Below are 56074 nucleotides of genomic sequence, written 5' to 3'. Positions count from 1 at the left end.
GGCTCCAGGCCACGGCGGCGCCCGCGCCCGACGGAAGCGACGTCGCGTCGTCGAGCCACAGGTCGGCCAGGCGGACGGCCTCCTCGACCGCGGTGCGCTCGCCAGGGCTCACGCTCGCGTCCTTCGTGCCGTCCGGGGTGCCCTGCGAGACCGTCTGGCGGGCGATCTGCTTGGCCATGTCCCAGTTCACCGGGCCGCCCTCGTACGAGAGCATCTGGCCCAGCTGCTGGAAGGCAGCGCCCAGATCGGTGGGGTTCATGGAACCGAACATCGCGGCGAACGGGTTGTCGGCGCCGGCACCGCCGGCTCCGGGCAGCCCGAAACCGAACGGATTGGCCGGTCCCTGACCACCACCGCTCTGCTGGTCCTTCTTCTTGCCCTCGTCGCCGTGCTCCGGCTCCTCCGGCGGAAGGCCGAATCCGAATGGGGTGTCACTCACGGGATTCCTCGGCTGGTAAGGCCACCGGTTCCTTCCGGCGGCTGGCTGCCCGACAACACCACCAGCGTAGACACCCGGGCCCGATCGAGCCTGGGTGCTTCGCCGACACCTGGCCTGCGGCAGGATGGATGCCACCTGGTGCGCACGCGTGCGTCGCGTTCGTACTGAAGACAACCGCTGGAGACGCCCGGTGAGTTCCCCAGATCCGCAGGTTCGCGCAGCGCGAAACCATTCAACCAGTCCGGCCCTTCGAGGGCCCGTCGTCGCGGTCACCGGTGCCGCGTCCGGCGTCGGCGCGCTGCTCACCGAGCGGCTCGCCGCGTCCGACGAGATCAAGCAGGTCGTGGCCATCGACGAGCGCCGAGGGGAGTGCGCGGCGGCGCAGTGGCACATCCTCGACGTGCGGGATCCGGCGATCGCGGACAAGCTGCGGGGCGCCGACGTCGTGGTGCACCTGGCCCTCGATCTCTACCTGGAGTCGGATGCGGCGGCGCGGACCGCGTACAACGTCCGGGGGACGCAGACCGTGCTGACCGCCGCCGCGGCGGCCGGGGTGCACCGGGTGGTGCTGTGCACATCCGCAATGGTGTACGGGGCGCTGCCGGACAACGAGCTGCCGCTCTCCGAGGACGCCGAGCTGCGGGCCACGGCGGAGGCGACCGGGGTCGGGGACCTGCTGGAGATCGAGCGGCTCGCGCGGCGGGCGCCGCGGGCCCATCCGGGGCTCAATGTCACCGTCGTACGGCCCGCCGTGCTGGTCGGGGGTACGGACACGGCGCTGACCAGGTATTTCGAGTCGCCTCGGCTGCTGGTGGTGGCGGGGTCGCGGCCGGCCTGGCAGTTCTGTCATGTCGAGGACCTGTGCAGTGCCCTGGAGTACGCCGTTCTGGAGAAGGTGGACGGGGAACTGGCCGTCGGGTGTGACGGGTGGCTAGAGCAGGAGGAGGTCGAGGAGCTGAGCGGGATCCGGCGGATGGAGCTGCCGTCGGCGGTCGCCCTGGGGGCGGCGGCCCGGTTGCACCGGATCGGGCTCACGCCCTCGCCCGCCGGGGATCTCGCGTACACGATGTACCCCTGGGTGGTGAGCGGGAGCCGGTTGCACGACGCCGGGTGGCGGCCGCAGTGGACGAACGAGGAGGTCCTCGCGGAGCTGCTGGAGGAGGTGGCCGGGCGGCACACCGTGGTGGGGCGGCGGCTCGGGCGCAAGGACGCGACGGCGGCGGGGGCCGCGGGGGCGACGGTGGCTCTGCTGGGTGCGGCTGCGGTGGTGCGGCGGGCGCGGAAGGCTCGGCGGCGGATCTGATGGGGTGGGCGCGGGTGCGCCGGGGCGGGGCCTCCGGTCTTCCGCCCCCGGGGGCGCTGCCCCCGGGGACCCCGCCGGGGACTGCGTCCCCCGCGCCTCTGCCCTGGGGGCTGCCGCCCCCAGACCTCCGCTTTCGGCCTGAACGGCCTCGTCCTCAAGCTCCGGACGGGCTGGAAGTGGCTGAGCTGCACTGAGTGGCGATGATGCCCTGGATGCTCTGCCCGCCCCCTGTAGGACGCTCCGAACCAGCTCGCGCGCGTGCCAGGTAAATCTTCTGTTCCTCGTTGTCACCGGCGTACGGCACGATGGGGGCATGGCACCCCACAGCGACCACCCCGGTGAGCAGGCGGCGGACGATCCCATCAAGCTGCTTGCGATCCGTGACACCCCGCTCTCCGTCGACGAGGTCTTCCGGGCCGTCGGTGACGATGCCGCCGGCGGGACCGCGTTGTTCGTCGGGACCGTGCGGAACCACGACGGCGGGGCCGATGTCGACGCGCTCGGGTACTCGTGCCATCCCGGTGCCGAGGCCGAGATGCGGCGGATCGCCGAGAAGGTCGTCGCCGAATATCCCGTGCGGGCGCTCGCCGCGGTGCATCGCGTGGGGGATCTTCGGGTCGGTGATCTCGCCGTCGTCGTCGCCGTGGCATGTCCCCACCGAGGCGAGGCCTTCGACGCCTGCCGCAAGCTGATCGACGACCTCAAGCACGAGGTGCCCATCTGGAAGCACCAGAAGTTCTCCGACGGGACGGAGGAGTGGGTGGGGGCCTGCTGACCCCCTCCACGCGGGTTAACCGACCTCTCACCGGGACTCCGGTTGCGTAACCGTACCCCTGGCGTGAGCGTTGACACTGCGGATGGCTAATCTGCTGATCAGTCAGTTGCGGTCGCTCATGGGGTTGGGAGGTCGGCATGGCGGCGCTCGCCTGGTTGCTGATTCCGCTTTTGGCTGCGATCGGTGCCGGACTGTGGGGGAGCTGGGCCAGCCGGAACCGCAAGGCGGCGGGTGACGGCTCCGAGCTCGCCGGATACGCGCGTTTCCGCGAGGCCATGGAGAAGTCCCACTCGGGCAGCTGAGGGCACCCGGGGCAGGGGCCGCCCGCTCGTACGGACGGCCCCGGCGGTGCGCTGACAGCACCTTCCCGTACTGTCGTTCCATGCCACGCCGCACCGCGACGATGCTCGCCTCCACCCTGATGCTGATCGCGCTCCTGTGCGCGGGAGTGTTCATCAAAGTGCCGTACTCGGAGTTGTCCCCGGGTCCGACGGTGAACACGCTCGCGGAGCACGACGGCGAGCCGGTGCTGCAGATCTCCGGGCGCAAGACCTATCCGACCACCGGCCATCTGAACATGACCACGGTCCGGGTCACCAGCGCCGACTACAACATGAACCTGGTCGAGGCCGTCTACGGATGGCTTGCGCATGACACCAAGGTCGTGCCGCACGACACGCTCTACCCGGACGGCAAGACCGAGCAGCAGTCCACGCAGGAGAACGCCGAGGAGTTCAGCCAGTCCCAGGAGAGCGCCAAGGTCGCCGCCCTGAAGGAACTGGGCATCCCCGTGAAGTCCTGGGTGATCGTCTCCACCGTCCTCAAGGGGTCGCCCGCCGAGGGCAGGCTGCACGCCGGGGACGTCATCAAGGCCGTCGACGGAACGGCCGTGAAGGCGCCCGACGACGTCGCCAAGCTGGTCACCAAGCACAAGCCCGGCCAGGACGTCGTGTTCGCGGTCGTGCCCGCCAAGGAACAGGCCGCCGCCGAGAAGACGCACAAGACGGCCACCAAGACCCAGAATGTGACGATCACCACGGCGAAGTCCCACGACAGTGGTCAGGAGCGCGCCATCGTCGGGATCTCCGCCGGGACCGATCACACGTTCCCGTTCACCATCGACATCAAGCTCGCCGACGTCGGCGGACCCAGCGCCGGACTGATGTTCGCGCTCGGGATCTACGACAAGCTCACTCCGGGCAGCCTCACCGGCGGCAATTTCGTCGCGGGCACCGGGACGATCGACGACAACGGCCAGGTCGGTCCGATCGGCGGCGTCGAGATGAAGACCGTCGGCGCCCGCAGCAAGGGCGCCCAGTACTTCCTGACGCCCAAGGACAACTGTGCGGCCGCCGCCAAGGACACCCCCGCGGGGCTCACGCTCGTCAAGGTCAACACCATCGAGGACGCGCTGAACGCCCTCAAGGACATCCGCACGGGCAAGACCGCCGACCTGCCCAAGTGCACCACCAAGGGCTGACGCACATCGTCGTGACTGGGGGCGCCCGGAAACACCGGGCGCCCCCAGCCGCGTACACGAAGTGATCAGTCCTCGAACGTCGCCGACAGCGCCTCCGCGAGCCCCGGCACCAGGTCCGGACCCGTCAGCACCTCCGTCGCCGAGTCCTTCTCGCGCAGCCGCACCGCCGACTCGCGCGCGCCGTCCCGCAGGACCGCCACCGTCATCCGCACCTCCTGGCGTTCCGGGTGCTCGGCGACCCACTTCGCCAGCTTCTTCCCGCTCAGCCCTTCGGGGACCTGGGACTCCGCGGACGGCGGCAGCATCAGCCGCTCCACCGTCAGCGCGCAGCCGGCCACCGCGTCGGGCCAGGCGATGGTGCCGAGGAACTCGTCCAGCGGCCTGTCGGCAGGGATCTCGTCCTGTTCGACCGGGGTGAGACCGGCGGTCTCGGACTCGTCCTCCAGGCCGAGCTGGGCCGCGAGCGAGGGTTCCTCGGTCCGCAGTCGCGCGGTGTCTACGAGGGCGAAGAGGCGAGCGGGCTGGTCCCAGCCGAGGCCGGAGACGTACTCGTCGATCTCGAGCACGGCCCGGGTGAGCGGGTTCGCTGCCATGGGAGTGTTGGACATGGTCACAATCCTGCCTCGTTCCCACCCGGATCCGGGAACCGAGTAAAGCGCCAGTAAGTTGCATAGATGAGGCTCCGCGATCGTGGAGCCTCATCCATGGTCCGCGTTCACGGGGGCCTGAAGAATCGACAGCGAACTTCGAGGTGCGCACCTTGGCTTTCCAGATGCCGGACCGCGGCGGAGGCCCGACGGGGCCACGGATCAGAGTGGGCCGCCCGTCCCGGGGCGCCCGGACCCTGCTGATGACGCTGGGGGTCCTCGCCGTCCTCGGCATGGCGTTCGTCATGTTCGCCGGCTTCTGGACGGACTGGCTCTGGTACCGGTCGGTGAAGTACTCGTCCGTCTTCACGACCACGCTGTGGACCAAGATCGGGCTCTTCTTCGTCTTCGGCCTGCTGATGGCGGCCGCGGTCGGCTTCAACATCTGGCTCGCACACCGGCTGCGCCCGCCGCTGAGCGCCATGTCCATGGAGCAGCAGAGCCTCGACCGCTACCGGATGGGGATCGCGCCCTACAAGAAGTGGCTGATGCTCGGGATCACCGCCCTGGTGGGCCTGATCGCGGGCGCGTCCGCCTCCAGCCAGTGGCGGACCTGGCTGATGTGGGTCAACGGCGTGCCCTTCCACCAGAAGGACCCCCAGTTCCACCTGGACGTGTCCTTCTACGCCTTCGACCTGCCCTGGTACCGGTTCCTGCTCGGCTTCGGCTTCGCCGCCACGGTGCTGTCGCTGATCGCCGCCGCGCTCACGCACTATCTGTACGGCGGCCTCAGGATCACCTCTCCCGGGGCGCGCGCCACGGCCGCCGCGACCGGGCACCTGTCGGTGCTGCTCGGCGTCTTCGTTGCCCTGAAGGCGGTCGCCTACTGGCTCGACAGGTACGGACTCGCCGTGAAGTCCAGCGACTTCAAGGCGACCGGCAACTGGACGGGCCTCAGGTACGTCGACGCGAACGCCTACCTGCCGGCCAAGACGATCCTGTTCTGCATCGCGGTCATCTGCGCGCTGCTGTTCTTCGCGACCCTGTGGCGGCGCACCTGGCAGCTGCCCGTCATCGGCTTCGGCCTGATGGTCCTCTCCGCGATCCTCATCGGCGGGCTGTACCCGGCGATCGTCCAGAAGTTCCAGGTCCAGCCGAACGAGCAGGCCAAGGAAGCGCCTTACGTCGAGAAGAACCTCAAGGCGACCCGCGAGGCGTACGGCATCGACGACGCCCAGGTCACCGAGTACGCCGGAGCGAGCGGCACCAAGGACAAGAACAAGCTGCGCGACGAGGCGAACGCCACGGCGAGCATCCGTCTGCTGGACCCCAACATCGTCTCCCCGACGTTCCAGCAGCTCCAGCAGATGAAGAACTACTACGCGTTCCCGACCAACCTGGACGTCGACCGGTACAACAAGGACGGCAAGGACCAGGACACGGTCATCGGTCTGCGCGAGCTGAACCTCTCGGGCATCCCGAAGCAGAACTGGATCAACGACCACTTCCGCTACACCCACGGCTTCGGCGTGGTCGCCGCCAAGGGCACCACCGCCGACGCCAACGGCCAGCCCGTCTTCACCGAGTCCGACCTGCCGTCGAAGGGTGACCTGCCGACGTACCAGCAGCGGATCTACTACGGCGAGAAGACCACCACGTACTCGATCGTCGGCGGTCCCCAGAAGGAGATCGACTACTCCGACGACAACGGCGAGAAGACCACCAGCTACCAGGACAGGAGCGGGGTCAGCCTCTCCAGCCCGATCAACCGGGCCGCGTACGCGGTGGCCTTCGGTGAGCCGCAGATCCTCTACTCCGGTGCCATCGGTGAGGGCTCGCGGATCCTGTACAATCGCACGCCCAAGGACCGCGTCGAGGCCGTCGCGCCCTGGCTGACCATCGACGGCGACGCCTACCCGGCGGTCGTCGACGGCCGCATCCAGTGGATCGTCGACGCGTACACGACGACGAACGGCTATCCGTACGCCTCCCGTACGACGCTCGGCGACACGACGGCCGACTCGCTGACCGCGGGCAACACCCAGCGCGCGGTGCTGGCGCAGCAGAACCAGGTCAACTACATCCGCAACTCGGTGAAGGCGACCGTCGACGCGTACACCGGCAAGGTCACGCTCTACCAGTGGGACACCCAGGACCCGGTCCTGAAGACCTGGATGAAGGCGTTCCCCGGCACGGTCAAGCCCAGGAGCGACATCTCGTCCTCGCTGATGGCCCACCTGCGCTACCCGCAGGACCTGTTCAAGGTCCAGCGCGAGCTGCTGACCCGCTACCACGTGAAGGACGCGCAGACGTTCCTCAGCGGCAGCGAGGTGTGGCAGGTGCCGGACGACCCGACCAACAAGTCGGGCGACGCGGTGCCGCCGTACTACCTGAGCATGAAGATGCCCGACCAGCAGTCGCAGGCGTTCTCGCTGACGACGACGTTGACGCCGAACGGCCGTGACAACCTCAGCGCGTTCATGTCGGTCGACTCCGAGGCGGGCACCAGCGACTACGGCAAGATCAGAATCCTGAAACTGCCGACGAGCACGACCGTCGACGGACCCAAACAGGTCCAGAGCCAGTTCAACTCCGAGCAGGACATCGCCGAGTCCATCAGACTGCTGAAGGGCGGCGACTCCGACATCGAGTACGGCAATCTGCTCACCGTCCCGCTCGACGGCGGACTGCTGTACGTGGAACCCGTCTACGTACGCGGCGGCGGGCTCAAGTACCCGCTGCTGCGCAAGGTGTTGGTGACCTACGGCGGAAACACCGCGTTCGAGGACACGCTCGACCAGGCGCTCAACAAGGTCTTCGGGGTGCAGGGTTCGACCTCGCCGCCGGACACCGGTACCGCCAACCCTCCGACGTCCGGAAACCCGACGGTCCAACAGGCGCTCAACGACGCCCAGAAGGCCTTCGACGCGGGCCAGGAGGCCCTCAAGAGGGGCGACTGGGAAGCGTACGGAAAGGCACAGAAGGACCTCCAGGCCGCGCTCAAGAAGGCCGAGGATGCGCAGTCCAAGGCCGGCAGGACCAGCGGCAGCGGCGGCAGCAAGAGCAGCAGCAGCCCGTCCGCCGGTCCGAGCAGCTCACCGAGCGGTTCGCCGAGCAGTTCGCCCAGCAGCAGTCCGAGCAGCAGCCCGGGCGGATGACGGATGCCCTCCAGCGCCGTGATACGGTTGCCCGACAACGGCGCGGGGTGGAGCAGCTCGGTAGCTCGCTGGGCTCATAACCCAGAGGTCGCAGGTTCAAATCCTGTCCCCGCTACTGAAGTCGAGGGCCCGGATCCTGATCATGGATCCGGGCCCTCGACGTGTGCGGCGACACGAGGAGGCGTACGGCGTGACCTGGTGACTCGCGTGAAGTGCGGCTCCTTGCGGGGGTAGTTGGCCATTGTGTGTTTGACTTGTCTCTCTGTGGGCATGTCGACAAAACGCTGAAGTGACCTCACTGGCTGCGGTATACCAGGTGTACCCAGGTTGCAGGTGGTGCGACGATGGACGTTATGGGGGACAAGGCAACTCTGTTCGAGTCAGGGCGAATTGTGCAGCCCGCAGAGCGGGCCGAAAGCGGTGAGGTCGTCTCCGCTCGGGACGAGACCGGCGAGGCCGCCGAAGAGGCGCGCCAGCGGCTCGCCGCCGAAGCCGGCGACGTCGAGGCGATGAGCGTCCTCGGGGCCATGCTGCTGCGCCGTGGTGATCTCGACGGAGCCGAGCCCCAACTGCGTGCTGCCACCGCCGCGGGCGACCGCGCCGCCGCCAACAACCTGGGCGTCCTCCTCCATCAGCGCGGATACCCCGACGAGGCGGCAGGCTGGTGGCGGGTCGCCGCCGTCGCCGGGTCCGCGGCGGCCGCGCACGCGCTCGGACGGCACCATCGCGAGCGCGGCGACGAACCCGCCGCCGAGTACTGGCTGCGCCAGTCCGCCGAACAGGGCCATGCCCTCGGCGCATACGCGCTCGCCGACCTGCTGGAGCACCGCGGTGACGACGGTGCCGGACGGTGGATGCGGGCCGCCGCCGAGCGCGGGCACCGCGAGGCCGCCTACCGTATGGCGCGCGCGCTGGACCGCAAGGCCCTGCACGAGCAGGAGGCCGCCGGTGACAACGGTGTCGAGCCGTCCGCGCTCGACGAGGCCGAGCAGTGGTACCGGCAGGCCGCCGCGCGCGGGCACCGGCGGGCCGCGCTGCATCTCGGGGCGATCCTGGAGAAGCGGGGCGACCTCAAGGAGGCCGGGCGCTGGTACCTGACGAGCGCCAAGGACGGGGAGGCGCGGGCCGCCTGTGCCCTCGGCTTCCTGCTGCGGGACGCGGGGGACACCGAGAGCGCCGCCGTCTGGTGGCTGCGGGCCGCACAGGAGGGCGACGGCAACGCGGCGAACGCGCTGGGCGCACTGCACGCCGAGCGCGGCGAGACGCAGACCGCCGAGCGGTGGTACCGGGCGGCGATGGACGCCGGCGATGTCAACGGCGCATACAACCTCGGGCTGCTCTGCGCCGAGCAGGCACGGACCGCGCAGGCCGAGCAGTGGTACCGGCGGGCGGCGTACGCCGGGCACCGCGAGGCGGCGAACGCGCTCGCCATCCTGCTGCTGCAGGGCGGGGACACGACGGGTGCCGAACCGTGGTTCTCCAAGGCGGCCGAGGCGGGGAGCGTGGACGCCGCGTTCAACCTCGGGATCCTGTACGCGGGCCGGAGCGACGACGAGGCGGCGCTGGGCTGGTACGAGCGGGCTGCGGCCGCCGGGCACACCGAGGCCGCGCTCCAGGTCGGTATCGCGCGGCTGCGGGAGGGCGACGAACCGACGGCCGAGCGGCATCTGCGGTGCGCCGCCGGGGGCGGCAGCGCGGAGGCCGCCTACCGGCTGGCCACCCTGCTGGACGCCCGCCGTCCGCCGGCGCCCGCGCATGAACTGGGCGAGCCGTCGAACGAGAAGAGCGAGTGCGAGGAGTGGTACGAGCGGGCGGCCTCGCAGGGACACCGGCGGGCGCAGGTACGGGTCGGGATGCTGGCCGCCGCGCGGGGCGATGTCGTGGAGGCGGCCCGCTGGTACCGGGAGGCGGCCGAGGGCGGGTCGCGGAACGGGGCGTTCAATCTGGGGCTGCTGCTGGCGCGGGAGGGGAGCGAACCGGAGGCGGCGCTGTGGTGGACGCGGGCGGCTGACGCGGGACACGGACGGGCCGCCCTGCGGCTGGCCCTCGTCTATGCGCGCGGGGGAGAGCTGGCGGAGGGACAACGGTGGGCCGACCGCGCGGTGTCGCTCGGCCCCGCCGAGGTGTCCGAGCGGGCGGCACGGCTGCGGGATGCGCTGAGGCAGGAGTTGTCGGCGTGACGGGATGCGGGGATCCGCACCGTGCCGTAAGCGATTTGCCTCTGTACGCGTCCTTGACGTAATGTTGCGTTCACCGACGCGGGGTGGAGCAGCTCGGTAGCTCGCTGGGCTCATAACCCAGAGGTCGCAGGTTCAAATCCTGTCCCCGCTACTGAAGAACCGGGGCCGGAATCCGAAAAGGGTTCCGGCCCTGGTGCGTTCACGGCCGGTGTCCCTCCGCCTCCTCCGCTTCCTTGTGACGAAGCTCGCACCCTTGTGCGCAACTGCCCTGCACTCCGCACCAGTTCGGCGGCACTGCTCGAACCTCGGGCTCCTGCGCAGCGAAAAGCCCCGGCACCTGTGTGGTGCCGGGGCCCGAGGGGGAGCCGTGGTTACGCTGCCGCGCAGTTCGGGCACAGCCCGCGGTACGTCACCTCGACGTCCGAGACCGTGAAGCCGAAGCGCTCCGTGTCGGGGAGGTCGGCCAGCGGGTTGCCCGTCGGGTGGACGTCCCGGATCGCGCCGCAGCGGGCGCAGACCAGGTGATGGTGCGGCCGGTGCGCATTCGGGTCGTACCGCTTGGCGCGCTTGTCGGTGGTGACCTCGAGCACCTCGCCGAGGGAGACCAGCTCGCCCAGCGTGTTGTAGACGGTCGCCCGGGAGATCTCGGGCAGCTTGGCGACAGCCCGCGCATGCACCTCGTCGGCCGTCAGGTGAACGTGGTCGCCGTCGAGGACCTCGGCCACCACGCGCCGCTGCGCGGTCATCCGCCATCCGCGTCCGCGCAGCCGTTCCAGAAGGTCACTCATAAAAGTCAGCCTAACAGCAGGGAGACTGATTTCCGAACAGGTGTTACTTTGGATCTCTCCTTGACTTGGATTTTATCCAACATAGGATTGAGTTCGGCTTTGGCCGGACAACAGGAACGGTCGGAGCCCGTCGGGCCGACGGAGACTTCGGCAGGCGTCCGGAGGCCGCAGTCCAGGCCCTGTGTGGCTGACCGGGTTGGACCGCTTGTCGTAGGGGACGGGCCGGAATCCCTGTGGGGGCTCCGGCCCGTCCGTGTGCCGGAGGGGACAGGTCCTAGCCGGTCGCGGCCGGGACGCGCTGACGGACCGGGGCCCAGCAGCGGATGATGTCGCGGACCGAGACGATGCCGACAGGCTCGTTGCGGTCGAGGACGATCAGATGCCGGAAGCCGCCGTGAGTCATGGCGCGTGCAGCCTCTTCGAGGGTCCAGGACGGCGCGGCGAACACGACGTCCGTGGTGGTGTGGGCGTGGGCCCGCTCGGTGTCCGGGTTCTGTCCCAGACCGACGGAGTTGAGGATGTCGCGCTCGGTGAGGATGCCGATACCGCCGGCGTCCGGGTCGAGGACCACGGCCGAGCCGACGCGACGGGCGGACATCAGGGTTGCTGCCTGGCGGAGGGTGTGTGCGGGGCCGATGGTGAGGACCACCGTGCTCATGGCGTCGCGGACGAGCATGGGGCGGAGCCACCTCCTATGAGATGCACGGGAAGGCACGGGCTCAGGGCTCCGGATCCGTTGGTTGCCGCCCGCCGGACGCGCCTGTTCCATGCTTCACAAATTCACAAGTGGGGGACTCTCAGAGTTGCAGGCAAAGGACGGGTCAACAAGAGGGCGCGCGACGTGAGTTCAGGGGCGCTCAAGGTGCACAAATACACCCCTGATGTCTAATACCGGTCGTTCAGGTGGTCGAGCAGGGTGTCGTGGAGCAGGCCGTTGGAGGCGGCGGCGTTGCCGCTGTGCGGGCCCGGGCGGCCGTCGAGGCCAGTGAAGGAGCCGCCGGCCTCGGTCACGATGATCGCGTTCGCGGCCATGTCCCACAGGGACAGCTCGGGCTCGGCGCAGATGTCGACCGAGCCCTCGGCGACCATCATGTACGGCCAGAAGTCGCCGTAGCCGCGGGTGCGCCACACCGCCCGCGTCAGGTCCAGGAAGCCGTTCAGCCGCCCCTGCTCCTCCCAGCCCGACAGTGAGGAGTACGCGAAGGACGCGTCGGACAGCTTCGAGACGCGCGAGACGTGCAGCCGGGACGCCGAGGACAGACTGCGGCCGGTGAACGCGCCGTGCCCCTTCGCCGCCCACCAGCGGCGGCCCAGCGCGGGGGCGGAGACGACGCCGACGACGGGCTGGTAGCCGCCCTCGCCCGCCTCCATGAGGGAGATCAGCGTGGCCCACACCGGCACGCCGCGTACGTAGTTCTTGGTGCCGTCGATCGGATCGACGACCCAGCGGCGCGGGCCCGTGCCCTCGATGCCGTACTCCTCGCCGAGGATCGCGTCGCGCGGCCGGGCGCGCTGCAGCTGGCCGCGGATCAGCTCCTCGGCGGACTTGTCGGCCTCGCTGACCGGCGTCATGTCCGGTTTGGTCTCGACCTTGAGGTCGAGGGCCTTGAACCGGTCCATGGTCGCGGCGTCGGCCGCGTCCGCGAGCACATGGGCGAGACGCAGGTCATCGAGATAGTCGGGCATGACCGAACCGTATCTGCCCTCTCCGGGGGACGGCCACACGGCCCGGCGGATCTTCGCGGGGCACCTCAGTGCCAACCGGTCGCTGTGGCGTGATCACGGCGCGCGATGAAGGGTGTACGCCCCCTGGCGCCGCCGCGAACCCTTGACAGTGCCGGTATGCGCGTCAAATCTGTGCGTCAGAGCCGCCGGCCCCGAGGGAGGCGATGATGCCTGCAGCGCGGGAATCCCTACTGGACGCCGCCTATACGGCGCTCGCGCGCCGCCCATGGTCCGCCGTACGCATGGTGGACGTGGCCGCCGTGGCCGGTGTCTCCCGCCAGACGCTGTACAACGAGTTCGGCAGCAAGGAGGGGCTCGCCCGGGCCCTGGTGCGCCGGGAGGCCGACAGCTACCTCTCCGGTGTCGAGCGCGCGCTCGCCGCCCACGCGGACCCCCGCGATCGGCTGGCCGCGGCCGCCGAGTGGACCGCGTCGGCCGCCCGTGACAACGCCCTCGTCCGCGCCATGCTCACCGGCTGCTGGAGCGAGCGCCTGCCCACGCCGACGCTCTCGGCGGTGCCGTCCAGCTCCGCGGTGCCGGCGCAACGGCGGGCCGATGGGCCGCTGCCCTCGCCCTCGGACTTCGTGGGCCTGGTCCGAGACCGCGCCGTTGCCGCGGTGGCCGTGCCCGGCATGGCCAAGGCGGATGTCATGGAGCTGGCGCGCGCCTGTGAGCTGGTCGCCCGGCTCTCCCTTTCGTGTGTGGCGGCTCCGCCGGGGGAGGGGGTTGCGGAGCTGGTGCGGCATGCGTTGCCGCGGCCGCTTCGGTGAGTTGTGCGGCTCATGGGGTGCCGGTAGCGCTGTCGGGCGACTGCGGGCCGTCTGTGGTTGATCGCGCGCTTCCCGCGCCCCTCGGGGGCGCGGCCCTTAGTGAGCCGAGCCCGAGAGCTGCAGGCCGATCACTCCTCCGACCACCAGCGTGATCGAGACGATCTTCAGGGTCGAGACCAGGTCGCCCAGGAACACCATTCCGTAGATCGCCGTTCCCGCCGCGCCGATGCCCGTCCAGACCGCGTACGCCGGACCCACGTCCAGCTTTCTCAGGGAGAGCGTGAGCAGGCCGAAGCTGCCGAGCGCGAAGCAGGCGAACGCGACCGTCGGCCAGAACCGGGTGAAACCGTGCGAGAGCTTGAGGCAGACGGCGAAACCGGTCTCGAGAAGCCCCGCCACGATGACCAGCAGCCACGCCATGTCTCGTCCTCCCGCGTCCCCACGTCGACTGCGTCGTCTGGTCGGATCCGGCCCTGTGCGCGAGTAAGCCTTTACCGGGACACCACGGACGCAAACAACGTGGAGGTCAGTCCCCTTCCTTCCGCTCCCGTGTGGCCAGAAGCCTGCGCAGGGAGTACAGCCGCGCCGGGTCCGCGTGCCCCTCGGCCACCCAGTCGTCCAGCGCGCAGTCGGGTTCGTCGTGACTGCACGCCCGCGGGCAGCCCTCGGTGCCGGGCTCCAGGTCGGGGAAGGCGTGGATCACCCGGGACGGGTCGATGTGCGCGAGTCCGAACGACCGTACGCCCGGGGTGTCGATGACCCAGCCCCGCGCCTTTTGCAGCGGCAGCGCGAGCGCCGAGGTCGTGGTGTGCCGGCCGCGGCCGGTCACCGCGTTCACCTGGCCCGTCGTACGCCGCCGGTCCTCCGGCACCAGCGCGTTGACCAGCGTCGTTTTGCCCACACCGGAGTGCCCGACGAACGCCGTGATCTTGCCGTCCAGATGCTCGCGCACCCGGTCTGCCGCGTTCCCGCTCTCCAGCTCCTCACGGCTGGTGACGACGTACGGGAAGTCCAGCGCCCCGTACAGCTCCAGCAGCTTGTCGGGCGGCGCGAGGTCGGACTTCGTCATCACCAGGAGCGGCTCCAGGCCGCCGTCGTACGCCGCGACCAGACAGCGGTCGATCAGGCGCGGGCGCGGCTCGGGGTCGGCCAGAGCCGTGACGATGGCCAGCTGGTCGGCGTTGGCGACGACCACGCGCTCGTAGGGATCGTCGTCGTCCGCCGTGCGCCGCAGGACCGACGAGCGCTCCTCGATACGGACGATGCGGGCGAGGGTGTCCTTCGTGCCGGACAGGTCGCCGACGAGGGCGACGCGGTCTCCGACCACCGCGGCCTTGCGGCCCAGTTCGCGGGCCTTCATCGCCATGACCGCACGGCCGTCGACCAGACAGGTCAGCCGGCCGCGGTCGACGGTGAGGACCATGCCCTCGGCCGCGTCCTCGTGCTTGGGCCGGATGTTCGTACGCGGCCGGTTGCCCTTGCGGTTCGGGCGAGTGCGGATGTCGTCCTCGTCGGTGTGCTTGCCGTAGCGGCGCATGATCTTGAGTCCGCCCGTCAGTTCCCGAGCATCCCGGTCCACAGCTCGGGGAATTCCGGCAGCGTCTTGGCCGTCGTCTCCACGTGCTCGATCTGCACACCGTCGACCGCGAGGCCGATGATCGCGCCCGCGGTGGCCATGCGGTGGTCGTCGTACGTGTGGAAGACCCCGCCGTGCAGGGGGCGCGGGTGGATCCGCAGGCCGTCGGCGGTCTCGGTGACATCGCCGCCCAGCTCGTTGATCTCCTTGGTGAGCGCGGCCAGGCGGTCCGTCTCGTGCAGTCGCAGATGGGCCACGCCGCGCAGGGTCGACGGGGAGTCGGCGAGGGCCGCGACCGCCGCGATGCCGGGCGTGAGCTCGCCGACCTCGCTCAGGTCGGCGTCGATGCCGTGGATGGCACCCGAACCGGTGAATTCGAGGCCGCGCTCGGTCAGCGCGCAGGAGCCGCCCATCTCGGTGAAGATCTCGCGCAGCCGGTCACCGGGCTGGGTCGTGCGCACCGGCCAGTCGGGGATGACGACCGTGCCGCCGGTCACGAGGGCGGCCGCGAGGAACGGCTGGGCGTTGGAGAGGTCCGGCTCGACGGTCAGGTCGCGGCCGAGCAGGGCGCCGGGCGTGACCCGCCAGACGTTGGGCTCGCCGCCCGACTCCGGGGTGTCCACCTGGGCGCCGACGGCGCGCAGCATGTCGACGGTCATACGGATGTGCGGCAGCGAGGGCAGGGTCGAGCCGGTGTGGCGGACCTCGACGCCCTGGTTGAAGCGCGGCGCGGAGAGCAGCAGGGCGCTGACGAACTGCGAGGACGACGAGGCGTCGACCGACACCGGGCCGCCGTCCAGCGCGCCGCTGCCGTGCACGGTCAGCGGCAGTGTGCCGCGGCCGTCGTCGTCGATACGGGCGCCGAGGACGCGCAGGGCGTCGATCACGCCGTTGAGGGGGCGCTCGTACGAACGCGGGTCGCCGTCGAAGCGGACGGGGCCGTCGGCGAGCGCGGCCACCGGGGGCAGGAAGCGCATCACGGTGCCGGCGTTGCCCACGTCGACCCTGGTCGGGCCGTGGAGCGCGGCGGGAATCACCCGCCAGGTCTCGCCGGAGCCGTCGGGGCCGACCCCTTCTTCGATGCCGACGCCCATCGCGCGCAGGGCGGCGGCCATCAGCAGGGTGTCGCGGGAGCGCAGGGGGCGGCGCAGCCAGCCGGGCTCGGAGGCGAGGGCGGCGAGGACCAGGGCACGGTTGGTGACCGACTTGGACCCGGGCACGTGGACCGTCGCGTCGACGGCTCCGCTCGCGTGCGGGGCGGGCCAGAGGGCGGTGTGTGCGGGGTGAACGGTCATGCGCCCCACTTTAGTGGTTGGCCCAGTCCGGAGATCTTGATCAAAATCGGCGAAATCCGAGCGAAACAGCAGGCTGATATACGGGGCCGAAATTGCCGTGCATATATGCGCGCCCATGCCCGTTCGTGCCCATTCATGCCCGTTCATGCCCTCTCGTGCCCGTTCATGTCCCGCCGTGCGGGGGGAGGCGGGTGGAGGCGGGCTCCCGGGCCGTCAGACCCGCAGCAGCCACTGTGCGCCCCCCATCAGCGAGCACAGCGACACCACGTGGAACAGGAAGAGCCACAGCCCCGCCGGCACATGGGTGAGCCGCGACAGCTGGTCCGCATCCGACTCCCGGGCGCCGCCGCGCGCCCGCTTCGCCTGCAGCTCGAAGGCCGGCCGTACCCCGCCGACCAGCAGGAACCACACCACTGCGTACGCGAACGCCGCCTGCACCTGCGATCCGGCCAGCCATGACACCAGCAGGAACGTGCCCCCGGTGAGGACCACGGTCAGCGCCCCGTAGGCGTTGCGGATCATCACCAGCATCGCCACCAGCAGCGCGGTGGCCGCCCACAGCAGCAGGGTGATGTGCCCGGCGGCCAGCAGCGCCGCCCCGCCGAGGCCGAGGAGCGGGGGAGCGGTGTAGCCCGCGGAGGCGGTGAGGATCATCCCGAGGCCGTACGGCTTGCCGCGGCTGACGGTGAGGCCGCTGGTGTCGGAGTGGAGCCGGATACCGGTGAGGGTGCGACCGGTGAGCAGCGCGACGAGGCCGTGGCCGCCCTCGTGCGCGATGGTGATGGCGTTGCGCGATATCCGCCACACCCCCTGCGGCAGGACCACCGCGAACGCGGCGACCAGGGTGGCGATCACCACCCACAGATCGGGATCGGGCTGGGTCCCGAAGACCCGGTCCCAGAGGTCGGGCAGCGAGCTCAGCGAGGTCGAGGCGAGGCTGTCCATTGCTGGTAGTGGCTCCCTGGGTTGGTCGAATCTGGCAGTGTTGCACGTATGTGCGGACGGTATTCAGCGAGTCGTAGGCCCGAGGATCTCGCAGGAATCTTTGAGGTCGAGAAGTGGGAGCCGGAGGAGACCTTGGCGCCCGACTACAACGTGGCCCCGACCAAGGAGGTCTACGCGGTTCTGGACCGTCCCCTGAAGGACGCCGACGACAAACGGCCGGTTCGCCAGCTGCGCACGCTCAAGTGGGGTCTCGTCCCGTCCTGGGCCAAGACACCCGAGGGCGGCGCGCGGATGATCAACGCGCGCGCCGAGACGGTGCACGAGAAGCCGTCGTACCGCCGTGCCTTCGCCGCCCGCCGCTGCATCGTGCCCGCCGACGGCTACTACGAGTGGGTCACCGGCAAGCAGGAGCGCGACCTGGAGGTCGAGGGAAAGAAGAAGCGCCCGCGCAAGCAGCCGTACTTCGTGCTCCCCGCCGACGGGTCCGTTTTCGCGATGGCCGGGCTGTACGAGTTCTGGCGGGACAAGACCCTCCCGGACGACCATCCGGGGGCCTGGTGGGTGACCTGCTCGGTGATCACGACGGAGGCGGAGACGACCCCGCTCGCGGTGGCCCCGGCCCAGGGCCCGTACTCCCTGTCGGACATCCACCCCCGTATGCCGCTGATGCTCACCCCGGACCGCTGGGACGCCTGGCTCGACCCGTCCCGCACGGACCCCGACGATCTGCGCTCCCTGCTGGAGCCGCCGCCCGCAGGCCTGATGCGCGCCTACCCGGTCTCCACGGCGGTCAGTAACGTCCGCAACAACGGCCCTGAGCTCCTGAAGGAGCTGGAGGCACCCGAAGAGGGCACACTCTTCTGACGTGACGGATGTGACAGAGAGCGTCGAGACCGACGCCGGAACGGCCCGTGTCACCTGGCACCGCGCGAAGCGGGCGAAGCTCGTCCTGGCCCTGAGCCACGGCGCCGGCGGCGGCATCGAGGCGCGCGACCTGCAGGCGCTGGCCCGGGTGCTGCCCGCGCACGGCGTGAGCGTCGCTCTTGTGGAGCAACCCTGGCGTGTCGCCGGCAAGAAGGTGGCGCCCGCGCCCAAGACGCTGGACGTGGGCTGGCGGGGGGTGTGGCCGGCCCTGAAGAAGAGCGGGCTGCCCGTGATCTCCGGCGGGCGCAGCGCCGGGGCCCGCGTCGCCTGCCGTACGGCCACCGAGCTCGGTGCCGCCGCCGTGCTCGCGCTGAGCTTCCCCCTGCACCCGCCGGGCAGGCCCGAGAAGTCCCGTGCCGACGAGCTGCTCGGCGCGGGCGTGCCCACGCTCGTCGTCCAGGGCGGAAACGACCCGTTCGGCCGACCGGAGGAGTTCCCGCAAGTGAAAAGGGGGCGCGCGCAGCACGTCGGTGCAACGGCGGTGGTGGGCGACGGGTGGGCGTACGAGATCGTCGACGTGCCGAACGGCGATCACGGCTTCGCCGTGCCGAAGCGTGCGGACATCACCCAGGACGAGGCCCTGGAGATCGTCACCGACGCCGTGGTGAAGTGGGCCGCGTCACTCGGGTGACGCCCGGGAATGTTGCGGGCCGGACCAATGTTGTGGGGATCAGACAGCACGTGCCGTGCTGCACCGCACGTAGAGAGGAAGTCCGCCGCATGGGTTCGACCATCTGCCCGAGCCGTCGCAGCAGCGCTGACCTGGACTGGACGGTGCTGCACGCGACCAAGACCGCCCCTATTCGGGCGGCGGCGGGTAAGGATGTTCGTCTATCCTCCGATTCCAGTGGGACCGCTTTCGGTCCTGCCACGTCGCTGGAGGAGGTGGGTCCGGTCACCGGTACCGACGCAGGGACCGAAAACGGCCAGGCGGAGCAGCCCGAGGGCCGGGGCACGGGCGCGGAGTCGTCCGCGGAGCGCAGTGCACGCTTCGAGCGGGACGCGCTCGAGTTCCTCGACCAGATGTATTCGGCCGCGCTGCGCATGACGCGCAACCCGGCCGATGCGGAGGACCTGGTGCAGGAGACGTACGCGAAGGCGTACGCGTCCTTCCACCAGTTCCGCGAGGGCACCAACCTCAAGGCATGGCTGTACCGGATCCTCACCAACACCTTCATCAACTCGTACCGCAAGAAGCAGCGCGAGCCCCAGCGCAGTGCGGCCGAGGAGATCGAGGACTGGCAGCTCGCGCGCGCCGAGTCGCACATGTCGACCGGTCTGCGCTCCGCCGAGTCGCAGGCGCTCGACCACCTTCCCGACTCGGACGTCAAGGAAGCGCTCCAGGCGATCCCCGAGGAATTCCGCATCGCCGTCTACCTCGCGGACGTAGAGGGCTTTGCGTACAAGGAGATCGCGGACATCATGGGGACACCCATCGGTACGGTGATGTCCCGGCTGCACCGGGGCCGCCGTCAACTGCGCGGCATGCTCGAGGACTACGCCCGTGAGCGCGGGCTGGTCCCGGCGGGCGCCGGAGAGTCGAACGAAGCGAAAGGCTCGGGCTCATGAGCTGCGGAGAGCCGCACGAGACGGACTGCAGTGAGGTCCTCGACCATCTGTACGAGTTCCTCGACAGTGAGATGCCGGACGTCGATCGCGACAAGTTCAAGCAGCACTTCCAGGAGTGCTCGCCGTGCCTGGAGAAGTACGGCCTGGAGCAGGCCGTGAAGAAGCTGGTCAAGCGGTGCTGCGGCCATGACGATGTGCCGAGCGACCTCCGGGCGAAGGTCATGGGCCGCATCGACCTGATCCGTTCGGGCCAGGCGGTGCCCGAGCACGACGTGACCGTGACGCCCCAGGAGTCCTGAACTCCCGTTCGCAGGACTCGGGGTCGACTTCGCCGGACTCGGGGTCGACTTCCGACGGCCGTCACTCGAACGTGCTAATCCGCGGGTCATAGGCCCGCGGATTCCTCCAATGCCACCCTTGTGCGCCGCCCTTCCCTCTAGGCTCCGGAGCCTGAAAGGGGCATGACCGGACCCGTCCGGTTCGGGACCGGGCGCGGGTTCGGGGGAGGTGCGTCGTGGGGCCGGTTCCGCCATGGGCACGTGTGTACGTCGGCTGTGCGGTCCTCGGCGTCCTGCTGTGCGTGGCTCCCGTGCCGGACATCCGGGTCCCCTGGTGGGCGGTCGCCCTGCTCGCCGCGCTCTGCGCCGGCTGTGAGCAGGTCCCCCGCCACCGTCTCCCCGGCCGGGCCCCCGAGGGCCTCGGCACGTTCTTCCCCGTACTGCTCGCCGGGGCCTTTCTGCTGCCGCCCCCCGCCGCCGCGCTCGTGCCGCTGCCGGGGGCGCTGCTCGCCCACCTCGCACAGCGTGGGCCGTGGCTGCGCCGGAGCTGGCGGGCCGCCCAGCTTTCCCTCGCCGTATGGGCCGCGTCCCGCGTGCACTGGTCGCTGGGCGGCCGTGACGCGGTCGTCGGCCCCCACTTCCCGTACGCCCTGCTGACCGCCGGGGCCGCCGTGGTGGCGTTCTGCCTGGTGCTGACCGCGCTCGACACCGGAATCCGGGCGCTGGCCGAGGGGGTGCCGGTGCGGTGGGGGCGCCCCCTGCTGGAGCGAGGCCGGGAGCTCGGGCGAGCCTGGCGCGGGCTGTTCCTGCGCTCCCTCGCACCCGTCGCCGTGCACGGGCTCGCCGGGCTGATGATGGCCGTGCTGTGGCGCAGCCCGTACGGACCGCCCGCCGCGCTGCTCGTGCTGCTGCCCATGTACGTGTCCTGCTGGGTGTTCGCCCAGTACCACCGGGAACGGGCCGCCCACCAGGCGACGATCCGAGCGCTCGTCCAGGCCGTCGACATCAAGGACGGGTACACCCGCGGGCACAGCGAGCGGGTCGGCCAGGCCTCGGTGATGATCGCCCGTGAACTCGGCATGGACGACGAGCGCCTCGAGGTGCTCCGGTTCGCCGGGATCCTGCACGACGTCGGGAAACTCGGCGTGCCCACACGGCTGTTGCGCAAGGACGGACCGCTCACGCCCGAGGAGCGTCGGATCATCGAGCTGCACCCCGAGTACGGCCACGAGATGGTCCGCGGGATCGGGTTCCTCGGCGAGGCGCGGTCCGCGATCCTCCACCACCACGAGCGGCTCGACGGCAGCGGATACCCGTACGGGCTGATGGGCTCTCAGATCCCCGAGTTCGCCCGGGTGGTGGCGGTCGCCGACGCCTTCGACGCGATGACCTCGACCCGCTCCTACCGGCGCGCCCGTCCCGTCGAGGCCGCGGTTCAGGAACTGGAGCGGTGCGCTGGCGCACAGTTCGACCCGGCGATGGTACGGGCGCTGATCCGCGCACTGCACCGGCACGGCTGGCATCCGTCGGTGACCGCGGACGACGTGCGCGCAAACGTGCCGCCCCCGGCCCTGCCCGTGGCCGGTCAGCCGGCCGGTCGGGGACACGGCCGGGGCGGCGCATGACGGCGGGCCGCCTCCCCCTCGTCCTCGCCCACGCGGCGGCCGGGCTCCTCGCCGTCGGCTCCCTCGCCCTCACGCTCTGGCGCGGCCTCGACGAACCTGCCGTCGCCCTCGCCTTCGGGGTGCTCGTCGGCGTCGGGGAGCTGTCCCGCTGGAGCGGCAGCGACGAGCGGGAGCCCGCGCCCCTGGGGGCCGCCGGGGCGCTCTCCTACGCCCTGCTCGGACAGAACGCCGGACAGCCCACCCACCACGGCGTGCCACAGGTCGTCACCGTGGTCCTCGCGGCCTCCCTCGCCGGCTGCGTCCCGCACGTGGCCCGCGGCCGTGGGTCGACCGCCGACCACCTCACCCGCCGTCTCCTGACCGCAGGCTTCGCCGCCGTCTGCTTCCAACCGCTCTACGACCAGGGCAGGTTGCACGGCCGGGGCGGACCCGCCTACGCGCTCGTCGTCGTCGCCCTGCTGGTGCTCACCACGCTCTGCGACGCCGTGCTCGCCGCCGTCCTGGCGCACGCCCGGACCCGCTGGCCGTTCGGACCACTGCTGCGCGACGAACTGCGGGCCCGGCTCGGCATCGGCTCCGCCGTGTGCGCGACCGGCGCCGTGATGGCGCTGGCCGTCGCCGTGGTGGGCCTGTGGGCGCTGCCCGTCTTCTCGTTGCCCTTGCTGCTCACCCAGCTCTCCTACCGGCGCTACGCGGCCGTGCGCACCACCTACCGGCAGACCATCGCCTCCCTGGCACGCGCCACCGAGATCGCCGGGTACACGCCCGCCGGGCACGCCCGCCGTGTGGCCGCGCTCAGCCGGGCCGTCGGCCGCGAGCTGGGCCTCACCGAGCCCGAGCTGACCGTGCTGGAGTACGCGGCCCTCATGCACGACATCGGGCAGCTCAGCCTCGTCGACCCGGTTCCCGACGGTGCCACCGCCTCGCTGCCCGCCGAGGAGCAACGGCGCATAGCGCTCCTCGGCGGGGCCGTCGTACGCCAGACCGGGGTGGACGCCGAGGTCGCGGTCGTCGTGGAGCGGCAGGCGGACCCCTACCCGGAGCAGCCGGTCAACGCCAGAATCGTCCGGACCGTGAACGCGTACGAGGAGATGGCGCGGGAAGAAACGGGACCAGGGGGACCGCTGAGCGCCCTGGAGCGGCTGCGGCTCGCCGGCGCACGTGACTACCAGCCGGAGGTCGTGGAGTCACTCGCCAGGGTGTTGCAGAGAGACGGTCTGACCTTGCCTGCGACGGGGTAACCCATGGGTAATGAGCGCCCGTCCGGCCCTACGTGGTTGGATGCGAGGAGAGGGTGTTCGGGGGCACAGCTCGGCCCGTGGCCCCGCGGACGTCAAGGAACCGGCAGGCGGGAATCGCAAGGGACTGGCAGGCGGGAATCGTGAGGATCTTCGGGAAGGGACGGCACCGGCCCTCCGCCTCCTGGCGGCAGGCCACCGACCGCGCGTTCACGCTGATCGGCGACGGCCGGTACGAGGACGCGGGAGCGCTGCTGACCCGTGCCGCGGACCTGGAGCCCTGGCTGTCGGAGTCCTGGTTCAACCTCGCCCTGCTGCACAAGTTCCGCCATGACTGGGAGCAGGCCCGCGCCGCCGGTCTGCGTGCGGTGGCCCTGCTCGACCGGGAGACCGGGGCGCCCGACTGGTGGAACGTGGGCATCGCCGCCACCGCCCTGCAGGACTGGCCGCTGGCCCGCCGCGCCTGGCAGGCGTACGGCCTGAGGGTGCCTGGAGGCGCCACCGTCTCGGACGAGCCCACCGGGATGGATCTGGGCAGCGCGGCCGTTCGGCTGTCGCCGGAGGGCGAGGCCGAGGTGGTGTGGGGGCGCAGGCTGGACCCCGCCCGTATCGAGGTGCTCTCCATCCCGCTGCCGTCCTCCGGGCGCCGCTGGGGCGAGGTCGTGCTGCACGACGGCGTACCGCACGGCGAGCGCACGACGGCCGCCGGGCACGCCTACCCCGTCTTCGACGAGATCGAGTTGTGGGCACCCTCGCCGGTGCCGACCTGGGTCGTGCTGCTGGAGGCGGCGACCGAGGAGGACCGGGACGCACTGGAGCAGCTGGCCGCCGACGCGGGCTTCGCCGCCGAGGACTGGTCCTCGTCCGTGCGGCTGCTGTGCCGTATGTGCTCCGAGTCCCGGATGCCGTCCGACGAGGGCGACGGCGAGCACCTCGACCCGCACGACCACAGCGAGCCCGGTCATCCGGGACCCCTGGGCCACCGCACCGACGGGCAGCTGTGGGTGCCGGAGCGCGAGTGTGGCGTCGCGGCGCCCGCTTCTTTGGTGCGCGGGCTGCTCGACGGCTGGGTCGCGGACAGCCCGGACTCCCGCGACTGGCGGGACCTGGAAGAGGTCTGCTGACCGGGGTGTGCCCGCGGATCCCGGGGAGTCCACCGCAGTGCGCCCCGTAGGCTGTACTTGCAGGTTTTGTCACAGGTTGCAGGAAGGCGTACGTCGGTCATGGCGCAGCAGGACACCGATCAGCAGCACGCGGGCGTGCTCCCCGTGGACGACGAGGGCTTCGTCATCGACACCGAGGACGTGGAGGAGCGCGAGTCCGCCTGGCGTGAGCGCGGGACCTCGCGGCCGATCACCGTCGTCGGGAACCCGGTGCTGCACAAGGAGTGCAAGGACGTCACCGAGTTCGGCGAGGAACTGGACCAGTTGGTCGCGGACATGTTCGCCAGCCAGCGCACCGCCGAGGGCGTGGGCCTGGCCGCCAACCAGATCGGCGTCGACCTGAAGGTGTTCGTCTACGACTGCCCGGACGACGAGGGCGTGCGGCACGTCGGTGTGGTCTGCAACCCGAAGCTCGTGGACCTGCCCGCCGACAAGCGCCGCCTGGACGACAGCAACGAGGGCTGCCTGTCCGTGCCGACCGCGTACGCGCCGCTCGCCCGCCCCGACTACGCCGAGGTGACCGGCCAGGACGAGAAGGGCAACCCGATCAAGGTGCGCGGCACCGGCTACTTCGCTCGGTGTTTGCAGCACGAGACGGACCACCTGTACGGCTACCTCTACATCGACCGGCTCTCCAAGCGCGAGCGCAAGGACGCCCTGCGGCAGATGGCCGAGAACGAGCCCCGCTACCCCGTGGTGGCCAACGACTGAGAGATCTTGCTGACGGCGCCCGGTCGGATACCTCTCCCGACCGGGCGCCGTCCATGTGTGCGTCGCACATTCGATCCCTTGTACGCATGAACTGATCCGTATTCAGTCAGGCAAGGGGGATTCTCAGCACCCTGAGGGTGTGGTTGAGGCAAATCCGTTCCCAGACCGGTCAGTTGTGGTGCTGAATGGAAAGCGCGGGGATACGCAACGGCGCGCGCCCGGCACGACGGGAGGGGGCGTGCGTCAACCGGCGGCTGAGAGGGGTTGTTCGTGCCAGCTTTCCCACACAGCACTTCATCGACGGCGACTGTGGTCGCGGTACCACCGGCGCTCTCCCTACCGGTGATCGAAGCCGTGTTTCACCGTCAACTGCACCCGTATTGGCCCCGCCTGCAGGAGAAGACGCGTTCCTGGCTGCTGGAAAAGCGGCTCATGCCGGCGGACAAGGTCGAAGAATATGCCGACGGACTGTGCTACACCGACCTCATGGCGGGCTACTACATCGGCGCGCCCGACGAGGTCTTGCAGGCGATAGCCGACTACAGTGCGTGGTTCTTCGTCTGGGACGACCGCCACGACCGTGACATCGTCCACCGACGGCCCATGGCCTGGCGGAGGCTGAGGTTCCAGCTGCATGCGGCCCTGGACTCCCCACGGAACCACCTGCACCACCCCGATCCCCTGGTCGCGGGGTTCGCGGACAGCATGGTGCGCCTGTACTCGTTCCTCGGCAAGAAGTGGAACGCGCGCTTCGCGCGGCATTTCCACGCGGTGATCGAGGCGTACGACCAGGAATTCCGCAACCGCACCTCGGGAACCGTCCCGACGGTCGAGGGGTATCTCGAACTCCGGCGGCTCACCTTCGCACACTGGATCTGGACCGATCTGCTCGAGCCGAGCGCGCAATGCGAACTGCCCGACGCTGTGCGGAAACACCCCGCATACCGGCGGGCGGCGCTGCTGAGCCAGGAATTCGCCGCCTGGTACAACGATCTGTGCTCGCTTCCCAAGGAAATCGCGGGAGATGAGGTCCACAATCTCGGAATCAGTCTCATTCACCATGAGGGACTGACCCTTGAAGAAGCGGTCAGGGAAGTACGGCGACGGGTCGAGGGATGTGTATCCGATTTCCTTGCCGCCGAAATGGAGGCGTTGCGCTTCGCCGACACCCTCGCGAACGGAACCGTGCAGGGAAAGGAACTGAGCGTTGCCGTAAGGGCGATCGTCGCGAATATGCGGAACTGGTTCAGCACCGTGTACTGGTTCCACCACGAGTCCGGCCGGTACATGGTCGACAGCTGGGACGACCGCTCCACACCCCCGTACGTCAACAACGAAGCGGCAGGTGAAAAATGACCCTGGAATCGGTCATACCCGAGGCGCCCGCGGAACTGCGTGTTCCGCCCCTCGCCACAGGCAGCGTCCCGGTCCTCGGCCACGGCTGGAAACTGGCCCGCGATCCGCTGGGCTTCCTGGCCCGGCTGCGTGCCGACGGCGACGTCGTGCGGCTGAAGCTGGGCCCGAAGACGGTGTACGCGGTCACCACCCCGGAACTCACCGGAGCCCTTGCGCTGAGCACCGACTTCAGCATCGGCGGCCCGCTGTGGGAGTCCCTCGAAGACCTGCTCGGCAAGCAGGGGGTGGCCACCACCGTCGGGCCGCTGCACCGGCGCCAACGGCGGGCGATGCAGCCCGCCTTCCGGCTCGACGCCATCCCCGCCTACGGGCCCGTCATGGCGGAGGAGGCGCATGCGCTGGTGGCGCGGTGGAGTTCCGGCGAGACCATCGACGTCACCTCGGAGGCGTTCCGCGTGGCCGTCCGCGTCACCGCCCGCTGCCTGATGCGCGGCAGCTACATGGACGAGCGGGCCGAGCGGATCTGCGCCGCGCTCGCCACACTGTTCAGCGGTATGTACCAGCGCATGGTCGTGCCGCTCGGACCGCTGTATCGCCTGCCGTTTCCGGCCAACCGGGAATTCAACAGGGCATTGGCCGATTTGCACCTCCTGGTCGACGAGATCGTCGCGGCCCGCCGGGCATCCGGTCAAAAGCCGGACGATTTGCTGACGGCTTTGCTGGCGGCGAAGGACGAGAATGGCGAGCCCATCGGGGAACAGGAGATCCACGACCAGGTCGTCGCGATAGTCACGGCCGGCAGCGAAACAGTGGGTTCCATGGTCATGTCGCTCCTCCAGGTCCTCACGGATCACCCGGATCAGACGGACAAGATCCGCGACGAGGTGAAAACCGTTGTGGGCGACCGGCCGGTGGCATTCGAGGACGTCCGGAAGCTGACGCACACGGCGAATGTCATCCTCGAGACAATGCGTTTGCGCCCCGCCGTATGGATATTGACGCGGCGGGCGGCGACCGACACCGAGCTCGGTGGGTATCGCATTCCAGCCGGGGCCGACCTCGTGTACAGCCCGTACGCGATCCAGCGCGATCCGCAGTCGTACCAGCGGAATACGGAGTTCGACCCCGACCGCTGGCTTCCGGAGCGCGCGAAGGACGCCCCCAAGTACGCGATGACCCCGTTCGGTGTGGGCAATCGGAAGTGCCCGGGCGACCACTTCTCGATGGCCGAACTCACGCTCATCACAGGGGCGGTGGCGTCCGCCTACCGCTTCGAGCAGGTGCCCGGGTCCGATGACCGGCCCCGTATCGGCATCACGCTCCGTCCGCGCCGACTGCTGCTGAGGGCGCTGCCCAGGTGAGCGCCGGGACGCACGTTCAGGCGGCCTGCGGGCCCCTGAACGTGCGCCGGTAGGCGTTCGGTGTCGTGCCCAGGGCGCGGACGAACTGATGGCGCAGCGCCGCCGCCGTGCCGAAGCCGGTGCGGACGGCGATCGCGTCCATCGTCTCGTCGGTGCTCTCCAGCAACTCCTGGGCCAGCAGCACCCGTTGGCGCAGGATCCAGCGGTACGGGGTGGTGCCGGTCTCCTGCTGGAAACGGCGGGCGAAGGTGCGCGGGGACATATGGGCGCGGGCGGCGAGCTGCTCCACGGTGACCTCCTCGTCGAGGTGGCGCTCCATCCACACCAGCACCTCGGCGACCGTGTCGCACGGGGATCGCGGCAGCGGCCTCTCGATGTACTGGGCCTGGCCGCCGTCGCGGTGCGGCGGCACCACCATGCGCCGGGCGATCTTGTTGGCGACCTCCGGCCCCTGTTCCTTGCGCACGATGTGCAGGCAGGCGTCGATGCCGGCGGCGGTGCCGGCCGAAGTGATGACCGGGTCCTCGTCGACGTACAGGACGTCCGGCTCGACGATCGCGCGCGGGTGGCGCCGGGCGAGGGCGTCCGCGTGCCGCCAGTGCACCGCGCAGCGCCGCCCGTCGAGCAGCCCGGCCGCGCCCAGCACGAAGACACCGGAGCAGACGCTGAGCACGCGGGCGCCCCGGTCCGTGGCCCGGCGCAGGGCGGCCAGCAGCTCCGGCGGGTAGGTGCGGGTGATGTTCGCGTCCGAGGCCGGTACGGCGATCAGATCGGCCTCCTCCAGGCGGTCGAGGCCGTAGGGGGTCGAGACCGTGAACCCGGTGACATGGGTGCTCAGTGCCGGGCCCTCCGCGGAGACGACCGCGAAGTCGTACACCGGCAGCCCCTCGTCGCTCCGGTCGAGGCCGAAGACCTCGCACACGACTCCGAGTTCGAAGGGATGCACACCGTCGAGCAGGACGGCCGCCACGTTCTTCAGCATGCTGCCAGTGTGCCCGGGAAATGGCAGTAATTCGAGGGTGTACGGCAGTCCTGCCACTCACGGTAAGGAGCATTCGGCGCGACAGTGGTGTCCATGAACACGGCACAGGCACAAGCGCTGATCGGAATGCTCACCGTCCTCGGGATCCTCGTCCTCCTGGTCCTCCCGTCAGTGATCGGCATCGTGCGCGACCGGCGCATCGACCGACAGATCAGAAAGGCCCAGGAGGAGCGGGACACCGAGAGGGATCAGAAGTCCTCGTCCAGGTCGACGGTGCCCTCCACCGCGACCTGGTACGCCGACGGACGCCGCTCGAAGAAGTTGGTCAGCTCCTGAACACCCTGGAGCTCCATGAAGGAGAAGGGGTTCTCGGAGCCGTACACCGGGGCGAAGCCGAGGCGCGTCAGGCGCTGGTCGGCGACGCACTCCAGGTACTGCCGCATCGAGTCGGTGTTCATGCCGGGGAGGCCGTCACCGCACAGGTCGCGCGCGAACTGCAGCTCGGCCTCGACGGCCTCCTTGAGCATGTCGGTGACCTGTTGCTGCAGTTCGTTGTCGAAGAGCTCCGGCTCCTCCTTGCGGACGGTGTCCACGACCTCGAAGGCGAACGACATGTGCATCGTCTCGTCGCGGAACACCCAGTTGGTGCCGGTGGCCAGCCCGTGCAGCAGGCCCCGGCTGCGGAACCAGTAGACGTACGCGAAGGCGCCGTAGAAGAACAGGCCCTCGATGCACGCGGCGAAGCAGATCAGGTTGAGCAGGAAGCGGCGGCGGTCGGCCTTGGTCTCCAGGCGGTCGATCTGCTCCACCGAGTCCATCCACTTGAAGCAGAACTCCGCCTTCTCGCGGATGGAGGGGATGTTCTCCACCGCAGCGAAGGCAGCGGCCCTGTCCTCCGGATCGGGGAGGTACGTGTCCAGAAGCGTCAGGTAGAACTGGACATGGACAGCCTCCTCGAAGAGCTGGCGCGACAAGTACAGACGCGCCTCCGGGGAGTTGATGTGCTTGTAGAGGGTCAGCACCAGGTTGTTCGCGACGATCGAGTCGCCCGTCGCGAAGAAGGCGACCAGACGGCCGATCAGGTGCTGCTCGCCGGGCGTCAGCTTGGCGAGGTCCGCGACGTCCGAGTGGAGGTCGACCTCCTCCACGGTCCAGGTGTTCTTGATGGCGTCCCGGTAGCGCTCGTAGAAGTCGGGGTAGCGCATCGGGCGGAGAGTCAGCTCGAAGCCCGGGTCGAGCAGGTTCTGGGGTCGGGTGGTCATTACTGGCAGGCCTCGCAGGACTCGGGGTTTTCCAGGGAGCAGGCGACGGCGTCGGGGTCGGCGACCTGCTGGACGGGGATGGGGGTCTGCGCCTGGGCGGCGCGGGCGATGCGGGTCGCCGGGCGCGAGCGCAGGTAGTACGTCGTCTTCAGGCCCTGCTTCCAGGCGTACGCGTACATCGAGGAGAGCTTGCCGATGGTCGGCGTCTCCATGAACAGGTTGAGGGACTGCGACTGGTCGAGGAACGGGGTCCGGGCCGCCGCCATGTCGATCAGACCGCGCTGCGGAATCTCCCACGCCGTGCGGTACAGGGCCCGTACGTCGGCCGGGATCCACGCGAAGTCCTGCACCGAGCCGCCCGAGTCGCGCAGCGCCTCACGGGTACGGGCGTCCCAGACGCCGAGCTCCTTCAGGTCCTTCACCAGGTACGAGTTGACCTGGAGGAACTCACCGGACAGCGTCTCGCGCTTGAAGAGGTTGGAGACCTGCGGCTCGATGCACTCGTACACGCCCGCGATCGAGGCGATCGTGGCGGTGGGCGCGATCGCCAGGAGAAGCGAGTTGCGCATACCGACGGCGGCGATCCGCTCGCGCAGAGCGGCCCAGCGCTCCGGCCAGTTCAGCTCGACACCGTAGTGGTCGGGGTGCAGGACACCCCGGGCGGTACGGGTCTTCTCCCAGGCCGGGAGCGGGCCGCTGCGCTCGGCGAGGTCGGCGGAGGCCTCGTATGCGGCGAGCATGATGCGCTCGGCGATACGGGTGGACAGGGCGCGCGCCTCCGGCGAGTCGAAGGGCAGGCGCAGCTTGAAGAAGACGTCCTGGAGGCCCATCGCGCCGAGACCGACCGGGCGCCACTTGGCGTTGGAGCGGCCCGCCTGCTCGGTCGGGTAGAAGTTGATGTCGACGACGCGGTCGAGGAAGGTGACGGCCGTGCGGACCGTCTCGTCCAGCCGTTCCCAGTCGAGGTCCTGACCGACCACGAAGGCTCCCAGGTTCACCGAACCCAGGTTGCAGACCGCCGTCTCCCCGTCGTCCGTGACCTCCAGGATCTCCGTGCAGAGGTTGGAGGAGTGGACGACATGGCCCGGCTCGGCCGTCTGGTTGGCCGTGCGGTTCGCGGCGTCCTTGAAGGTCATCCAGCCGTTGCCGGTCTGCGCCAGGGTGCGCATCATACGGCCGTACAGATCGCGGGCGGGGATCGTCTTCTTCGCCAGTCCGGCGGCCTCCGCCTTGCGGTACGCGGCCTCGAACTCCGTGCCCCACAGGTCGACCAGCTCCGGCACGTCCGACGGGGAGAACAGCGACCACTGCTCGTCGGCGTTGACCCGGCGCATGAACTCGTCCGGGATCCAGTGCGCGAGGTTGAGGTTGTGCGTACGGCGGGCGTCCTCACCGGTGTTGTCGCGCAGCTCCAGGAACTCCTCGATGTCGGAGTGCCAGGTCTCCAGGTAGACCGCGGCCGCGCCCTTGCGCCGGCCGCCCTGGTTCACGGCGGCGACGGAGGCGTCGAGGGTCTTCAGGAACGGGACGATGCCGTTGGAGTGCCCGTTCGTGCCGCGGATCAGCGAACCGCGGGAACGGATGCGGGAGTACGACAGGCCGATGCCGCCGGCGTGCTTCGAGAGCCGGGCGACCTGGTGGTAGCGGTCGTAGATGGAGTCCAGCTCGTCCTTCGGGGAGTCGAGGAGGTAGCAGGACGACATCTGGGGGTGCCGTGTACCGGAGTTGAAGAGCGTGGGGGAGGAGGGGAGGTAGTCGAGGCGGCTCATGAGCCCGTAGAGCGCGCCGACTTCGTCGACCGACCGGCTGCCCGCTTCTGAATCAAGCACAGTGTCCGCGGCGAGACCGGCGGCGACACGCAGCATGAAGTGCTGGGGCGTCTCGACGACCTTGCGGGTGATGGGGTGGCGCAGGAGGTAGCGGCTGTGCAGGGTGCGCAGGCCGAAGTAGCCGAAGCGGTCGTCGGCGGCCGGGTCGATCAGCGAGTCGAGCCGCTCGGCGTGCAGCCGTACGAACTCGGCGGTGCGGTCGGCGATCAGTCCTTCGCGGTGCCCCACGGCGATGGACTCGGTGAAGGACGTGACGCCCTGCGAGGCGGCCTCGGCGCGGATGCCGATGGTCAGCAGGCGGGCGGCCAGCTTCGAGTAGGCGGGGTCGTCGGAGATGAGGCCGGCGGCCGCCTCCGTGGCCAGCTCGCGCAACTCCGAAGTGATCCCGGCGAAGTCCCCCCGCGCCGACCGGCCGCGCAGCGCGGCGGCGGCGACCCGGCCGGGGTCGGCGTCGGGGAGGTCGGCGGTCAGCTCGGTCAGGGTCCGCAGCAGCGCGGCACCGGGACCGTCGGTCTCCAGGCCGGTGGCTGAAGCCGGGTCGGCTGGCGCGATGGTCACGTGGGGCTCTCCCTCGCTCGGCACGGGCCTGGCGGAGGGCAGGGGGCAGCACACGAGCGCACGCGGCGTCGCGTCCACCGGCCCACTCCACGAGGCCCGGACGTCAGGGCACCCGGACCGGACGGCCGGGCGCACTGTCGGCGGGTCCTCGGACTGAACAAGCGTGCGGATGCGCGCAAGTACACCGTTGCGGGACAGTTCCGGATTCGCACCGGATTCCCCTGCGGCGACAGCGAGCATGAGCATACATCTAGTGCCGGGCTGCCGTGTCACCCCCAGATGTTGTGTCGTGGCGGTATCAGAGCGTCAACTCGTAGGTGAGGAGAGTGATGTCGTCCAGGTGGGGGAGTGGATTCCAGTCCCGCTCAGGTGTGCGGACGAATCCGAGACGTTCGTAGATGCGATGGGCGGCGTGCATGGAGCGCTGGGTGGACAGAACGATCCGTGCGCAGCCCGGCGTGGCCCGCGCGCGATCGGTGCAGGCGCGCACGAGGGCTTCCCCGACGCCCCGGCCGCGCGCCGCGTGGGCGACGGCGAGCATCCGTATCTCGGCTTCTGAGGGCCGGGCGATGTCGGCCATGGGCCCGCCGTCCGGGACGAAGGTCACACCGCCGAGGACGCCCCGGCCCTCGACGGCGACCAGCACCTCGGCGGCGGCCGCCCGCTTGGCCACGTCCTTCAGCTCGCCGAGGTACGCGTCACTCTCCCCGAAGTCCAGCAACCCGTCCTGGAGATAGGCCTGGGCGGTGATCTCACCGAGGGTGGTGTACTCGCCGGGTGCGACCGGCCGGATCACGATGTCCATGCCGGTGAGTGTGCCCGACGGGTACGACAACGGGCCGCCGGATTTCTCCGGCGGCCCGTCGCCTTGTTCCCCGTTGCTCAGTGGGACGCCCCGGCCGTGGCCGGCGGCAGTTCCGCCTGGACCCCCGGGTCGCCCGCGTCCGCCGTGTAGTCCTCCGGCTTCGTCTCGTCGACGCCCTCCGGAGCCTTCACCGCCTTCAGGATCAGGGTCAGCACCACCGTGACCGCCGCGTTCAGCACGAACGCCGTCAGGCCGATGTAGCCGATCTCCCCGATGCCGGGTATCTCCTTCGCCGAGCCGCCGAAGTGCTTCTGGGTCGGGGACGCCACCCCGTACGCCGCGAGCGTGCCGTAGGCCATGCCGACCGCCCAGCCCGCCAGCAGCGCCCAGCGGTGGAACCAGCGGGTGAACAGGCCGCCGACCAGGGCCGGGAAGGTCTGCAGGATCCAGATACCGCCCAGCAGTTGGAAGTTGATGGCCACCGTCTTGTCCATCGTCAGGACGAAGACCAGGGCGCCCACCTTCACCAGCAGCGACACGATCTTGGAGACCCTGGTCTCCTGCTCTGCCGTGGCGTCCGGCTTGATGAAGTCCTTGTAGATGTTGCGCGTGAACAGGTTCGCCGCCGCGATCGACATGATCGCCGCCGGCACCAGCGCGCCGATGCAGATCGCCGCGAACGCCACGCCGGCGAACCAGTCCGGGAACATGTTCTCGAAGAGCTGGGGGATGGCCAGCTGCCCGTTGGTGACCTTCACGCCCGCCGCGATCGCCATGAAGCCCAGCAGCGCCAGCAGGCCCAGCATCAGCGAGTACAGCGGCAGGATCGTGGTGTTGCGGCGGATCACCTCACGGCTGCGCGAGGACAGGGTCGCCGTGATCGAGTGCGGGTACATGAACAGCGCGAGCGCCGAGCCCAGCGCGAGCGTCGCGTACGTCCACTGGCCCGCCTCCGCCGGCGCGAGAGCCCCGCGCGGCTTGCCCGTCACCGGGTTCGTCTGCGCGAACGCATGGCCCGCCTTGGCGAAGATGTCGTCGAAGCCGCCCAGCTTGATCGGGATGTAGATGATCGCCACCGCGATGACGATGTAGATCAGCGTGTCCTTCACGAACGCGATCAGCGCGGGGGCCCGCAGGCCCGACGAGTACGTGTACGCGGCCAGCACACCGAAGGCGATCAGCAGCGGCAGGTCCTTCACGAACCAGTTGGTGTTCTCGCCGCCGCCCACGCCCATCACGTCCAGCACGGCCTGGATGCCGACCAGCTGGAGCGCGATGTACGGCATGGTTGCCAGGATGCCGGTGACCGCCACCGCCAGCGACAGGCCCTTGGAGCCGAAGCGGCCGCGCACGAAGTCCGACGTCGTCACGTATCCGTGCCGGTGGGAGACCGACCACAGACGCGGGAGGAACGTGAAGATCAGCGGGTAGACCAGGATGGTGTACGGCACCGCGAAGAAGCCCGCCGCGCCCGCCGAGTAGATCGCCGCCGGTACGGCCACGAAGGTGTACGCCGTGTAGAGGTCGCCGCCGAGCAGGAACCAGGTGATCCAGGTGCCGAACGACCGTCCGCCCAGGCCCCATTCGTCCAGGCTCTGCTCGCTGTCGGCCCTGCGCCAGCGCGCCGCCAGGAAGCCCATGACGGTGACGGCCAGGAAGAAGAAGATGAAGACGCCGAGCGCGACGCCGTTCACGCCGTCCTTCATTCCGACGCACCTCCCTTGCGGGCGGTGCGGGCGGTGCGGGCGGTGCGGGCGCGCTGGTCACGCTGCCACAGCTTGTACGCGATCATCGTCAGCGCCGTGGAGATCAGCACCCACAGCATCTGGTACCAGTAGAAGAACGGGATGCCGATGAACGCCGGGTCCGTCTTGGCGTAGGAGCCGACCCACAGCATCGCGACAAAGGGTGCTACGAGGCAGAGGGCGATGACGACGCGCACGGGCGTCACCACCGCCGCTCCGGTCACATCTGACTGATCTGACATCTGGCGGCTCCGTCCCCTCACTGCTCACCTGTGTAACGCGCACGCAATGTAGGCGACGGTGTCATGAAAGCGGAAGCCCTCGTCCGCATATCGTTCCTGAACAGCAACGGGTCCTCCTCCCGTCCATACGACGACGGGAGGACCGTAGAGCAGCTTCGGGGGCGGCGCCACACCGCACGCACCCCCAAATGGCCTATTCGGCAGGCCGCTTCGGCCTCGCCACGCTGCATTGTCCCGAGGGGTGACCCCCGGACCCCCAGCCGGTCCTGCGCTTCCCTCGGCTTGTTCGGCAGCCTCGGCTTATTCGGCGGGCCGCTTCAGCCTCGCCACGAACTTGTAGCGGTCTCCGCGGTAGACGGACCTCACCCACTCCACCGGCTTGCCCTCACGGTCCAGGGAGTGGCGGGAGAGCATCAGCATCGGCAGGCCCACGTCCGTGCCGAGCAGGCCCGCCTCGCGCGGGGTGGCCAGCGAGGTCTCGATGGTCTCCTCGGCCTCCGCCAGGTGGACGTCGTAGACCTCCGCGAGCGCCGTGTAGAGGGAGGTGTACTTGACCAGGCTCCGGCGCAGCGCCGGGAAGCGCTTGGCGGACAGATGCGTCGTCTCGATCGCCATCGGCTCGCCGCTCGCCAGCCGCAGCCGCTCGATCCGCAGCACCCGGCCGCCGGCCGTGATGCCGAGGAGGTCGGCGAGCGTGTCGTCGGCGGTGATGTAGCCGATGTCCAGCAGCTGTGAGGTCGGTTCCAGGCCCTGGGCGCGCATGTCCTCGGTGTACGAGGTGAGTTGCAGCGCCTGGGAGACCTTCGGCTTGGCGACGAACGTGCCCTTGCCCTGGATGCGTTCCAGACGCCCCTCCACGACCAGCTCCTGCAGGGCCTGGCGCACGGTCGTGCGCGAGGTGTCGAACTCCGCGGCCAGCGTGCGCTCGGGCGGTACCGGTGTGCCGGGTGGCAGTGTCTCCGTCATGTCGAGCAGATGCTTCTTCAGGCGGTAGTACTTGGGCACGCGCGCGGTGCGGACGGTCGCCCCGCCCTCGTTCTCCGCACTGCTGACGTCGGTGCTCATGCTCTGCCTTCCCGGCTCCGGATGCCGAAGCGACCGACACACCGTCGGTCACGGCTCACATCGTGGCACGGCTGCATGTGGAGGGATCCCCGCACGCTCCGTGGTCCCCGTTACGCGGCCGGGGATCCCCTCTGTATACCTTCGCCGCCCCCGCTGGTCTAGTCCACCAAGCCGAAGTGGTCCAGTCGGACGCGCCGGAATTGGTCTACCCGTTTTCGCTGGGTTCCTACTTAAAGGTTCTTGCATATGTAGGTCCCATAACGGAGGCCCTGAGCGCGGTAAACATCCTTGACACCCCTATTGGTCTGAGCCAAGCTTCCCGCACTGGTCTACACCATTGGTCCAGGTCCCGGCCCCATGGGCGGTACTTCGTCGTCGTCGCCGCGGGGACCAGGGGGGTTTGTGGCATCCCTGAGGAGGGTGGCGTGAAGCGCAAGCTGATAACGGCGATCGGTATCGCGGGAATGATGGTCTCCATCGCGGCGTGCGGGGGCAGTGGCAGCAAGTCCGGGGGCTCGGACAACGGAGCGGACGCCAAGGAGCTCACCGTCTGGCTGACGGTCGACGCCCAGAACAACTGGCCCGCGCTGGTGAAGGCCGCCGACGACGCGTTGCTGAAGAAGCACCCCGGCGTCAAGATCAAGCACGAGTACTACGGCTGGCCGGACAAGAACACCAAGCTCGACGCGGTCCTCGCCACCGACAAGGCGCCCGACGTGGTCGAGATGGGCAACACCGAGATGCTCGGCTACATGGTCAAGGGTGCCTTCGCCTCGGTCGACGCGTCGAAGTTCGACAACTCCGCCCAGTGGCTGGACGGCCTCAAGGCCTCGGTGACGTACGACGGCAAGACGTACGGCGTCCCTTACTACGCCGGCGGCCGCGTCGCCAACTGGCGCAAGGACATTGCTGCTTCGGTCGGCATCAAGACGCCCCCGACGACGTACGCGGAGCTGACCGCCGACCTGGACAAGATCCAGAAGAAGGAGGGCGACAAGTTCAACGCCTGGTACCAGCCGACGCGCGACTGGTACGCGGCCATGTCCTTCGTGTACGACGCGGGCGGCTCGATCGCCAAGGAGGACGGCGGTCAGTGGAAGGCCAGCCTCTCCTCGCCGGAGTCCCTCAAGGGCCTGAACGAGTTCAAGACGATCGTCGACAAGTACATGCACGGCGACAAGACCAAGGACGAGTCCGACCGTTACATCGTCTACGGCCAGGGCAAGTCCGCCATGATCTTCGGCGCGGCCTGGGAGGGCGCCAGCGCGGCCGACCCGAAGGCCGACAAGACCGGCAAGCTGAAGAACAACCTCGTGAACTTCGTGATGCCCGGCCCGTCCGGCAAGAACATCCCGGTGTTCCTTGGCGGTTCGGACCTCGCGATCCCGGTGAAGTCCAAGGCGCAGGCACTCGCCGCCGAGTGGATCAACGCGTTCACCGGTTCAGAGGGCCAGAAGGGCCTGATGGCCAAGGGCAACCTGCCCAACGACAAGACCGACCTTGCCACGCTCAAGAGCGACCCGGCGACGCAGGTGCCGGCCACCGCGGCCGAGTCCAACTGGTTCGTCCCCATGGCCCCGGGCTGGGGTCAGGTCGAGAAGGCACAGATCCTGCAGACCATGCTCCAGGACATCGGCACCGGCAAGAAGTCGGTCGAGGCCGCCGCGAAGGACGCGGACGCCGCGATCGACAAGGTCATCAACACCAAGTGACCTGAGCACAGGGCCCCGTGACCCGGTGGGTATGCGGGGCGGGGCCCTGGTTCTCGTACGACCGTGCGGTGGCCCTGCCCGCGTGCGGCCGTGCGGGGTTTCGCCTTCTCGTACGACCGTGCGGGGTTTCGCCCTCGTACGACCTGAGGGAACCCTGAGGAGCGCGCCATGAGTGCCGCAGACACGACCACCCCTGCCAAGGTGCCGCCGCCGCGGCCCGCGCCGCCGCCGGCCGCTCTGGACCGGCCACGCAGAAAGCGGACGTCGAGCGGAGCCGCGGTCCCATGGCTGCTGCTCGCGCCCTGTCTGCTGATCCTCGCCCTGGTCATGGGCTATCCGCTGGTCCGCCTGGTCACCCTGTCCTTCCAGAAGTTCGGGCAGTCCCAGCTGTGGGGCTTCCAGCCGGCCGAGTCGGTCGGGTTCGCCAACTTCAGCTCGGTGCTGGGGGACGGCGAGTTCTGGACCGTCGTGCTGCGCACGATCGTCTTCGCCGCCGGCTGCGTGATCTTCACCATGGTCGTCGGCATGCTGATCGCGCTGCTGCTGCAGCGGGTCTCCAGCTGGGTGAAGACGCTGATCAACGTCGTGCTCGTGGCCAGCTGGGGCATGCCGGTCATCGTGGCCACCACCGTCTTCAAGTGGCTCTTCGACTCGGACTACGGGATCCTCAACGCGCTGCTCAGCAAGCTGCCCGGCGTGCAGCTGATCGGTCACAACTGGTTCGCGAGCGGGCCGCAGGGCCTCGCCGTGATCATGCTCCTTGTGGTGTGGGGCGCGGTGCCGTTCGTCGTCATCACGCTCGCCGCGGGTCTGACCCAGGTGCCGAAGGAACTGGAGGAGGCGGCCCGGCTGGACGGCGCGAGCGGGTGGGGCGTCTTCCGCCATGTCACCCTGCCGATCCTCAGGCCGATCATCGTGATGCTCACGACCCTCTCGGTGATCTGGGACATGGGCGTCTTCCCGCAGGTCTTCGTGATGCGAGGCGGCCATCCCGAACCCGAGTTCCAGCTGCTCCAAACGTATTCCTACGACCGTGCGTTCGTCGTCAACGACTATGCGCAGGGCTCGGCGATCGCCCTGCTGACCGTGCTGCTGCTGCTCGGTGTCGTCGCCGTGTACATGCGTCAGATGCTGAAGATCGGAGAGGTCGAATGAGCGCCATCGCCACCGCGGGGCGGCGCCGCGGAAAGTCCCGGCTGGGCTGGAACCTCCTCGGCCTGCTGGTCTTCCTCACCACGGGCTTCCCCGTCTACTGGATGGTCGACACGGCCTTCAAACCGGCGAAGGACGCCATCGACCCGGACCCGAGCCTGCTGCCGACGGGCATCACCCTGGCCAACTTCCGCCGGGCGCTGGAGATCGCGGACTTCTGGGGGCCCGTCAGCCGCAGCCTGATCGTGTCGCTGTCGGTGGTCGCGATCGGTGTCGTCGTCGGCATGCTGGCCGCGCTCGCCATCTCCCGCTTCGCCTTTCGCGGCCGGAAGATCGTGATCGTGGGCATTCTGGCGGTCCAGATGGTCCCGCTGGTCTCCATGATCATCCCGGTCTTCCTGCTCCTCAACGATCTGGGTCAGTACGACAAGTTGACGGGCCTGATCATCACGTATCTGACCTTCATCCTGCCGTTCACGGTGTGGACGCTGCGCGGCTTCATCGTCAACATCCCGCGCGAGCTGGAGGAGGCGGCGATGGTGGACGGCTGCTCCCGCACCGGCGCCTTCCTGCGCGTGGTCTTCCCGCTGCTCGCCCCCGGCCTGGTCGCCACTTCGGTCTACGGCTTCATCCAGGCGTGGAACGAGTACCTGTACGCGCTGATGCTGATGAGCCAGGAGAACCAGACCGCGACCGTCTGGCTCGGCAACTTCACCACCAAGCACGGCACCGAGTACGCCCCGATGATGGCCGGCTCCACGATGATGGCCGTGCCGATCGTCGTTCTCTTCCTCCTCGTCCAGCGCAAGATGGCCGCGGGCCTCACCGCGGGCGCCGTGAAGGGATGACACCCCCCTGATGACGACATTCGCCAGCGGTACGGACACCCTCACGCGCGACGCGCTGACGGTCCTTCAACCCGGCTTCACCGGCACCACCGCCCCCGACTGGCTGCTGCGCCGCCTCGGCGAAGGCCTGGCGTCCGTGGGCCTGTTCGGCCGGAACATCGCCTCACCGGAACAACTCGCCGCCCTGACCGCACAGTTGCGCGCCGAACGCGACGACGTGCTCGTGGCGATCGACGAGGAGGGGGGTGATGTCACGCGCCTGGAGGTGAGGACGGGGTCCTCCTTCCCGGGCAATCACGCGCTCGGCGCGGTGGACGACGTCGAGCTGACGCGTCAGGTGGCCCACGAACTCGGCCGCCGGCTCGCGGAGTGCGGGGTGAACCTCAACTGGGCGCCCTCGGCCGACGTCAACTCCAACCCGGCGAACCCGGTGATCGGCGTTCGGTCCTTCGGCGCCGGCACGGAACTCGTGGCCCGCCACACCGCCGCCTATGTCACCGGCCTCCAGTCCGCCGGCGTCGCCGCCTGCACCAAGCACTTCCCGGGGCACGGCGACACGGCGGTCGACTCCCACCACGCTCTGCCGCGCATCGACGCGGACTCCGCAGTGCTCCAGCAACGCGAACTAGCCCCGTTCCGCGCGGCGATCGCCGCCGGCACACGTGCGGTGATGAGCGCCCACATCCTGGTCCCCGCCCTGGACCCGGACCGCCCGGCAACGTTGTCCCGACCGGTCCTGACCGACCTGCTGCGCGGCGGACTCGGCTACGACGGGCTGATCGTCACCGACGGCATGGAGATGCAGGCGATCGCCGGGACCTACGGCATCGAGCGGGGCAGCGTCCTCGCCGTCGCGGCGGGCGCGGACGCGATCTGTGTGGGCGGCGGCCTCGCGGACGACGAGACGGTACGGCGCCTGCGGGACGCCCTGGTCACGGCGGTGCGCTCCGGCGAACTGGCCGAGGAGCGGCTCGCCGACGCGGCGGAACGGGTGCGGGCGCTGGCCCGGTGGACGGCGTCGGCGGCAGCGGGCGCCGATCGGCAGCGGGCCACCGGCTCCGACATCGGCCTGCTCGCCGCCCGGCGCGCGCTGACGGTCACCGGCGCGGAGGGCTTCACCCCGCTCACCGAACCGCCGTACGTCGCCGCCCTCACTCCCGTCGCGAACATCGCGGTGGGCCATGAGACCCCCTGGGGCGTGGCGGCGGAACTCCTCCGTCTGCTTCCCGGCACCGAGACGGGCAGCTTCGCGGGGGAGGAAGCGGGGCGGGCGGCGCTGGAGGCCGCCGGAACGCGGCGGATCGTGGCGGTGGTCCGCGACGAACACCGCCACCCGTGGATGGCGAGGGCCCTCGACACACTTCTTGCGGCGCGCCCCGACACCATCGTGGTGGAAATGGGCGTCCCGCAGGCTGCTCCCCGCGGCGCTCTGCACATCGCCACGCACGGGGCGGCGCGGGTGTGCGGGCGAGCGGCGGCGGAGGTCATCGCGGGCGCGTAGCCGGACGACGAGGACGTGTGGCCGCTTGACGAAGACGCGTGGCGGGCGTCGGAGGCACGTGGCCGTACGGCGAGTGTGTGGCCGGGCGTCGGAGGCGTGTCGCCGGACGGCGGGTGTGTGGCCGGGCGACGGAAAGCGCCCGGCCGGGCGCCGTACGACGAAGTCGCGTGGCCGTATGACGAAGGCGGGCCGCATCACGAAGGCGCCGGTCGCCCCTCAGGGTGGCCGGCCGCCCTCGTATGAGCCCCGCGGAGCCTAGATGCCCTGCCAGTCGGGCTTGTTGGCGTAGGTGTGGCGGAAGTAGTCGGCGAGCTTCAGCTTGGACGCGGCGGCCTCGTCGACGACGACCGTCGCGTGCCGGTGGAGCTGGAGAGCGGAGGCCGGGCACACCGCGGCGACCGGGCCCTCCACGGTCGCGGCGACCGCGTCCGCCTTGCCCTCGCCGGTCGCGAGGAGCACCAGGTGCCTGGCCTCCAGGATGGTCCCTATGCCCTGGGTGATCACGTGGTGCGGCACCTGGTCGATGTCGCCGTCGAAGAAGCGGGCGTTGTCGATCCGGGTCTGCTCGGTCAGCGTCTTGATCCGCGTCCTGGAGGCGAGCGAGGAGCACGGCTCGTTGAACCCGATGTGCCCGTCGGTCCCGATGCCCAGCAACTGAAGATCCACGCCACCGGCCTCGGAGAGCGCCCGGTCGTAGGCCTCGCACGCCGCCGACACGTCCTCGGCGGTGCCGTCGGGCCCCATGAAGGCGTCCATGCCGACCCCGAGCGGCTCCAGCACCTCGCGCCGCAGCACCGAACGGTACGACTCCGGATGCTCGGCCGGCAGCCCCACGTATTCGTCGAGCTGTGCGATCCGCGCCCGTGAGGCGTCCACGGCGCCCGAGCGCACCTTGGCCGCCAGCGCCTCGTAAACGGGCAGCGGGGTCGAGCCGGTGGCCACGCCGAGCAGGGCGGCGGGCTTGCCTCGGAGCAGCTGGGCCATGGCCTCGGCGATGAGCTCGCCACCCGCCTTGGCGTCCGGAACGATGACAACTTCCACGCTGGGCCTGCCGATCTGAAGAGGGGCTCGCCGGGGAACCGAAGGGGAACGCATGTGGTATAGACCAATCTAGCAGAAGCGGTCATCCCGATGGTGGCCCCGACGCCCCGGATTCCCCCGCCCGTCGTGTGCAGGTGGTCCCCCGGATGCGCGATCCGAGGGGCGGGGGAGTGGAATGGAGTCAGCAGCGCAGAGCCACCCCGGTGAATCACCCCAAGGAGGCCCCATGACCGCCCCCACCACGGACCCTCGCAGCGACGACCTGCCCGGGCGGATCATGGCCCGGGAGATGGCCGAGCAGCCCGCAGTGCTGCGCCGGATCCTGGAATCCGGTGCCCCGCGGATCCAGGCGGTGGCCCGTGAGGTCGCCGCCCGTAAGCCCCGGTTCGTGCTGCTCACCGCCCGCGGCACCTCCGACAACGCCGCGCTCTACGCCAAGTACCTCCTGGAGATCCGCCTCGGCCTGCCCTGCGGTCTCACCTCGATGTCGACCACCACGGCGTACGGTGCCCGTCCCGACCTCACCGACGTCCTCGTCATCACCGTCAGCCAGTCCGGCGGCTCCCCGGACCTGGTCGCCTCGACGCGGGCCGCCCGCGAGGCCGGCGCCCTCACGGTGGCCGTGACCAACAACCCGGACTCACCGCTGGCCACCGTCTCCGAGTACCACATCGACATCATGGCCGGACCGGAGAAGGCTCTCCCCGCAACCAAGACCTACACCGCCTCCCTCCTGGCCCTCTATCTCTTCGTGGAAGGACTGCGCGACGGTGACGGCGCCGCCGCCAAGGCCCTGCCCGACCTCGCCGAACAGCTCCTCGCCCGGCAGGACGAGGTCCGCACCCTCGCCTCCCGCTACCGCTTCGCCGAGCGCATGGTCATCACCTCGCGCGGCTACGGCTACCCCACCGCCAAGGAAGCCGCCCTGAAGCTGATGGAGACCAGCTACATCCCTGCCCTGTCGTACTCGGGCGCCGATCTACTGCACGGCCCGCTCGCCATGGTCGACAACGTCTCTCCGGTCATCGCCGTGGTGACGGACGGAAAGGGCGGTGCCGCTCTCCAGCCCGTGCTCGACCGGCTGCGCGGCCGCGGGGCCGACCTCGTCGTCGTCGGACCCAGGAGCCAGGTCGAACAGGCCTCGGCCGGTTTCGTCCTGCCCGCCGAGGGTGTGGCCGAGGAGGTCCAGCCGATCCTGGAGATCATCCCGCTCCAGCTCCTGGCGTACGAGGTCACGATCGCCCGCGGCCAGGACCCGGACGCCCCGCGCGCCCTGGCGAAGGTGACCGAGACCCGCTGAGGGGAGAGGCGGCACGGGAGTTTCTCCAGTGGTCGCTGCGGAAAGACAGTACGGCGGGGCACCTACATTTCTCTAGTACCCGCTATAAAATCCCCTCCATGGTGAATGGCCGGGAGAAGGAAGCCAGGTCCGACGGTCCTGTTGTGCGCGGGTCCGTGGGGCGGCCGCGCGGCCGCCCCCGCTCCTTCGACCGTGACACCGCGCTCGAAAAGGCCGTTCTCGCCTTCTGGGAGCACGGCTACGAGGCCACGTCCGTCTCCGACCTCACGCGTGTCATGGGTATCGGCGCCCCCAGCCTGTACGCGGCGTTCGGGGACAAGCGGTCGTTGTTCGAGGAGGTCGTCGGCGTATACGGCGACCGCTACGGGTCCTTCGCCGACCGCGCCCTGGCCGAGGAGCCCACGGTCCGTGCCGCCTTCGAACGGATGCTCCGCGAGGCCGCGGACATCTACACGGCTCCCGGTCATCCGCATGGCTGTCTTGTCATCCATGCCGCCACCAACTGCACCACGCCCGAGGTCGAGGAGTCCCTGCGGGCACGTCGCACCGCCGGCATCGCTGCCTTCGAGAGCCGGGTCAAGGCCGCCATCGCCGCAGGTGAACTGCCCGCCGGCAGCGATGCCGGCGCGCTCGCCCGGTACGCCGGTGCGATCATCCAGGGCATGTCCCAACAGGCACGCGACGGAGCGAGCCGCGAGGAACTCGATGCACTCGCGGGGGTCGCCATGGCAATCTGGCCCCGTGCAGGAGCTGCTGGGGGCTACGCTGCGGGTGAGCCGTCGCGGGATGTCCCCCAGTGATGTCCGATAAAGTGACAACAACAAACATCCCCCAACGCATGGACACAAGCGCCCGGACGCAGGAACATGGTCATGGGCGTGGTCTAGTCCACAAAACGAACCTCCGTCTTCCCCGCACAGGAAGGCGGATCGAGGAACCGGCGCTCTCTGCCCTGACTGCTCCGGCTCCTCGACCTTCGGCCGACCGGGACCGCACACCCCACGGCCGTTGCTGCTCCGGGCTGCGGTGCCGGGAGGGTTGAGGGTCCCTCTCAGGCGCCGCGGCCCGCGGGTGTTTCCGGGGCGGGTGCCCCCTGAGCGGCCGTCCCCACCTGGCCGATTTCGATCGATGTCCGAATACCCAGGTACCCTCGCTCACGTGCCCTCCATGAACGAACTGGTCCGCCAGCACACCGCCCTCAGCGACTCCGACCTGGAGTGGCTGCATCTGCTGGTGTCGGAGTGGCAGCTGCTCTCTGATCTCTCCTTCGCCGACCTCGTCCTGTGGGTGCCCACGCGCGACGGCACACGGTATGTGTCGGTCGCCCAGATGCGCCCCAACACCGGTCCCACCTCGTACCAGGACGACATGGTCGGCCACCTCGTGCCGCGCGGCCGCCGCCCCCTGCTGGATGCGGCCCTGGACGAGGGCCGGATCGTGCGCGAGGGCGACCCCGAGTGGCGCGAGGAGGTCCCGGTCCGGGTCGAGTCCATTCCCGTACGACGCGAGGGGCGCGTCCTCGGCGTCATCGCGCGCAACACCAATCTGCTGACCGTGCGGACCCCGAGCCGCCTGGAACTGACGTACCTCCAGAGCGCCTCCGACCTCGCCCAGATGATCGCGGCCGGCTCCTTCCCGTTCCCCGACCAGCAGGTCGACATGGACGCTTCGCCGCGCGTCGGCGACGGACTGATCCGCCTGGACGCGGACGGCCTCGTCCAGTACGCGTCGCCGAACGCCCTGTCGGCGTACCACCGGCTGGGTCTCGCCTCCGACCTCGTCGGTCATCACCTCGGCAGGACCACCGCCGAACTCGCCCCGACCCGGGGCCCGGTGGACGAGGCGCTCGCCAAGGTCGCCAGCGGCTGGGCGCCGCGCGAGTTCGAGATCGAGGCGAACGACGGGGTGATCCAGTTCCGTGCGATCCCCCTCAAGCCCAAGGGCACCCGGATCGGCTCGCTCGTCCTGCTCCGGGACGTCACCGAACTGCGGCGCCGCGAGCGTGAGTTGATAACCAAGGACGCGACCATCCGGGAGATCCACCACCGGGTGAAGAACAACCTCCAGACGGTCGCCGCACTGCTCCGCCTCCAGGCCCGCCGTATCGAGTCCGAACGGGGGCGGGAGGCCCTCGAAGAGGCCGTACGACGGGTCGGCTCGATCGCGATCGTGCACGAGACGCTGTCCCAGAACCTGGACGAGCGCGTGGACTTCGACGAGATCGCCGACCGGGTGCTCGCGATGGTCGCCGAGATCTCACCCGGCTCCGTCACCGGCCGGCGCAGCGGTTGCTTCGGCATCCTGGACGCCGAGGTTGCGACCCCGCTCTCCATGGTGCTGACCGAGGTTCTGCAGAACGCCCTGGAGCACGGCTTCCGCCCGGGCGACACCGGAACGGTCGAGGTCGCGGCGGTGCGCGGCGGCACGACGAAGGAGGCCCGCCTCCTGGTCACCGTCCAGGACGACGGTGTCGGCCTGCCCGAGGGCTTCGACCCGCACACGGCGGGCAACCTCGGTCTGCAGATCGTACGGACGCTCGTGGAGGGCGAGTTGGGCGGCACGTTCGACATGGTCCCGGCCCCGGAGCGCGGTACGCGGGTGATCCTGGACATCCCCGTGCGGGCGCAGAAGTGACACCGTCCCACCGTGATACCGGTGAACGGCCCTGAACAGCAATGAGCCCCGGACCACGAATGGTCCGGGGCCAAAAGCTCGTTGCCCTCTAGTGCGATGGGGTACCCCCTGCTCGAGCGAAGTCGAGAGCTTGGGGGAGCATCGGGGGTACTGCGCGCTGCGGCTCGGGGGCGGGAGATGCGTACTCGCTGTACGCGCCGCCAAGCTCAGGCTCGTGCGGGGTGGGCGTGTCAGGCGGAGGCCTGACGGGCCCGGTTGCGGGCGGCGCGGCGCTTCATGGCGCGGCGCTCGTCCTCGCTGAGACCACCCCAGACGCCGGAGTCCTGGCCGGACTCGAGCGCCCACTGCAGGCACTGCTCGATAACCGGGCAGCGACGGCAGACGGCCTTGGCTTCCTCGATCTGCAGCAGCGCAGGACCAGTGTTGCCGATGGGGAAGAAGAGCTCGGGGTCTTCCTCGCGGCAAACGGCGTTGTGACGCCAGTCCATGGCTGCTACCTCTCCTTGTATTACGTGCAGATTGCTTGTGAATGTGAACGCTTTCACGAATCCCTCAACAAGTGAAGGGCCGATCGTCAGGCTCGCCGACGTGGTCCTGTGATGTGAGGAGGGGTTCGGGCGCTCGATGGGGGCCAGTGGTGCGGGCTGTCCCGAGCGCCACGTAGAGACTCGCAAACCTCAGCGGCGGATACAACCCCTTCCGGAAAGTTTTTTTTGATTCCTTGGTGTCGGCTCGGTCACAGCCGTACTTCCAAGGGGTGGATCCTGGCCTAAACGTTCGAGTGAAAGGACTTTAGCCCCTTCTGCTCACACAATCACACGCAGTGCACGGCGTACGCCTGTGAACGTCACGCTCGTACGCAGCCCGAGGTGGTCGCCGTCCATCTGCAGGGGCAGCGGCACCTTCGATTGCAAGGTGAAGTCGGTCAGGTCGTGCAGGGAGACCACATGCTTGCCGTGGGGTCCGTGCTCGGGGGACGAAGTGAGCAACTGTGTGGCATACCGGGCAACGGAGGCCGTGGACATGCGGCTGAGAGCGAGTACATCGAGCCCGGTATCGAACGTCGCCTTAGGAGACGCGTACACCGGACGATTGCCGATAAACGTCCAGGGCGCTGTGTTGCAGATTATCGACAGGACGAGACCGGTGACCGGGTCCTCGCCGGGTCGCTCCAGGGTGATCGTTCCGTGTCTGCGGTGAGGTTCGCCCAAAAACTGACGGACCATTTGGCGCACATACAGCGCATGGGTGGAGCGCTTGCCCTGCTCGCGCTGCTGCTCGACGCGGCCCACCACGCCCGCGTCGAAGCCGAGGCCGGCATTGAAGGTGAACCAGCGGGACGGCACCGCCTCGTCCGCCGTGCCGGGGGTGCCCGCGGCGAGGCCGAGGCCGACCGTGCGCCAGCGGTCCTCGCTCATGGCGTCGAGGATCATGCCGGTGGCCTCCACGGGGTCGTTGGGCAGGCCGAGGGCGCGGGCGAAGACATTGGTCGAGCCGCCGGGGACGACTGCGAGGCGGGGGAGGCGGTCGGGGTCGGGGCCGTGGTGCAGCAGGCCGTTGACGACCTCGTTGACCGTGCCGTCGCCGCCGAGGGCCACGACCAGCCCGATGTCCTCGCTCTCCGCGGCCTGGCGGCCGAGATCCCGCGCGTGCCCGCGGTACTCGGTGGTGACCGCCTCGAGCTTCACCTCGCTCGCCAGCGCGTGGATCAACACGTCACGGGTACGTGCGCTTGTGGTGGTTGCCGCCGGATTGACCACGAGAAGTGCACGCATGGGTTGCAGCGTACCTACTGGGCGGTACTCGGCCCAGCCCGGGTAGGGATCGGGTAAGAGGTCGGGGCGTGGTATTGGGCACAGCGGGGCGGCCTGCGTCGGGGCAGGGGTACGGGCTGGGGTCCGGCCGAGGGGCGGCGGCTGCGGTCCGGGCGGGGGCTCTACGCTTCAGGGGTGAGCGCTGAGCAGAACCCCACCCCCGAAGCCCGCGACGCCGAGCCCCGTCCCGCGCGGCTGACCGCCGCGGCTGCGCTGGCCGCGCTGGAGGGACTCGCCCTGGTCGTGGGCGGCGTCTGGATGCTCGTCCTGGGCCTTACGGGCTCGCCGGACGACCGCGGGCAGGCCGTCACCGGCGGCGTCACCCTGATCGTGCTCGCGCTGCTGCCCCTGCTGGCGGCGCGCGGTCTGCTGCTGCGCCGCAGCTGGAGCAGGGGGCCCGCCGTCATCACCCAGATCATGGCGCTGCCGGTGGCGTACAGCCTGCTCCAGGCCGACAGCATCGCGATCCCGGGCGGCATCGTGCTCGCGGTCGTCGCGGTGGCGGCGCTGGTGCTCCTGGTGAACCCGGCGACGACGCGGGCCCTCGGCATCCGGGGGCCCGGGAACGTACAGGACCAGAAGTAGGCGGCGCACCCGCCGACGGCGAAAAGCACTCAAGGGCGACCGGAACCCCGGTCGCCCTTCGTCACTCCTCGACCAGCAACTTCTCCCGCAGCTGGGCCAGTGTCCGGGCCAGCAGCCGTGAGACGTGCATCTGTGAGATGCCGACCTCCTGAGCGATCTGCGACTGGGTCATGTTGCCAAAGAAGCGGAGAAGCAGGATCCGCTTCTCTCGCGGAGGAAGATCCTCCAGCAGCGGCTTCAGCGACTCCCGGTATTCGACGCCCTCCAGGGCCTCGTCCTCCGCGCCGAGTGTGTCCGCGACCGCCGGGGACTCGTCGTCCGTGTCGGGGACGTCCAGGGAGAGTGTCGAGTACGCGTTGGCGGACTCCAGCCCCTCCAGGACCTCCTCCTCCGAGATGGCCAGCTTCTCGGCGAGCTCATGGACCGTCGGAGAGCGGCCGTGCTGCTGGGACAGCTCCGCCGTGGCCGTCGTCAGGGCAAGGCGCAGTTCCTGCAGACGGCGCGGGACACGGACCGCCCAGCCCTTGTCGCGGAAGTGGCGCTTGATCTCGCCGACGACCGTCGGGGTCGCGTACGTGGAGAACTCGACGCCGCGGTCCGGGTCGAAGCGGTCGACCGACTTGATCAGTCCGATGGTGGCGACCTGGGTCAGGTCGTCCAGCGGCTCGCCCCGGTTGCGGAAGCGGCGCGCGAGGTGCTCGACGAGCGGAAGGTGCATACGGACCAGCTGGTTGCGCAGCTCCGCGTACTCCGGGCTGCCCTCCTTCAGCTTGCGCAGCTCGACGAACATGGCCCGCGCCCCACTGCGGTCCTGTGGATCGTGCTGTGCGCCGCCCGGCACACTCTGCTCAGCGTTTCGCTCGTGCTCGCTCATCGTCCCGCCCGTCACCCGCCGCCCTCCGGAGGACGTGCTCTGCGTGGCACTCTCTGGATCCCGTCGTCCGCCGCCCCGGACGGCGAGCGTCTCGTCCGTGTCGGCCGACCCCGTCTGCGCGGGAGCAACGACCGCCGAAGCGCCGTCCTCCGGGTGCGGACGGGCCTGCTCGGGAATGCCGTCCACGCCGCCTGCCATGCGCCGCGACCCGCTCGGGCCGCCGCCGTTCCCGGCGGAGAGTCCCCGTGTGCCGCGCTCTTCGTCCCGCACCGGCCCGTCCCCGTTCGTCACGCCGGCCCGGGTCCCGCGCCGCGCTGTTTGTAGAGGCTGATGGACACGGTCTTGTCCTCGGCGACCGCGGAGGAGACCTTGCCGGCCAGGGCCGACAGGACGGTCCAGGCGAAGGTGTCGCGCGAGGGGGCGTGACCGTCCGTGGTCGGGGCCGAGACCGTGACCTCCAGTGAGTCGTCGATGAGCCGGAAGACACAGCTGAGCACCGAGCCGGCCACGGCCTGTTGCAGCAGGATGGCGCAGGCCTCGTCGACCGCGATGCGCAGGTCCTCGATCTCGTCGAGGGTGAAGTCCAAACGAGCCGCGAGACCGGCCGTGGCCGTGCGCAGCACCGACAGGTAGGCACCCGCTGCCGGAAGCCGGACTTCCACGAAGTCCTGGGTCGCGGGCTCGCCTGCGATCTGGGACACCCTCACCTCCAAGGTGGTACAAGCTCTTTCGGGGCCGAGGGTCGCCCCCCGGGGTAACGCCCTACGTGTTTCAGCGGTGACGCTATCGCGCTCTCAACTTTTCTGTCCTCGGGACCCCGACCCCTTCTGTCACTCATGGTAAACCTACGGACACGCACAGTGGCTAGGGGTCTGCGGGCCCAATTGGGAAGAGCACGCGCCGGTTTGACGTACCCAGGCGTCAGACCGTCGAACCGTCCGGATCCAGAGTCACACGAGTACGGGTCCAGAGTCACACGAGTACGTGGTCGACGAAGCACCAGCGCCAGTTCTCACCCGGCTCAAAGGTGCGCATCACGGGGTGGCCGGTGTCATTGTGGTGCGCCGTCGCATGCCGCAGGGGTGAGGAGTCGCAGCAGCCCACGTGTCCGCACTCCAGGCACAGCCGCAGTTGCACGGGGTGCGTACCTGCTGCGAGACACTCGAGGCACGTCTCGCTCAGGGGCTCGGGTTCGGGATGCGGCAGCGCGTCGACGTGCGTGCACTGTTTCATGATTGCCAGGTTACGACGGGTCCGCGGGAAGCCGCGCGGAAAACGAGGGCGGGCGGAAGACGATGAACGTGTTGCCACTGCTGGTGCTGGTCGCGGGCAGCGCCGCCGTCGCCGGGGCGGCCCGCCGTACCCCGGTGCCCGCGCCGCTGCTGCTGGTCGCAGTGGGCCTCGCGGTCTCCTACGTGCCCGGGGTGCCCGAGTACACCCTCGACCCCGACATCGTGCTGCCGCTGGTGCTGCCCCCGCTGCTGTACACCTCGGCCACGGACAGCTCGTACCTCGACCTGCGGGCACATCTGCGGCCGGTGGCGCTGCTGTCCGTCGGGTACGTGCTCTTTGCGACGCTGGTCGTGGGGTGGGCGGCGTATCTGATCGTGCCGGGTCTTCCGCTGACCGCGGCGCTGGTGCTGGGCGCGGTGGTCGCGCCGCCGGACGCGGTCGCGGCGACGGCGGTCGCCCGGCGGGTGGGGCTGCCGTCGCGGATCACCACGATCCTGCAGGGGGAGTCGCTGGTGAACGACGCGACCGCGATCACCGCGTACAAGGTGGCGCTCGCGGCGGCGGTCGGGGAGGGGGCGACCTGGGCGGGCGGGGTGCGGGAGTTCCTGCTCGCGGCGGTCGGCGGTGTCGCGGTCGGTCTGGTGCTGATGGTGCCGATCCACTGGCTGCGCACGCACCTGAAGGAGGCGCTGCTGCAGAACACGCTCTCCCTGCTGATCCCGTTCGTCGCGTACGGGGCCGCGGAGTGGGTGCACGCCTCCGGGGTGCTCGCCGTGGTCGTCGTCGCCCTCTACCTCGGCCACCACAACTGGCAGGTCGACTTCGCGACCCGGCTCCAGGAGGAGGCGGTGTGGAGGATGGTCGCGTTCCTCCTGGAGGCGACGGTCTTCGCGCTCATCGGACTGCAGCTGCCCGTCGTCCTGAAGGGGCTCGGGGAGTACGAGGGCACGCGCGCGGCCTGGTGCGCGGTGGCCGTGTTCCTGGTGGTCGTCGCGTCACGGTTCGTGTGGGTGTACCCGGCGGCCTTCCTGCCGCGACTGGTCTTCTCGCGCATCCGGGAGCGCGAGGACAACCCCACATGGAAGGGGCCGTTCATCATCGGCTGGGCGGGGATGCGGGGCGTGGTCTCGCTCGCGATCGCGTTCTCGATCCCGAAGACCGTGCACGGCGGGGGGCCGTTCCCCGGCCGCAACCTGATCCTCTTCCTGACCTTCACCACGGTGATCGGCACGCTCGTGGTGCAGGGACTGACCCTGCCCCCGCTGATCCGGCTGATGCGCCTGCCGGGGCGCGACCCCCAGGCGGAGACCCTGGCGGAGGCGAACGCCCAGGCGCAGGCGTCCCGGGCCGCCGAGCGGCGCCTCGACGAACTCCTCGACGACGAGCGCAACGCCCTGCCGCCCCCGCTGGCCGACCGCCTCCGCACGGTCCTGGAGCGCCGCCGCAACGCCGTCTGGGAGCGGCTGGGCTCGGTGAACCCGGTGACCGGCGAAACGGTCGACGACACCTACCGACGGCTGTCCCGCGAGATGATCGGCGCGGAACGCGCGGTCTTCGTGAAACTGCGCAATCACCGCTACATCGACGACGAGATGCTCCGCACGCTGCTGAGACGGCTGGACCTGGAGGAGGCGGCGGCCTACCGGGAGGCGGCCTGAGCCGTTCCGGAGGCCGCATCCGAGGGCTCTACCGGGCCGGCCTCCCGGTGATCACCGCGGCCAGCGTCGTCCCCCGCGGGAATGCGCCTTCCTCCGTGAGGGCGACAAGTCCGTACAGCAGCTTGGCGACATAGAGACGTTCCACCGGGAGGGCGTGGCGGGACGCGAAGTCGTCGGCGAAGGCCTCCAGTTCCGGTGTCGTGCGGGCGTAACCGCCGAAGTGGAAGCGGGTGTCCAGCGTCCAGGTGCCACGACGGCCGCCGAAGGCCCGGGTCTGGAGGGCGGCCGTGTCGGCGGCCAGGAAGTCGCCCTTCAGGACCGGGACGCCCAGGGCCCGCTGGTCCGGGGCCAGACCCGCGGCCAGGCCGGCCAGCGTGCCACCGGTGCCGCAGGCCAGGGCGACCACGTCCGCCCGGCCGCGCAGCTCCTCACCGAGCGCCCGGCAGCCGCGTACGGCGAGCGAGTTGCTGCCGCCCTCCGGCACCACGTACGCCTCCTCGGCGTCCGCCGCGCGCAGAATGCCCGCCAGGGTCTCCGGCTCCGTCTTGCGGCGATACGTCGACCTGTCGACGAAGTGCAGCCGCATGCCGTCGGCGGCGCACCGGGCCAGGGAGGGGTTGAGCGGCCGGGCGGCCAGCTCCTCGCCGCGGACCACGCCGATCGTGTCCAGACCCAGCAGCCGGCCCGCCGCGGCCGTCGCCCGCAGATGGTTGGAGTACGCGCCGCCGAAGGTGAGCAGGGACCGGCCGGCCGCGGCCCGCAGATTCGGGACGAGCTTGCGCCACTTGTTGCCGACCAGGTCCGGATGGATCAGATCGTCCCGCTTGAGCAGCAGCCGGACGCCGTGCCGCGCGAAGCGCTCGTCCACGACCTCCTGCAGCGGCGACGGCAGCCGCGGGTGCAGTACGGCCGGGTCGGGTGCTTCGGGGTGCGGCACATCGGGACTGGTCACCCCGTCATTGTCGGACACCAGTCCGACCTGCTCCCCACCCCTCGACAAAGCGCACCACTGTGCCCAAAACGGTAGTGATCCATTCCCGCTCTTTCGGGTAATAGCACCGACACGCTCTGTGATGGAAAGCTCTTCCTTGCAGATCAATGCATGATCGGGAGGGCAATTTCAATGTCGGTAGGCGAAGAGGTCCGCGCGGACGAGAGCAAGCCGCAGCAGAGTCTCGGTACCGAGGCCGCACGGAACCTGGCCACCACCACCAAGTCCGCACCCCAGATGCAGGAGATCAGCTCACGTTGGCTGCTGCGCATGCTGCCGTGGGTGAACGTGCAGGGCGGTACGTACCGGGTGAACCGCCGCCTCACCTACTCCGTGGGCGACGGCCGCGTGACCTTTGTGAAGACCGGCGACCAGGTCACGGTCATCCCCGCGGAGCTGGGCGAGCTGCCCGCCCTGCGCACCTACGACGACCTGGACGTGCTGGGCGAGCTCGCCCAGCGCTGCCAGCAGCGGAGATTCGCACCAGGGGACGTGCTCGCCGAGTTCGGCAGCCAGGCCGATGAGGTCTATCTGCTCGCGCACGGCAAGGTCGAGAAGATCGGCACGGGTCCCTACGGGGACGACGCGGTGCTCGGCGTCCTCGCCGACGGCGCCTACTTCGGCGACCAGGCACTGCTCGACCCGGACGCCATCTGGGAGTACACGGCCCGCGCGGTCACCGCCTGCACGGTGCTCGCCCTGCCCCGCCGGGACGTCGAACAGGTCGCGGAGCGGGCCGGGTCCCTGCGCGACCATCTGCAGCAGCAGCGCTCGATCCCCGCGCAGCGCACCAACAAGTTCGGTGAGAAGGAGATCGACCTCGCCGCGGGCCACAGCGGTGAGCCGGACATTCCGCACACCTTCGTCGACTACGAGGCCGCGCCGCGCGAGTACGAGCTGAGCATCGCCCAGACCGTGCTGCGCATCCACACGCGTGTGGCCGACCTCTACAACCAGCCGATGAACCAGACCGAGCACCAGCTGCGGCTCACCGTCGAGGCGCTGAAGGAGCGCCAGGAGCACGAACTCATCAACAACCGCGACTTCGGCCTGCTCCACAACTGCGAGTTCGACCAGCGGCTGCAGCCGCACGACGGCGTACCGAGCCCCGACGACATGGACGAGCTGCTCAGCCGGCGGCGCGGCACCAAGCTGTTCCTCGCCCACCCGCGCGCGATCTCCGCGTTCGGCCGTGAACTCAACAAGCGCGGGCTCGTCCCGGAGACCATCGACATCGCCGGCAACCGCATCCCCACCTGGCGGGGAGTGCCGATCTTCCCGTGCAACAAGATCCCGGTCACCGAGGCCCGTACGAGTTCGATCATCGCCATGCGTACCGGCGAGGAGGATCAGGGTGTCGTAGGGCTCAGGCAGTCCGGCATCCCCGACGAGATCGAGCCCAGCCTGTCGGTGCGCTTCATGGGCATCAACGAACAGGCGATCATCAGCTATCTGGTGACGAGCTACCACTCGGCCGCCGTTCTGGTGCCGGACGCGCTGGGGGTCCTGGAGAACGTCGAGATCGGCCGCTGGAGGTGACGCTTCCGGTTCCCTGCGCAAGCGGCGCGCCGTGTTCCCGCCCGGCAGGGCGGGTACACCCTCGGGATATGTCCCCAGCGGCGGCGGAAGCACCATCGTCCGCAGACTCTCCGAGGTGGTCCGATGGGTGAGTTCATGACGGAACCGAGGCAGGGCCCGGCCCTCGAGGAGCGGAGCCCCGTCACCCCCGTAGGACGGCACGATCCGCCCCGGGGCCCGGAGGGACCGTTCGAAGGGCACGAAGCGGCGGCGATCCTGGACAAGACCCGGGCCTCGGTCGACCCGGAGCTGCGCCGGGCCATCGACTCGCTGCCCGGCTCGATGCGCCGGATCGCGCTCTACCACTTCGGCTGGGAGCACGCGGACGGCACTCCGGCGGCCGGCAACGCGGGCAAGGCGATACGGCCCGCGCTCGTCCTGACCGCGGCACGCGCGCTCGGCGGACGGCCTTCGGCAGCCGTACGGGCCGCCGCGGCCGTGGAACTCGTCCACAACTTCACACTGCTGCACGACGACGTGATGGACCGGGACACCACCCGCAGGCACCGTCCCACCGCCTGGACCGTGTTCGGCGACGCCGACGCGATCCTCGCGGGGGACGCCCTGCAGGCGCTGGCCCAGCGGCTGCTCGCCGAGGACCCGCACCCGGCGTCGGGGGCGGCCGCCGCCCGGCTCGCGGGCTGCGTCGTCGAGCTGTGCGCCGGGCAGCACGCGGACACGGCCATGGAGCGGCGCGGCCCCCATGAGGTCACCCTCGACGAGGTGCTCGCCATGGCGGAGGCGAAGACGGGCGCACTGCTCGGCTGCGCCTGCGCGCTCGGCGCGCTGTACGCGGGAGCGGACGACTCGGACGTAGAGGCGCTGGACGCGTTCGGCCGCCAGGCCGGGCTCGCCTTCCAGCTCATCGACGACGTGATCGGGATCTGGGGGGACCCGGGCCGGACCGGGAAACCGGCCGGGGCGGACCTCATGGCCCGCAAGAAGTCGCTGCCGGTGGTCGCCGCGCTCGCCTCCGGCACCCCGACCGCCGCGGACCTGGCCGAGTTGTACCAAGGTCCGTACCGGGAAGGGGAGCTGGAGCGCACGGTTCTCGCCGTCGAGCAGGCGGGGGGACGTGAGTGGGCGCAGGTGCAGGCGGCCGACCGGATGGCCCGCGCAATGGAGGAACTGTCCCGGGCGGTCCCCGATCCGGAGGCGGCGGGCGGCCTGCTGGCCCTGGCCGAGTTCGTGACCCGGCGCAGCACCTGAGCGCCGTCACCGAAAGACCCCGGGGCACCGGGTCCGCGCGGTTCCTGACCCCGCGCGGCGCCCGTGGCCCCGGCCGGGCGGGCGCCCCCAAATCACCTGCTGTGGGGGGGGCGAGGCGTATAAGAGGTTACGCCCGAGACACAACCCCCCCCCCCCCCCCACGCCCCGGGTTTATACAACATGCTCGCACCCCCCCCCCAACGCCGCCCC

51 protein-coding genes, 2 tRNA genes and 1 riboswitch (1 of these 54 cut by a window edge) are annotated in these 56074 nt (G+C 69.9%); of the genes, 30 read left to right on the top strand and 23 right to left on the bottom strand.

Features of this window, described 5'->3' with window-relative positions; translation table 11 throughout:
- A protein-coding gene (locus ABT186_RS32410; RefSeq protein WP_351236565.1) for a zinc-dependent metalloprotease crosses the window boundary here: on the bottom strand, positions 1–439 show its 5' end (the start). The gene continues 992 nt to the left of window position 1, outside the view; 439 of the gene's 1431 nt are visible here — the first part of the coding sequence; it begins with the start codon at positions 437–439; the stop codon falls past the left edge of the window.
- A gap of 190 nt (positions 440–629) precedes the next feature.
- Between ABT186_RS32410 and ABT186_RS32405 the strand changes: the two genes are divergently transcribed.
- From ABT186_RS32405 to ABT186_RS32390, 4 genes are all read left to right on the top strand, one after another.
- A complete protein-coding gene (locus ABT186_RS32405) occupies positions 630–1742 on the top strand; it encodes an SDR family oxidoreductase (protein ID WP_351236567.1) in 1113 nt (370 codons plus the stop codon).
- A 313-nt stretch (positions 1743–2055) separates the two neighbouring features.
- Positions 2056–2517 carry a molybdenum cofactor biosynthesis protein MoaE gene (locus ABT186_RS32400; protein ID WP_351237408.1) on the top strand — a complete coding sequence of 154 codons (462 nt, stop codon included), beginning with the start codon at positions 2056–2058 and terminating at the stop codon, positions 2515–2517.
- Positions 2518–2654: 137 nt separating this feature from the next.
- Positions 2655–2819 (top strand): hypothetical protein, encoded by a 165-nt coding sequence (locus tag ABT186_RS32395; RefSeq protein ID WP_351928095.1) that lies wholly within the window; start codon positions 2655–2657, stop codon positions 2817–2819.
- A gap of 80 nt (positions 2820–2899) precedes the next feature.
- A complete protein-coding gene (locus ABT186_RS32390) occupies positions 2900–3997 on the top strand; it encodes a YlbL family protein (RefSeq protein WP_351237404.1) in 1098 nt (365 codons plus the stop codon).
- A 65-nt stretch (positions 3998–4062) separates the two neighbouring features.
- On the opposite strand, the gene ABT186_RS32385 is transcribed toward ABT186_RS32390, so the two are convergent.
- Entirely contained in the window at positions 4063–4605 is a 543-nt protein-coding gene (locus ABT186_RS32385) for a PPA1309 family protein (RefSeq protein ID WP_351237402.1), read from the bottom strand.
- A gap of 164 nt (positions 4606–4769) precedes the next feature.
- Between ABT186_RS32385 and ABT186_RS32380 the strand changes: the two genes are divergently transcribed.
- From ABT186_RS32380 to ABT186_RS32365, 4 genes are all read left to right on the top strand, one after another.
- The gene (locus tag ABT186_RS32380; protein WP_351928103.1) at positions 4770–7742 is read left to right on the top strand and encodes a UPF0182 family membrane protein; all 2973 of its coding nucleotides are present in this window, start codon (positions 4770–4772) and stop codon (positions 7740–7742) included.
- 41 nt (positions 7743–7783) lie between these two features.
- Positions 7784–7857 (top strand) — tRNA-Met (locus tag ABT186_RS32375).
- A gap of 229 nt (positions 7858–8086) precedes the next feature.
- Positions 8087–9922, top strand: a complete 1836-nt coding sequence (locus ABT186_RS32370; RefSeq protein ID WP_351221599.1) for a tetratricopeptide repeat protein — start codon at positions 8087–8089, stop codon at positions 9920–9922.
- Positions 9923–9999: 77 nt separating this feature from the next.
- A tRNA-Met gene (locus ABT186_RS32365) sits at positions 10000–10073 on the top strand.
- Positions 10074–10293: 220 nt separating this feature from the next.
- Here ABT186_RS32365 and ABT186_RS32360 read toward each other — a convergent pair.
- From ABT186_RS32360 to hisN, 3 genes are all read right to left on the bottom strand, one after another.
- Entirely contained in the window at positions 10294–10710 is a 417-nt protein-coding gene (locus ABT186_RS32360; protein WP_351221600.1) for a Fur family transcriptional regulator, read from the bottom strand.
- A 274-nt stretch (positions 10711–10984) separates the two neighbouring features.
- Positions 10985–11386 carry a CBS domain-containing protein gene (locus ABT186_RS32355; RefSeq protein WP_351221601.1) on the bottom strand — a complete coding sequence of 134 codons (402 nt, stop codon included), beginning with the start codon at positions 11384–11386 and terminating at the stop codon, positions 10985–10987.
- A 209-nt stretch (positions 11387–11595) separates the two neighbouring features.
- Positions 11596–12396, bottom strand: a complete 801-nt coding sequence (gene hisN, locus ABT186_RS32350; RefSeq protein ID WP_351221602.1) for a histidinol-phosphatase — start codon at positions 12394–12396, stop codon at positions 11596–11598.
- Between the two features lie 203 nt (positions 12397–12599).
- Here hisN and ABT186_RS32345 point away from each other — a divergent pair, with 203 nt between their 5' ends.
- Complete coding sequence (locus ABT186_RS32345; RefSeq protein WP_351928093.1) at positions 12600–13205, top strand: TetR/AcrR family transcriptional regulator; 606 nt, start codon at positions 12600–12602, stop codon at positions 13203–13205.
- Positions 13206–13301: 96 nt separating this feature from the next.
- On the opposite strand, the gene ABT186_RS32340 is transcribed toward ABT186_RS32345, so the two are convergent.
- From ABT186_RS32340 to ABT186_RS32325, 4 genes are all read right to left on the bottom strand, one after another.
- The gene (locus ABT186_RS32340) at positions 13302–13625 is read right to left on the bottom strand and encodes a DMT family transporter (RefSeq protein ID WP_351221604.1); all 324 of its coding nucleotides are present in this window, start codon (positions 13623–13625) and stop codon (positions 13302–13304) included.
- 106 nt (positions 13626–13731) lie between these two features.
- Positions 13732–14742 carry a ribosome small subunit-dependent GTPase A gene (rsgA, locus tag ABT186_RS32335; RefSeq protein WP_351928101.1) on the bottom strand — a complete coding sequence of 337 codons (1011 nt, stop codon included), beginning with the start codon at positions 14740–14742 and terminating at the stop codon, positions 13732–13734.
- 17 nt (positions 14743–14759) lie between these two features.
- Positions 14760–16076 carry a 3-phosphoshikimate 1-carboxyvinyltransferase gene (aroA, locus tag ABT186_RS32330; protein WP_351928091.1) on the bottom strand — a complete coding sequence of 439 codons (1317 nt, stop codon included), beginning with the start codon at positions 16074–16076 and terminating at the stop codon, positions 14760–14762.
- Positions 16077–16289: 213 nt separating this feature from the next.
- Positions 16290–17021, bottom strand: a complete 732-nt coding sequence (locus tag ABT186_RS32325) for a M50 family metallopeptidase (RefSeq protein ID WP_351221606.1) — start codon at positions 17019–17021, stop codon at positions 16290–16292.
- Positions 17022–17069: 48 nt separating this feature from the next.
- Here ABT186_RS32325 and ABT186_RS32320 point away from each other — a divergent pair, with 48 nt between their 5' ends.
- The 10 genes from ABT186_RS32320 (at position 17070) to ABT186_RS32275 (ending at position 27246) form a co-directional block, all read left to right on the top strand.
- Complete coding sequence (locus ABT186_RS32320; RefSeq protein ID WP_351221607.1) at positions 17070–17885, top strand: SOS response-associated peptidase; 816 nt, start codon at positions 17070–17072, stop codon at positions 17883–17885.
- A gap of 10 nt (positions 17886–17895) precedes the next feature.
- Complete coding sequence (locus tag ABT186_RS32315) at positions 17896–18576, top strand: alpha/beta hydrolase family protein (protein ID WP_351221696.1); 681 nt, start codon at positions 17896–17898, stop codon at positions 18574–18576.
- Positions 18577–18830: 254 nt separating this feature from the next.
- Positions 18831–19514, top strand: a complete 684-nt coding sequence (gene sigR / locus ABT186_RS32310) for an RNA polymerase sigma factor SigR (RefSeq protein ID WP_351221608.1) — start codon at positions 18831–18833, stop codon at positions 19512–19514.
- The gene (gene rsrA / locus ABT186_RS32305; protein ID WP_351221609.1) at positions 19511–19813 is read left to right on the top strand and encodes a mycothiol system anti-sigma-R factor; all 303 of its coding nucleotides are present in this window, start codon (positions 19511–19513) and stop codon (positions 19811–19813) included. Before sigR ends, rsrA begins: the two co-directional genes overlap by 4 nt.
- Before the next feature lie 215 nt (positions 19814–20028).
- Positions 20029–21417 carry an HD-GYP domain-containing protein gene (locus tag ABT186_RS32300; protein WP_351221610.1) on the top strand — a complete coding sequence of 463 codons (1389 nt, stop codon included), beginning with the start codon at positions 20029–20031 and terminating at the stop codon, positions 21415–21417.
- Positions 21414–22658, top strand: a complete 1245-nt coding sequence (locus tag ABT186_RS32295; protein ID WP_351928089.1) for an HD-GYP domain-containing protein — start codon at positions 21414–21416, stop codon at positions 22656–22658. The genes ABT186_RS32300 and ABT186_RS32295 overlap by 4 nt, the downstream gene beginning before the upstream one ends.
- Positions 22659–22798: 140 nt before the next feature.
- Positions 22799–23779 (top strand): tetratricopeptide repeat protein, encoded by a 981-nt coding sequence (locus ABT186_RS32290; protein WP_351221612.1) that lies wholly within the window; start codon positions 22799–22801, stop codon positions 23777–23779.
- Between the two features lie 99 nt (positions 23780–23878).
- Positions 23879–24529 carry a peptide deformylase gene (def, locus tag ABT186_RS32285; protein WP_351928087.1) on the top strand — a complete coding sequence of 217 codons (651 nt, stop codon included), beginning with the start codon at positions 23879–23881 and terminating at the stop codon, positions 24527–24529.
- Positions 24530–24799: 270 nt separating this feature from the next.
- Complete coding sequence (gene cyc1, locus ABT186_RS32280; RefSeq protein WP_351928085.1) at positions 24800–25885, top strand: epi-isozizaene synthase; 1086 nt, start codon at positions 24800–24802, stop codon at positions 25883–25885.
- On the top strand, positions 25882–27246 hold the full coding sequence (locus tag ABT186_RS32275; protein WP_351221615.1) for a bifunctional albaflavenone monooxygenase/terpene synthase: 1365 nt from the start codon (positions 25882–25884) through the stop codon (positions 27244–27246). The genes cyc1 and ABT186_RS32275 overlap by 4 nt, the downstream gene beginning before the upstream one ends.
- 16 nt (positions 27247–27262) lie before the next feature.
- On the opposite strand, the gene ABT186_RS32270 is transcribed toward ABT186_RS32275, so the two are convergent.
- From ABT186_RS32270 to ABT186_RS32240, 7 genes are all read right to left on the bottom strand, one after another.
- Complete coding sequence (locus ABT186_RS32270; protein WP_351221616.1) at positions 27263–28228, bottom strand: GlxA family transcriptional regulator; 966 nt, start codon at positions 28226–28228, stop codon at positions 27263–27265.
- A gap of 248 nt (positions 28229–28476) precedes the next feature.
- Positions 28477–29490: a ribonucleotide-diphosphate reductase subunit beta gene (locus tag ABT186_RS32265; RefSeq protein ID WP_351928083.1), complete on the bottom strand. Its 1014-nt coding sequence runs from the start codon at positions 29488–29490 to the stop codon at positions 28477–28479.
- Positions 29490–31877: a ribonucleoside-diphosphate reductase subunit alpha gene (locus tag ABT186_RS32260; protein WP_351221618.1), complete on the bottom strand. Its 2388-nt coding sequence runs from the start codon at positions 31875–31877 to the stop codon at positions 29490–29492. Before ABT186_RS32260 ends, ABT186_RS32265 begins: the two co-directional genes overlap by 1 nt.
- A 122-nt stretch (positions 31878–31999) precedes the next feature.
- Positions 32000–32123, bottom strand: a riboswitch (cobalamin riboswitch).
- Between the two features lie 52 nt (positions 32124–32175).
- Positions 32176–32682 (bottom strand): GNAT family N-acetyltransferase, encoded by a 507-nt coding sequence (locus ABT186_RS32255; RefSeq protein WP_351221619.1) that lies wholly within the window; start codon positions 32680–32682, stop codon positions 32176–32178.
- Positions 32683–32759: 77 nt separating this feature from the next.
- Positions 32760–34388 carry a monocarboxylate uptake permease MctP gene (gene mctP / locus ABT186_RS32250; protein WP_351928081.1) on the bottom strand — a complete coding sequence of 543 codons (1629 nt, stop codon included), beginning with the start codon at positions 34386–34388 and terminating at the stop codon, positions 32760–32762.
- Positions 34385–34669 carry a DUF3311 domain-containing protein gene (locus ABT186_RS32245; protein ID WP_351928079.1) on the bottom strand — a complete coding sequence of 95 codons (285 nt, stop codon included), beginning with the start codon at positions 34667–34669 and terminating at the stop codon, positions 34385–34387. Before ABT186_RS32245 ends, mctP begins: the two co-directional genes overlap by 4 nt.
- A gap of 300 nt (positions 34670–34969) precedes the next feature.
- Entirely contained in the window at positions 34970–35734 is a 765-nt protein-coding gene (locus tag ABT186_RS32240) for a GntR family transcriptional regulator (protein ID WP_351221622.1), read from the bottom strand.
- Between the two features lie 425 nt (positions 35735–36159).
- Here ABT186_RS32240 and ABT186_RS32235 point away from each other — a divergent pair, with 425 nt between their 5' ends.
- The 4 genes from ABT186_RS32235 to ABT186_RS32220 all read left to right on the top strand — a co-directional run bounded on the left by ABT186_RS32235 (position 36160) and on the right by ABT186_RS32220 (position 40947).
- Positions 36160–37446 carry an extracellular solute-binding protein gene (locus ABT186_RS32235; protein WP_351221623.1) on the top strand — a complete coding sequence of 429 codons (1287 nt, stop codon included), beginning with the start codon at positions 36160–36162 and terminating at the stop codon, positions 37444–37446.
- 168 nt (positions 37447–37614) lie between these two features.
- On the top strand, positions 37615–38601 hold the full coding sequence (locus tag ABT186_RS32230) for a carbohydrate ABC transporter permease (RefSeq protein WP_351928077.1): 987 nt from the start codon (positions 37615–37617) through the stop codon (positions 38599–38601).
- On the top strand, positions 38598–39446 hold the full coding sequence (locus ABT186_RS32225) for a carbohydrate ABC transporter permease (RefSeq protein WP_351221625.1): 849 nt from the start codon (positions 38598–38600) through the stop codon (positions 39444–39446). Before ABT186_RS32230 ends, ABT186_RS32225 begins: the two co-directional genes overlap by 4 nt.
- 10 nt (positions 39447–39456) lie before the next feature.
- Complete coding sequence (locus ABT186_RS32220; protein ID WP_351221626.1) at positions 39457–40947, top strand: glycoside hydrolase family 3 protein; 1491 nt, start codon at positions 39457–39459, stop codon at positions 40945–40947.
- A gap of 255 nt (positions 40948–41202) precedes the next feature.
- Here the strand turns inward: ABT186_RS32220 and nagB are convergent, their stop codons facing one another.
- Positions 41203–41988 carry a glucosamine-6-phosphate deaminase gene (gene nagB, locus ABT186_RS32215; protein WP_351928075.1) on the bottom strand — a complete coding sequence of 262 codons (786 nt, stop codon included), beginning with the start codon at positions 41986–41988 and terminating at the stop codon, positions 41203–41205.
- Positions 41989–42214: 226 nt separating this feature from the next.
- Here nagB and ABT186_RS32210 point away from each other — a divergent pair, with 226 nt between their 5' ends.
- From ABT186_RS32210 to ABT186_RS32200, 3 genes are all read left to right on the top strand, one after another.
- Positions 42215–43288, top strand: coding sequence for an SIS domain-containing protein (locus ABT186_RS32210; RefSeq protein ID WP_351928073.1), 1074 nt, complete (start codon positions 42215–42217; stop codon positions 43286–43288).
- A gap of 98 nt (positions 43289–43386) precedes the next feature.
- On the top strand, positions 43387–44088 hold the full coding sequence (locus ABT186_RS32205; RefSeq protein ID WP_351928071.1) for a TetR/AcrR family transcriptional regulator: 702 nt from the start codon (positions 43387–43389) through the stop codon (positions 44086–44088).
- 358 nt (positions 44089–44446) lie between these two features.
- On the top strand, positions 44447–45922 hold the full coding sequence (locus ABT186_RS32200) for a sensor histidine kinase (protein WP_351221630.1): 1476 nt from the start codon (positions 44447–44449) through the stop codon (positions 45920–45922).
- Positions 45923–46152: 230 nt separating this feature from the next.
- On the opposite strand, the gene ABT186_RS32195 is transcribed toward ABT186_RS32200, so the two are convergent.
- Together ABT186_RS32195 and ABT186_RS32190 are read right to left on the bottom strand one after the other, a co-directional pair.
- Positions 46153–46410, bottom strand: coding sequence for a WhiB family transcriptional regulator (locus tag ABT186_RS32195; RefSeq protein ID WP_003992873.1), 258 nt, complete (start codon positions 46408–46410; stop codon positions 46153–46155).
- 318 nt (positions 46411–46728) lie between these two features.
- On the bottom strand, positions 46729–47697 hold the full coding sequence (locus tag ABT186_RS32190) for a diacylglycerol/lipid kinase family protein (RefSeq protein WP_351221631.1): 969 nt from the start codon (positions 47695–47697) through the stop codon (positions 46729–46731).
- 174 nt (positions 47698–47871) lie between these two features.
- On the opposite strand from ABT186_RS32190, the gene ABT186_RS32185 reads away from it, so the two are divergent.
- Positions 47872–48321, top strand: coding sequence for a hypothetical protein (locus tag ABT186_RS32185; protein WP_351221632.1), 450 nt, complete (start codon positions 47872–47874; stop codon positions 48319–48321).
- A gap of 61 nt (positions 48322–48382) precedes the next feature.
- On the opposite strand, the gene ABT186_RS32180 is transcribed toward ABT186_RS32185, so the two are convergent.
- The 3 genes from ABT186_RS32180 to ABT186_RS32170 all read right to left on the bottom strand — a co-directional run bounded on the left by ABT186_RS32180 (position 48383) and on the right by ABT186_RS32170 (position 50428).
- Positions 48383–49486, bottom strand: a complete 1104-nt coding sequence (locus tag ABT186_RS32180; protein WP_351221633.1) for an RNA polymerase sigma factor SigF — start codon at positions 49484–49486, stop codon at positions 48383–48385.
- Positions 49483–49896, bottom strand: coding sequence for an ATP-binding protein (locus ABT186_RS32175; RefSeq protein ID WP_351928069.1), 414 nt, complete (start codon positions 49894–49896; stop codon positions 49483–49485). Before ABT186_RS32175 ends, ABT186_RS32180 begins: the two co-directional genes overlap by 4 nt.
- Before the next feature lie 271 nt (positions 49897–50167).
- Entirely contained in the window at positions 50168–50428 is a 261-nt protein-coding gene (locus ABT186_RS32170; protein WP_351221635.1) for a UBP-type zinc finger domain-containing protein, read from the bottom strand.
- Positions 50429–50490: 62 nt separating this feature from the next.
- Here ABT186_RS32170 and ABT186_RS32165 point away from each other — a divergent pair, with 62 nt between their 5' ends.
- Positions 50491–52086: a Na+/H+ antiporter gene (locus ABT186_RS32165; protein WP_351928067.1), complete on the top strand. Its 1596-nt coding sequence runs from the start codon at positions 50491–50493 to the stop codon at positions 52084–52086.
- 28 nt (positions 52087–52114) lie between these two features.
- Here ABT186_RS32165 and ABT186_RS32160 read toward each other — a convergent pair whose 3' ends face one another.
- Entirely contained in the window at positions 52115–53038 is a 924-nt protein-coding gene (locus tag ABT186_RS32160) for a 1-aminocyclopropane-1-carboxylate deaminase/D-cysteine desulfhydrase (protein ID WP_351221637.1), read from the bottom strand.
- A gap of 171 nt (positions 53039–53209) precedes the next feature.
- Here ABT186_RS32160 and ABT186_RS32155 point away from each other — a divergent pair, with 171 nt between their 5' ends.
- Positions 53210–54616: a family 2B encapsulin nanocompartment shell protein gene (locus ABT186_RS32155; protein ID WP_351221638.1), complete on the top strand. Its 1407-nt coding sequence runs from the start codon at positions 53210–53212 to the stop codon at positions 54614–54616.
- Between the two features lie 123 nt (positions 54617–54739).
- Complete coding sequence (locus tag ABT186_RS32150; protein WP_351928065.1) at positions 54740–55864, top strand: family 2 encapsulin nanocompartment cargo protein polyprenyl transferase; 1125 nt, start codon at positions 54740–54742, stop codon at positions 55862–55864.
- The last annotated feature ends 210 nt before the right edge of the window (positions 55865–56074 follow it).

Origin of the sequence: Streptomyces sp. NPDC001634, from assembly GCF_040298185.1 — a bacterium.
Lineage (GTDB): Bacteria > Actinomycetota > Actinomycetes > Streptomycetales > Streptomycetaceae > Streptomyces.
The sequence above is the reverse complement of the archived record's forward strand: the minus strand, read 5'-3'. Positions and strand labels throughout refer to the sequence as shown.

What these genes read in the sequence shown, in the direction of transcription:
- ABT186_RS32345 (WP_351928093.1), top strand. Translation starts at nt 12,600, where the DNA reads ATGATGCCTGCAGCGCGGGAATCCCTACTGGACGCCGCCTATACGGCG.
- ABT186_RS32380 (WP_351928103.1), top strand. Translation starts at nt 4,770, where the DNA reads ATGCCGGACCGCGGCGGAGGCCCGACGGGGCCACGGATCAGAGTGGGC.
- ABT186_RS32270 (WP_351221616.1), bottom strand. Translation starts at nt 28,228, where the DNA reads ATGCTGAAGAACGTGGCGGCCGTCCTGCTCGACGGTGTGCATCCCTTC.
- ABT186_RS32165 (WP_351928067.1), top strand. Translation starts at nt 50,491, where the DNA reads ATGAACGTGTTGCCACTGCTGGTGCTGGTCGCGGGCAGCGCCGCCGTC.
- mctP (WP_351928081.1), bottom strand. Translation starts at nt 34,388, where the DNA reads ATGAAGGACGGCGTGAACGGCGTCGCGCTCGGCGTCTTCATCTTCTTC.
- ABT186_RS32205 (WP_351928071.1), top strand. Translation starts at nt 43,387, where the DNA reads ATGGTGAATGGCCGGGAGAAGGAAGCCAGGTCCGACGGTCCTGTTGTG.
- rsrA (WP_351221609.1), top strand. Translation starts at nt 19,511, where the DNA reads ATGAGCTGCGGAGAGCCGCACGAGACGGACTGCAGTGAGGTCCTCGAC.
- ABT186_RS32355 (WP_351221601.1), bottom strand. Translation starts at nt 11,386, where the DNA reads ATGCTCGTCCGCGACGCCATGAGCACGGTGGTCCTCACCATCGGCCCC.
- ABT186_RS32320 (WP_351221607.1), top strand. Translation starts at nt 17,070, where the DNA reads ATGTGCGGACGGTATTCAGCGAGTCGTAGGCCCGAGGATCTCGCAGGA.
- ABT186_RS32150 (WP_351928065.1), top strand. Translation starts at nt 54,740, where the DNA reads ATGGGTGAGTTCATGACGGAACCGAGGCAGGGCCCGGCCCTCGAGGAG.
- ABT186_RS32220 (WP_351221626.1), top strand. Translation starts at nt 39,457, where the DNA reads ATGACGACATTCGCCAGCGGTACGGACACCCTCACGCGCGACGCGCTG.
- ABT186_RS32225 (WP_351221625.1), top strand. Translation starts at nt 38,598, where the DNA reads ATGAGCGCCATCGCCACCGCGGGGCGGCGCCGCGGAAAGTCCCGGCTG.
- ABT186_RS32210 (WP_351928073.1), top strand. Translation starts at nt 42,215, where the DNA reads ATGACCGCCCCCACCACGGACCCTCGCAGCGACGACCTGCCCGGGCGG.
- ABT186_RS32340 (WP_351221604.1), bottom strand. Translation starts at nt 13,625, where the DNA reads ATGGCGTGGCTGCTGGTCATCGTGGCGGGGCTTCTCGAGACCGGTTTC.
- ABT186_RS32265 (WP_351928083.1), bottom strand. Translation starts at nt 29,490, where the DNA reads ATGACCACCCGACCCCAGAACCTGCTCGACCCGGGCTTCGAGCTGACT.
- ABT186_RS32370 (WP_351221599.1), top strand. Translation starts at nt 8,087, where the DNA reads ATGGACGTTATGGGGGACAAGGCAACTCTGTTCGAGTCAGGGCGAATT.
- ABT186_RS32360 (WP_351221600.1), bottom strand. Translation starts at nt 10,710, where the DNA reads ATGAGTGACCTTCTGGAACGGCTGCGCGGACGCGGATGGCGGATGACC.
- ABT186_RS32230 (WP_351928077.1), top strand. Translation starts at nt 37,615, where the DNA reads ATGAGTGCCGCAGACACGACCACCCCTGCCAAGGTGCCGCCGCCGCGG.
- ABT186_RS32400 (WP_351237408.1), top strand. Translation starts at nt 2,056, where the DNA reads ATGGCACCCCACAGCGACCACCCCGGTGAGCAGGCGGCGGACGATCCC.
- ABT186_RS32325 (WP_351221606.1), bottom strand. Translation starts at nt 17,021, where the DNA reads ATGGACAGCCTCGCCTCGACCTCGCTGAGCTCGCTGCCCGACCTCTGG.
- rsgA (WP_351928101.1), bottom strand. Translation starts at nt 14,742, where the DNA reads ATGCGCCGCTACGGCAAGCACACCGACGAGGACGACATCCGCACTCGC.
- ABT186_RS32195 (WP_003992873.1), bottom strand. Translation starts at nt 46,410, where the DNA reads ATGGACTGGCGTCACAACGCCGTTTGCCGCGAGGAAGACCCCGAGCTC.
- ABT186_RS32395 (WP_351928095.1), top strand. Translation starts at nt 2,655, where the DNA reads ATGGCGGCGCTCGCCTGGTTGCTGATTCCGCTTTTGGCTGCGATCGGT.
- ABT186_RS32240 (WP_351221622.1), bottom strand. Translation starts at nt 35,734, where the DNA reads ATGAGCACCGACGTCAGCAGTGCGGAGAACGAGGGCGGGGCGACCGTC.
- aroA (WP_351928091.1), bottom strand. Translation starts at nt 16,076, where the DNA reads ATGACCGTTCACCCCGCACACACCGCCCTCTGGCCCGCCCCGCACGCG.
- ABT186_RS32245 (WP_351928079.1), bottom strand. Translation starts at nt 34,669, where the DNA reads ATGTCAGATCAGTCAGATGTGACCGGAGCGGCGGTGGTGACGCCCGTG.
- ABT186_RS32170 (WP_351221635.1), bottom strand. Translation starts at nt 50,428, where the DNA reads ATGAAACAGTGCACGCACGTCGACGCGCTGCCGCATCCCGAACCCGAG.
- hisN (WP_351221602.1), bottom strand. Translation starts at nt 12,396, where the DNA reads ATGCCCGACTATCTCGATGACCTGCGTCTCGCCCATGTGCTCGCGGAC.
- ABT186_RS32385 (WP_351237402.1), bottom strand. Translation starts at nt 4,605, where the DNA reads ATGTCCAACACTCCCATGGCAGCGAACCCGCTCACCCGGGCCGTGCTC.
- ABT186_RS32255 (WP_351221619.1), bottom strand. Translation starts at nt 32,682, where the DNA reads ATGGACATCGTGATCCGGCCGGTCGCACCCGGCGAGTACACCACCCTC.
- ABT186_RS32390 (WP_351237404.1), top strand. Translation starts at nt 2,900, where the DNA reads ATGCCACGCCGCACCGCGACGATGCTCGCCTCCACCCTGATGCTGATC.
- ABT186_RS32190 (WP_351221631.1), bottom strand. Translation starts at nt 47,697, where the DNA reads ATGCGTGCACTTCTCGTGGTCAATCCGGCGGCAACCACCACAAGCGCA.
- ABT186_RS32295 (WP_351928089.1), top strand. Translation starts at nt 21,414, where the DNA reads ATGACGGCGGGCCGCCTCCCCCTCGTCCTCGCCCACGCGGCGGCCGGG.
- def (WP_351928087.1), top strand. Translation starts at nt 23,879, where the DNA reads ATGGCGCAGCAGGACACCGATCAGCAGCACGCGGGCGTGCTCCCCGTG.
- ABT186_RS32275 (WP_351221615.1), top strand. Translation starts at nt 25,882, where the DNA reads ATGACCCTGGAATCGGTCATACCCGAGGCGCCCGCGGAACTGCGTGTT.
- ABT186_RS32155 (WP_351221638.1), top strand. Translation starts at nt 53,210, where the DNA reads ATGTCGGTAGGCGAAGAGGTCCGCGCGGACGAGAGCAAGCCGCAGCAG.